Annotated in this window: 42 protein-coding genes (1 of these 42 running past the window's edge); 26 read left to right on the top strand and 16 right to left on the bottom strand. The window is 62.1% G+C overall.

Going from position 1 to position 46,727, the window contains the following annotated elements; translation table 11 throughout:
• The 15 genes from CHR90_RS11865 to CHR90_RS11935 form a co-directional block, all read left to right on the top strand.
• On the top strand, positions 1-866 hold the 3' portion of the coding sequence (locus CHR90_RS11865) for a flagellar hook protein FlgE (RefSeq protein WP_094409200.1). Its footprint begins 508 nt before the window's first position; only the last 866 of its 1,374 coding nucleotides appear in the window; its start codon lies off the left edge, out of view; its stop codon occupies positions 864-866.
• Between the two features lie 460 nt (positions 867-1,326).
• On the top strand, positions 1,327-2,970 hold the full coding sequence (fliF, locus tag CHR90_RS11870) for a flagellar basal-body MS-ring/collar protein FliF (RefSeq protein WP_094409201.1): 1,644 nt from the start codon (positions 1,327-1,329) through the stop codon (positions 2,968-2,970).
• A 65-nt stretch (positions 2,971-3,035) separates the two neighbouring features.
• Positions 3,036-4,049 (top strand): flagellar motor switch protein FliG, encoded by a 1,014-nt coding sequence (gene fliG / locus CHR90_RS11875; protein ID WP_094409202.1) that lies wholly within the window; start codon positions 3,036-3,038, stop codon positions 4,047-4,049.
• Positions 4,050-4,076: 27 nt separating this feature from the next.
• Positions 4,077-5,501 carry a FliH/SctL family protein gene (locus CHR90_RS19435; protein WP_096777662.1) on the top strand — a complete coding sequence of 475 codons (1,425 nt, stop codon included), beginning with the start codon at positions 4,077-4,079 and terminating at the stop codon, positions 5,499-5,501.
• 50 nt (positions 5,502-5,551) lie between these two features.
• Positions 5,552-5,881, top strand: a complete 330-nt coding sequence (gene fliN / locus CHR90_RS11885) for a flagellar motor switch protein FliN (RefSeq protein ID WP_094409203.1) — start codon at positions 5,552-5,554, stop codon at positions 5,879-5,881.
• A 73-nt stretch (positions 5,882-5,954) separates the two neighbouring features.
• Positions 5,955-7,379, top strand: coding sequence for a sigma-54-dependent transcriptional regulator (locus CHR90_RS11890; RefSeq protein ID WP_094409204.1), 1,425 nt, complete (start codon positions 5,955-5,957; stop codon positions 7,377-7,379).
• Between the two features lie 18 nt (positions 7,380-7,397).
• A complete protein-coding gene (flhA, locus tag CHR90_RS11895) occupies positions 7,398-9,536 on the top strand; it encodes a flagellar biosynthesis protein FlhA (protein ID WP_373283818.1) in 2,139 nt (712 codons plus the stop codon).
• 49 nt (positions 9,537-9,585) lie between these two features.
• A complete protein-coding gene (locus tag CHR90_RS11900) occupies positions 9,586-10,659 on the top strand; it encodes a flagellar biosynthesis protein FlhF (protein ID WP_094409205.1) in 1,074 nt (357 codons plus the stop codon).
• Entirely contained in the window at positions 10,656-11,444 is a 789-nt protein-coding gene (locus CHR90_RS11905) for a MinD/ParA family protein (RefSeq protein ID WP_094409206.1), read from the top strand. The genes CHR90_RS11900 and CHR90_RS11905 overlap by 4 nt, the downstream gene beginning before the upstream one ends.
• Before the next feature lie 94 nt (positions 11,445-11,538).
• Positions 11,539-13,548 carry a hypothetical protein gene (locus CHR90_RS11910; protein WP_094409207.1) on the top strand — a complete coding sequence of 670 codons (2,010 nt, stop codon included), beginning with the start codon at positions 11,539-11,541 and terminating at the stop codon, positions 13,546-13,548.
• A gap of 122 nt (positions 13,549-13,670) precedes the next feature.
• Positions 13,671-14,495 carry a MipA/OmpV family protein gene (locus CHR90_RS11915; protein ID WP_094409208.1) on the top strand — a complete coding sequence of 275 codons (825 nt, stop codon included), beginning with the start codon at positions 13,671-13,673 and terminating at the stop codon, positions 14,493-14,495.
• A gap of 106 nt (positions 14,496-14,601) precedes the next feature.
• Positions 14,602-15,153, top strand: coding sequence for a MarR family winged helix-turn-helix transcriptional regulator (locus CHR90_RS11920; RefSeq protein ID WP_094409209.1), 552 nt, complete (start codon positions 14,602-14,604; stop codon positions 15,151-15,153).
• Between the two features lie 260 nt (positions 15,154-15,413).
• Positions 15,414-16,868 (top strand): hypothetical protein, encoded by a 1,455-nt coding sequence (locus tag CHR90_RS11925; protein WP_141210936.1) that lies wholly within the window; start codon positions 15,414-15,416, stop codon positions 16,866-16,868.
• Positions 16,869-16,887: 19 nt separating this feature from the next.
• Entirely contained in the window at positions 16,888-17,604 is a 717-nt protein-coding gene (locus CHR90_RS11930; protein WP_094409274.1) for a response regulator, read from the top strand.
• Entirely contained in the window at positions 17,585-18,979 is a 1,395-nt protein-coding gene (locus CHR90_RS11935; RefSeq protein WP_170941384.1) for an ATP-binding protein, read from the top strand. The genes CHR90_RS11930 and CHR90_RS11935 overlap by 20 nt, the downstream gene beginning before the upstream one ends.
• Here CHR90_RS11935 and CHR90_RS11940 read toward each other — a convergent pair.
• Genes CHR90_RS11940 through CHR90_RS11965 form a run of 6 tightly spaced genes read right to left on the bottom strand, consistent with a single transcriptional unit; the run spans position 18,963 to position 23,457 of the window.
• On the bottom strand, positions 18,963-19,775 hold the full coding sequence (locus CHR90_RS11940; protein ID WP_170941385.1) for an alpha/beta fold hydrolase: 813 nt from the start codon (positions 19,773-19,775) through the stop codon (positions 18,963-18,965). The genes CHR90_RS11935 and CHR90_RS11940 overlap by 17 nt on opposite strands.
• A complete protein-coding gene (locus tag CHR90_RS11945) occupies positions 19,772-20,143 on the bottom strand; it encodes a hotdog family protein (RefSeq protein WP_094409213.1) in 372 nt (123 codons plus the stop codon). The genes CHR90_RS11940 and CHR90_RS11945 overlap by 4 nt, the downstream gene beginning before the upstream one ends.
• Complete coding sequence (locus CHR90_RS11950) at positions 20,143-20,535, bottom strand: MaoC/PaaZ C-terminal domain-containing protein (RefSeq protein WP_094409214.1); 393 nt, start codon at positions 20,533-20,535, stop codon at positions 20,143-20,145. The genes CHR90_RS11945 and CHR90_RS11950 overlap by 1 nt, the downstream gene beginning before the upstream one ends.
• Positions 20,532-22,052 (bottom strand): acyl-CoA synthetase, encoded by a 1,521-nt coding sequence (locus tag CHR90_RS11955; protein ID WP_094409215.1) that lies wholly within the window; start codon positions 22,050-22,052, stop codon positions 20,532-20,534. Before CHR90_RS11955 ends, CHR90_RS11950 begins: the two co-directional genes overlap by 4 nt.
• Positions 22,049-22,825, bottom strand: a complete 777-nt coding sequence (locus tag CHR90_RS11960) for an enoyl-CoA hydratase/isomerase family protein (protein WP_094409216.1) — start codon at positions 22,823-22,825, stop codon at positions 22,049-22,051. The genes CHR90_RS11955 and CHR90_RS11960 overlap by 4 nt, the downstream gene beginning before the upstream one ends.
• Complete coding sequence (locus CHR90_RS11965) at positions 22,822-23,457, bottom strand: TetR/AcrR family transcriptional regulator (protein WP_094409217.1); 636 nt, start codon at positions 23,455-23,457, stop codon at positions 22,822-22,824. The genes CHR90_RS11960 and CHR90_RS11965 overlap by 4 nt, the downstream gene beginning before the upstream one ends.
• A gap of 142 nt (positions 23,458-23,599) precedes the next feature.
• Here CHR90_RS11965 and CHR90_RS11970 point away from each other — a divergent pair, with 142 nt between their 5' ends.
• The 5 genes from CHR90_RS11970 (at position 23,600) to CHR90_RS11990 (ending at position 28,484) form a co-directional block, all read left to right on the top strand.
• Entirely contained in the window at positions 23,600-24,790 is a 1,191-nt protein-coding gene (locus CHR90_RS11970; RefSeq protein WP_094409218.1) for a substrate-binding domain-containing protein, read from the top strand.
• A 94-nt stretch (positions 24,791-24,884) separates the two neighbouring features.
• A complete protein-coding gene (locus CHR90_RS11975) occupies positions 24,885-25,661 on the top strand; it encodes an ABC transporter ATP-binding protein (protein ID WP_094409219.1) in 777 nt (258 codons plus the stop codon).
• The gene (locus CHR90_RS11980) at positions 25,654-26,379 is read left to right on the top strand and encodes an ABC transporter ATP-binding protein (protein WP_094409220.1); all 726 of its coding nucleotides are present in this window, start codon (positions 25,654-25,656) and stop codon (positions 26,377-26,379) included. The genes CHR90_RS11975 and CHR90_RS11980 overlap by 8 nt, the downstream gene beginning before the upstream one ends.
• 16 nt (positions 26,380-26,395) lie before the next feature.
• A complete protein-coding gene (locus tag CHR90_RS11985) occupies positions 26,396-27,415 on the top strand; it encodes a branched-chain amino acid ABC transporter permease (protein ID WP_094409221.1) in 1,020 nt (339 codons plus the stop codon).
• Between the two features lie 4 nt (positions 27,416-27,419).
• Complete coding sequence (locus tag CHR90_RS11990) at positions 27,420-28,484, top strand: branched-chain amino acid ABC transporter permease (RefSeq protein WP_094409222.1); 1,065 nt, start codon at positions 27,420-27,422, stop codon at positions 28,482-28,484.
• Positions 28,485-28,516: 32 nt separating this feature from the next.
• Here CHR90_RS11990 and CHR90_RS11995 read toward each other — a convergent pair whose 3' ends face one another.
• The 3 genes from CHR90_RS11995 to CHR90_RS12005 are packed head-to-tail and all read right to left on the bottom strand — an operon-like array spanning position 28,517 to position 33,064.
• Positions 28,517-29,497, bottom strand: a complete 981-nt coding sequence (locus CHR90_RS11995; protein ID WP_094409223.1) for an NAD-dependent epimerase/dehydratase family protein — start codon at positions 29,495-29,497, stop codon at positions 28,517-28,519.
• Between the two features lie 10 nt (positions 29,498-29,507).
• The gene (locus tag CHR90_RS12000) at positions 29,508-30,779 is read right to left on the bottom strand and encodes a nucleotide sugar dehydrogenase (RefSeq protein ID WP_094409224.1); all 1,272 of its coding nucleotides are present in this window, start codon (positions 30,777-30,779) and stop codon (positions 29,508-29,510) included.
• On the bottom strand, positions 30,779-33,064 hold the full coding sequence (locus tag CHR90_RS12005; protein WP_141210938.1) for an LPS-assembly protein LptD: 2,286 nt from the start codon (positions 33,062-33,064) through the stop codon (positions 30,779-30,781). The genes CHR90_RS12000 and CHR90_RS12005 overlap by 1 nt, the downstream gene beginning before the upstream one ends.
• Positions 33,065-33,276: 212 nt before the next feature.
• On the opposite strand from CHR90_RS12005, the gene glmU reads away from it, so the two are divergent.
• From glmU to CHR90_RS12025, 4 genes are read left to right on the top strand one after another with little or no spacing between them, the layout of a single operon-like run.
• Positions 33,277-34,629: a bifunctional UDP-N-acetylglucosamine diphosphorylase/glucosamine-1-phosphate N-acetyltransferase GlmU gene (glmU, locus tag CHR90_RS12010; RefSeq protein WP_094409226.1), complete on the top strand. Its 1,353-nt coding sequence runs from the start codon at positions 33,277-33,279 to the stop codon at positions 34,627-34,629.
• A 4-nt stretch (positions 34,630-34,633) separates the two neighbouring features.
• Complete coding sequence (gene glmS / locus CHR90_RS12015) at positions 34,634-36,460, top strand: glutamine--fructose-6-phosphate transaminase (isomerizing) (RefSeq protein ID WP_094409227.1); 1,827 nt, start codon at positions 34,634-34,636, stop codon at positions 36,458-36,460.
• A 9-nt stretch (positions 36,461-36,469) separates the two neighbouring features.
• Positions 36,470-37,882: a mannose-1-phosphate guanylyltransferase/mannose-6-phosphate isomerase gene (locus CHR90_RS12020; protein WP_094409228.1), complete on the top strand. Its 1,413-nt coding sequence runs from the start codon at positions 36,470-36,472 to the stop codon at positions 37,880-37,882.
• Entirely contained in the window at positions 37,869-38,720 is an 852-nt protein-coding gene (locus CHR90_RS12025; protein ID WP_170941386.1) for a glycosyltransferase family 2 protein, read from the top strand. Before CHR90_RS12020 ends, CHR90_RS12025 begins: the two co-directional genes overlap by 14 nt.
• Here the strand turns inward: CHR90_RS12025 and CHR90_RS12030 are convergent.
• The 7 genes from CHR90_RS12030 to folB form a co-directional block, all read right to left on the bottom strand.
• The gene (locus CHR90_RS12030) at positions 38,717-39,046 is read right to left on the bottom strand and encodes a DUF2442 domain-containing protein (protein ID WP_094409230.1); all 330 of its coding nucleotides are present in this window, start codon (positions 39,044-39,046) and stop codon (positions 38,717-38,719) included. The two genes, CHR90_RS12025 and CHR90_RS12030, sit on opposite strands and share 4 nt — an antisense overlap.
• On the bottom strand, positions 39,033-39,284 hold the full coding sequence (locus CHR90_RS12035) for a DUF4160 domain-containing protein (protein WP_094409275.1): 252 nt from the start codon (positions 39,282-39,284) through the stop codon (positions 39,033-39,035). Before CHR90_RS12035 ends, CHR90_RS12030 begins: the two co-directional genes overlap by 14 nt.
• 55 nt (positions 39,285-39,339) lie before the next feature.
• The gene (locus CHR90_RS12040) at positions 39,340-39,795 is read right to left on the bottom strand and encodes a molybdenum cofactor biosynthesis protein MoaE (protein ID WP_094409231.1); all 456 of its coding nucleotides are present in this window, start codon (positions 39,793-39,795) and stop codon (positions 39,340-39,342) included.
• 4 nt (positions 39,796-39,799) lie between these two features.
• Positions 39,800-40,051, bottom strand: a complete 252-nt coding sequence (gene moaD, locus CHR90_RS12045; protein ID WP_094409232.1) for a molybdopterin converting factor subunit 1 — start codon at positions 40,049-40,051, stop codon at positions 39,800-39,802.
• Between the two features lie 3 nt (positions 40,052-40,054).
• Positions 40,055-40,621, bottom strand: a complete 567-nt coding sequence (pgsA, locus tag CHR90_RS12050) for a CDP-diacylglycerol--glycerol-3-phosphate 3-phosphatidyltransferase (RefSeq protein ID WP_094409233.1) — start codon at positions 40,619-40,621, stop codon at positions 40,055-40,057.
• Positions 40,622-40,668: 47 nt separating this feature from the next.
• A complete protein-coding gene (uvrC, locus tag CHR90_RS12055) occupies positions 40,669-42,579 on the bottom strand; it encodes an excinuclease ABC subunit UvrC (protein WP_094409234.1) in 1,911 nt (636 codons plus the stop codon).
• 363 nt (positions 42,580-42,942) lie between these two features.
• Positions 42,943-43,365, bottom strand: coding sequence for a dihydroneopterin aldolase (gene folB / locus CHR90_RS12060; protein ID WP_229671434.1), 423 nt, complete (start codon positions 43,363-43,365; stop codon positions 42,943-42,945).
• 110 nt (positions 43,366-43,475) lie between these two features.
• On the opposite strand from folB, the gene uvrB reads away from it, so the two are divergent.
• Together uvrB and CHR90_RS19245 are read left to right on the top strand one after the other, a co-directional pair.
• The gene (gene uvrB, locus CHR90_RS12065; RefSeq protein ID WP_094409235.1) at positions 43,476-45,611 is read left to right on the top strand and encodes an excinuclease ABC subunit UvrB; all 2,136 of its coding nucleotides are present in this window, start codon (positions 43,476-43,478) and stop codon (positions 45,609-45,611) included.
• Positions 45,612-46,041: 430 nt separating this feature from the next.
• On the top strand, positions 46,042-46,727 hold a 686-nt coding region (locus tag CHR90_RS19245), incomplete at its 3' end, for a hypothetical protein (protein WP_141210939.1).

A 46,727-nucleotide genomic window follows, 5' to 3' on the forward strand; every position in this document is an offset into this window, starting at 1 on the left:
GCCAAGCGACGACCACGGTTACCCTGACCGGCAATCTTTCCGCGACCGACGCCTCCCCTGTGACAACGACAACCGAGGACACCACCGACGCGGACGGCAATGTTATCCCCGGGACAACGACCACCACCCCCGGCACGACGCTGGAAGGCAAGGTCACGGCCTATGACGCGACGGGAACCCCCTATTCCCTCACCGTGACCTATACGAAGACGGCTCCCCAAACCTGGACTGCCCAGATCACTGGTGGCAGCGGCCCGGATGGTACGGCCCTGACCGCAACGGCGACGGGCACCCCCGTTACGCTGACGTTCGGTGCGGATGGTCAGTTGACCTCCCCCACCTCGGCGGTTTCCTTCGGGTCGGTCAGCTTCACCAACACGGCAACCGGGGCGGCGGTCGCGACGCTGAGCCCAAGCTTTAAGTTTCAGGACGACTCGGGGAAATCGACGCTTACCGGCTTTGGCGGAGCGAGCAATCTTTCCGGTTCAACCACCGATGGCCATACCCCGCTTGGCTATGTTGGGGTCGAGGTTGGGGATGACGGGGTGCTCTATCAGCTTTTTGATCAAGGCAAGCGCGTTGCCGTCGCTTCCATCCCCGTCGTGACCTTCGTCAACGATTATGGGCTGGAAGCCGTTAGCGGCACCGCCTACCGGGTAACGGCCGAAAGCGGCGATGCCACTGTCAACCTCTCCAACACCAATGGGGCGGGGAAGGTCTTTGGGGCGCAGCTCGAAGAATCGACCGTCGATCTTGCCGATGAATTCACCGATATGATCGTAACCCAGCGCGGCTATCAAGCCGCCTCCAAGCTGGTGACCACGACGGACGCGATGATCGAGACCATTCGCGACCTGAAGCGCTAAGCATCTTCTCAGCACCTTAATCTGCCAAACGGTACCCTCTGGGTGCCGTTTGGTTTTTTTATACAAATATATATCGAATCGAAATTTATTGACTCGAGTCTTCATCGCCCCGGCATCCCGGGTTGACGGGCCGAACCGCCTGTGGAAAAGATCGGCAACATGCTGTGATACAAGTCGCTTTTTCGGGGAAAGTCGGCTTAAAAACTCTCCCCAACAAATCTTCGCAAATGCGCGAGAATCGGGCGCGCTCTTGATCCGCCACTATCACCAAATCGGGTAAGTCCACGTCTTTAGGCAAAAATTTCCGATTCGGCCTAACAATTTTTACCCATCTCGACGAAAATGCGGTAAAGATGGGATGAGGGATGAAGGAAGACCCGTCGGGTTGACCTTTTTCCGACCCCCGCAACCAGCCGGTGCAGCCTTGTCTGTGCTTCTGGCCGCTGTAGATAGGTGACGCGTGAACGCCCTGATTCAGCAGATTAAGGCTCTCGGTCCGGTCCGTCTGGCAATCGCCGGAGCGATCATTGTGGCCCTGATCGCCTTCCTGATCTATGTGGTCGCCCGCATGGGCGGCACCGAGACGGCGCTGCTCTATGGCGACCTGAGCAAGCCCGATGCGGCGAAGATCACCCAGCGCCTCGATCAGATGAACGTGCCCTATCAGATCCGGGCCGATGGCGCGCAGATCTATGTGCCGGTGGAGCAGGTTGCGAAGACCCGCATCTCGCTGGCCGGGGAAGGCCTGCCGTCCGGCGGTTCGATTGGGTATGAAATCTTCGATCAGGCCCAGGGCCTCGCCACCTCCAGCTTTGTGCAGAACATCAATCAACTGCGCGCGCTGGAAGGCGAATTGGCTCGGACCATCCGCGGTATCGACAATGTGAAAGATGCCCGCGTGCATCTGGTGCTGCCGACCCGCGAACTCTTTTCCCGCGAACGCCAGGAACCCAGCGCCTCGGTTTTGCTACGCATGACGAGCTCGCAGCGCCTGGAGAAGCCGCAGGTCGTGGCGATCCAGAATATCATCGCCGCCTCGGTGCCGAACCTGAAGCCGGAACGGATCGCCATCGCCGATGAACGGGGCCAGCTTTTGGCGCGGGGTGGGGTGAATGCCGGTAGCACCGGCGCGGTTCTGGAACAATCCGAAGAACTCCGCCTAGCCTATGAACAGCGTATTGCCCGCCAGATCGAGAATTTGGTCGAACGGTCGATTGGGTTCGGCAAGGCGCGCGTCGAGGCTTCGGCGGAAGTCGATTACAGCCGGATGAATGAAACCGAAGAGGTCTTCAACCCGGAACAGCAGGTGCTGCGCTCCAGCCAGAACGTTAACGACAGTTCCGAACAGTCGGAAACGGACGGCAACCCCTCGGTCACCATCGCCAATAATCTGCCCACCGGCTCGGCCACGGCAGGCGGCGCCACGACCTCGCAGTCGCGCAGCAACCGCACTGAAGAAACGCTGAACTATGAAATCAGCAAGCGCATCACGAACCGCACCCGCGACCCTGGCGCCATTGCGCTGAAGTCGGTGGCTGTGCTGGTCGATCATAAGACCAATGGGTTCGATGAGAACCAAAAGCCGGTGATGGAACCGCGAACTGCTCAGGAAATCGCCGCGATCCGCGCGCTGGTTGCCTCCGCAGCAGGCCTCTCCGAGGGTCAGGTCGAAGTGGTGAATATGCCCTTTGCCTCGCTGGATGCGGATGTGCCGCCTGCTAAGACGGTGTTTGGCAACACGACGGTCGATGAGCTGATGGAATATCTGAAGATCGCTGTGCTGGGTCTGGTCGGTATTCTGGTGGTGCTGATGGTGGTTCGCCCGCTGCTCGCCCGCCTGTTCGACGCTGTGCCCTCCGCCGCGACCGCCGGTGCCGGTGCCCAGTTGCTCGGCCAGAACGGAATGGCCCAGCTTGGCGGCCCGCGTGACATGATCCCGGCTGTCGAGATCGGCGATAGTATTGAAGAAATGATCGACCTCAATCGCATCGAAGGCCGGGTGAAAGCCTCTAGCCTGCGTAAGATCGGGGAAATCATTGAAAAGCATCCCGAAGACGTGGTCGCCATTCTGCGCGGCTGGCTATACCAGGAATCTGGGGCTTAGTCGGACCGTGGGGCTGCGTTGTCGTGAATTTTGGACGTCAATAACGGTAAGGGTCGAACCGAGCCATGCGTGTTCGTGAGGATTTCCGGTCACTGACCGGACCTGAAAAAGCGGCCATTCTGATGCTCGCCATCGGCGAGGAGCATGCGGCTCGGCTATTCGAACTGATGGATGATGAGGAGATCAAAGAGATCTCCCAAACCATGGCCAATCTCGGCACGGTATCGTCCAACGTGGTCGAACGTCTGTTCGTCGAATTCGCCGAACAGTTCAGCCAAACCGGCTCCCTCACCGGGTCGTTCGAGAGCACCGAACGTCTGCTGAGCAAAGTTCTCGACAAGGATCGCGTCGATACGATCATGGAGGAAATCCGTGGTCCTGCCGGTCGCACCATGTGGGACAAGCTCGGCAATGTGAACGAGCAGGTTCTGGCCAATTATCTGAAGAACGAATATCCGCAGACCGTTGCGGTCGTTCTGTCGAAGATCAAGGCCGAACATGCGGCGCGCGTGCTGTCGCTGCTGCCGGAAGCCTTCGCGCTGGAAGTCGTCATGCGTATGCTGCGCATGGAAGCCGTGCAGAAGGACGTACTGAACGACGTTGAAAAGACCCTGCGCACCGAGTTCATGAGCAACCTCGCGCGGACTAACCGCCGCGATGCCCACGAACAGATGGCTGATATCTTCAATAACCTCGACCGCAACACCGAACAGCGCTTTATGACGGCGCTGGAAGAGCGGAACAAGGATTCGGCGGAGCGCATTAAGGCGCTGATGTTCACCTTCGAAGACCTCAGCCGCCTCGATAGCGGCGGGATTCAGACGCTGCTGCGCGCCACCGAAAAGGACAAGCTCGGCATGGCCCTGAAAGGGGCCTCGGAAGGTCTGCGCGACATGTTCTTCAGCAATATGTCGGAACGTGCCGCCAAACTGCTGCGCGAAGACATGGCCTCGATGGGCCCGGTGCGCCTGCGCGACGTCGATGAAGCCCAAATGTACATGGTGCAGATGGCCAAAGACCTGGCCGCCCGTGGTGAAATCGTCATCGCGGATAAGGGCGGTGACGAGCTGATCTACTAATCGGTTTCCCCGAGACAGGTTGCGCCTATGGTTCCGCCGCTGCCCCCCTCCTCGTCCGATCCCGCCGCTAGCCCCCCTGCTGGCGGCGAGGATATGGATTTCGACGCGCTCGATTTCTCGTTCTTGGATGGCGAGGAACCGGCCCTGTCGGCGGAGGATCATTCTGCAAAATCCGATCCGGCACTGGCGGCGGCCCCCGAGGCTCCTGCCGCAGTCGATGATACCGCCGATGATTTCGATCTCGCGGCGTGGGATGCGGCTGAACCGACGGTCGAGCCGGACGCGCCCCCAGCGGTGGCGCCTGTTGCGGCTGCACCGGTCGAGGATTTGGGGCTTGAGGCCGAGTTTAGCCTTGATGCAGAAGCGGAACACCCGGACGCCGAAGCCGCGCTTGAGCTTTCGACGGATGACGATCCTTTTGCCGACCTGCGCTCCCCGGAACCGGATGCGCCCGCGCTGACCAAGGGGACTGATAATCCGCTGGCAGTCTCGTTTGGCGAGGCGGACTTTAACGCCGAAGACGATGAGTTCGCCGCCCCAGAGGCACCGATGGTCGCGGCCGAGACCGAGGCCGCCCTCTTTGCTGCCCCTGATGAAGGGGATTTCGGTCTAGAGGCGGACAGCGAGACGGCGTTCGGTACGGACGACGATACAGGGGACGATGAACCCGCTGCCCCGAAGGGTCCGCGCAAATATCTCTTCGACCGCTCGTTCGACTATGTGCCCCCACCCCCGCCGCCCCCTGAGCCGGAACCAGAGCCCGAAATCGAAGAAGAACCGGTTCTAGAAATGGAGCCGGAACCCGAACCCGAGCCGGAACCGGAAGAGCCGCCGCCCCCGCCGCCGCCGACATTCAGCGAAGAAGAATTGGCTGCGGCCCGCGCCTCCTCTTACGCCGATGGCGAGACGGCTGGGCTGCAGGCCGCGATGGCGACGGTTGAAGCGCGCGGGTCGCGGGCGCTCGAAGCCATCGCCCAACAGGTGCCCGGTCTTCTGGCCGACCGCCAGCAGCTTGTGACGAATGTCGCCCATGAAGCGGCGCGGCTCGCTTATGCTCTGGTCGCGCGGATGATGCCGGAATTGGCGCGTACTTATGGCTTGGGTGAGATCGAAGCCGTGGTTCGGGATAGTCTGAGCATGGCCATCGATCAGCCGCGCATCACCGTGCGCGTGCAGCCGGAGATTGCCGAACTTCTGCACCCGAAGCTTGAGGGCATGGCGCTGAATGCCGGGTTCAATGGCCATATCAGCCTGCTGGCCGATGGCAGCCTAGGGCCCAGCGACGTGCGCGTGGACTGGGGCGATGGTGGGGCCGAACGGCTGATCCAGCGGGCCTGGAACGATGTCACGGAGATCGTGCGCCGCTCGGTCGCCGATTTGAAAGAACGTACTGGGGCCGGCATTGCGGATGAATCCGCGGTGGTCCAAGGGTATGAAACCGCATCGCTGTAATCCCCCCGGGGTGCAGCAGCATAAGTCTTAAAAAGCCAAGGAGACGGGAAATGGCTGAAAAGAAGATGATGGATCTCTCGGAGCTTGAAGAAGCTCTCGAAGAATCGGCAAGCGAAGGCGGGCGCGGCGGCGCCCGGGAACTGGGTGCGGTCTATGATATTCCGGTCCAGATTTCCGCTGTTCTCGGCCGGGCGACCATGCAGGTTAGCCAGTTGCTGAAGCTCGGGCGTGGCGCTGTCGTGGAACTCGACCGCAAGGTCGGGGAAGCCATCGATATTTATGTGAACAACCGCCTGGTCGCGCGCGGCGAAGTGGTGATCGTCGATGAACGCCTGGGCGTGACCATGACGGAAATCATTAAGTCCGACCGCACCAACTAAGCGGGGCCGCCGGGTCCAGGTTTACGATGGTGCAGGGTTGGGTTTTCTTGGGCGAAACTTCGGGAGCACAGCAATGCGACTGTTGATCGTCGGGCATTTGGACGGGCACCTGAGCACGGCGGGCAAGATTGCCCACGGGCGCGGGGCCAAGGTCAGCCATGTCGCAGACATTGATGGTGCCTTGACGGCTCTGCGATCCGGCCAGGGCGCTGATCTTTTAATGATCGACGTCAAGCTGGATGTTGCCCGCCTGATTGATGCGTTGCGTAGTGAGCGGATTATCGTTCCGGTCGTGGCCTGCGGGCTGGGGACCGACGCGGGGGCCGCCGTGCGCGCGATTAAGGCGGGGGCCAAGGAATATCTCCCCCTACCGCCGAACCCCGAACTGATTGCGGCGGTTCTTGAAGCGGTTCTGGAGGAAGCGAATGTCGTGGTGCATGGCGACCCCGCCATGGCCCGGGTCTTGCGCCTTGCCGACCAGATCGCCCCGTCCGACGCCTCGGTGCTGATCACCGGGGAAAGCGGCACGGGGAAAGAGGTGATGGCGCGCTATCTGCACCGGCGCTCCCGTCGCGCTGCGCAGAAGTTCATTTCGGTCAATTGCGCCGCCATCCCCGAAACGCTGCTCGAATCGGAACTTTTCGGCTACGAAAAAGGCGCCTTCACCGGCGCCGTCGCCCGGCGCCTCGGGAAGTTCGAAGAGGCGAACGGCGGCACGTTGCTGCTGGATGAAATCAGCGAGATGGACCCGCGCCTGCAAGCCAAGCTGCTGCGGGCCATCCAGGAACGGGAAATCGACCGGCTGGGCGGCACCACGCCGATCAAGGTCGATATTCGTCTGCTCGCGACATCCAACCGCGATCTTGAGGCGGAAGTGCGCAAAGGCACGTTCCGCGAAGATCTTTACTACCGCCTCAACGTCGTCAATCTGGCCATGCCCTCGCTGCGGGAACGGCCCGGCGATATTCCGCTGCTGGCCAAGCATTTCGCCAAGAAATACGCCGAACTCAATGGGTTAGCTGACCGTCCGTTGACCGCAGCGGCGATTGAGAAGCTGAAGCGCCACCCGTGGCGCGGCAATGTGCGCGAACTTGAAAATACGCTGCACCGCGCCGTGCTGATGTCCATCGGCTCGATGATTTCGGACGATGCCATCGTCCTCAATAACACTGCTGGGGCTGGCGCCTCGGCCATGCCGGATGTGGCGACGCCCGAGGTCAGCCGAGCCGAACTCGCCCGGTCCGCTGCCGTCAGCCGCAGTCTGGACGCGCGTGGCCAGGGTGACGACCGCCCAACGACGGCCTTGGTCGGGCGCACGGTCGAAGCCGTGGAGCGCGACCTTATTCTTGATACGCTGCACCATTGCATCGGCAACCGCACCCATGCAGCCAGCATTCTAGGCATTTCGATCCGCACGCTGCGCAATAAGCTGCGCCAATATGCGGATGAAGGTATCGCCGTTCCGCCGCCGGGCGACGGCGACCGCGCCGCGTTTTAGTTTTTCGGAGGGTAAACCGTGGCTATCGTCCCCGCCAATGCTCAAGCGCGCGCCAAGGATGCGCTGAAAATCGGCCAGGGGCTGCTAACCCGCGGCGAACTTTGGTTAGCGCTCGGCGTCGTCACGATTCTGACGGTGCTGATTCTACCAATGCCACCATGGCTGCTCGATTTCGCGCTCGGGCTTTCGCTTGCCTCCGCCGTACTGATTCTGATGGTCACGCTGTTTATTCAGCGCCCGACTGACCTTAGCTCGTTCCCGACTATTCTATTGATCACGACACTGCTGCGCCTCGCCCTAAATTTGGCGACGACGCGCCTCATCCTTAGCAACGGTCATCAAGGCACAGCCGCCGCCGGTCACGTGATCGAGACCTTCGGTAAGCTGTTGATGTCGGGGAATTTCATCATCGGGGTGATCGTCTTTATCATCCTGATGATCGTGAACTTCGTCGTCATCACCAAAGGCTCGGGCCGTATCGCGGAAGTCGCGGCGCGCTTTACCCTCGACGCCATGCCCGGCAAGCAGATGGCGATCGACGCCGATCTATCGTCCGGTCTGATCAACGAGGCCGAGGCCAAGGCCCGCCGTAAGCAGTTGGAAGACGAATCGACCTTCTACGGGGCGATGGACGGGGCGGCGAAATTCGTGCGCGGCGATGCCGTTGCCGGTCTGTTGATCACGATGATCAACATCATCGGCGGGCTGCTGATCGGTACGCTCCAACATAATCTGTCGTTCTTGCAGGCAGCGAATAACTATACCTTGCTGACCGTTGGTGACGGTCTCGTCAGCCAAATTCCGGCACTGGTCATTTCGGTCGCCGCCGGTTTGCTGGTGACCAAGGGCAATGCGCAAGGCACGACCGATAAAGCGCTGGTCGCCCAGCTTGGCGGTTTCCCCGCCGCCATGGGCATGGCCGCCGTCATGGTCGCCGTTCTGTCGATCCTGCCGGGCATGCCGACTATCGGCTTCCTCCTGATTGCCGCCGGGATGGGCGCGGCAGCCTATTTCAGCATGCGCAAGAATATGGCGCCGGAAGCCGCCGATGCCGATGGTAGCGGCGCAGGCCTGCCGCCGGGCGTTGCGCCCGGTACCCCCGGCGCGGCACCCGCCCCAATTGCCGACGAGCCAATTTCGACCGCGCTGCAAATCGATCAGATCAGGCTGGAACTCGGCTATGGGCTTTTGGCGCTCATCAATTCGCCGAAGGGCGCCCGCCTGACCGATCAGATCAAGGCACTGCGCCGTCAGGTTGCCTCGGAAATGGGCTATATTATGCCCGCCGTACGCATTCAGGATAATCTGCAGTTGCCCGCCAACACCTATGTTGTGCGGATCAAAGAAATGGAAGCCGCGCGCGGCGAGTTGCGCCCGAATATGCTGCTGGTTATGGACCCGCGCGGCGAGCCAATCTCGCTGGCCGGGGAATCGACGACCGAGCCGACCTTTGGCCTGCCCGCCATGTGGATCGCCGAAGCGAACCGCGAAGAAGCGCTGTTCCGCGGCTATACCGTGGTTGATCCGCCCACCGTCATCACCACTCATCTGACGGAAGTGGTGAAGGACAATATGCCGGACCTTCTCTCCTACGCCGAAACCCAGAAGCTGCTGAACGAGATCGACAAGGACAGTCAGAAGCTGGTGGCCGATGTGATCCCGGGGCAGATCACCATCAATGGGCTGCAACGGGTTCTGCAAAACCTGCTGGCGGAGCGCGTGTCGATCCGCGACCTGGCGACGATCTTGGAAGCCGTGGCGGAAGCGGCAGCCTTTACCCGCAACGTCAGCATGATGACGGAGCACGTCCGCACCCGCCTCGCCCGCCAAATCTCCGAAGCCCATTCGGTCGGTGGTGTGCTGCCGCTGGTCACCCTATCGCCGGAATGGGAACAGGCGTTCGCCGAAAGCCTGGTCGGCCAGGGCGAAGAAAAGCAGCTTTCGATGCAGCCGTCGCAATTGCAGCGCTTCATTTCTGCCGTGCGCCAGACCTTCGACCGTTTTGCCGTGATGGGCGAAAGCCCGGTGCTGCTGGTAAGCCCTGGTATCCGGCCCTATGTGCGCTCGATCATCGAACGCTTCCGCCCGGCAACCACCGTGCTCAGCCAGTCGGAAATCCATGCTAAAGCGAAAATCCGCACCCTTGGGCAGATTTAGGAACCGGATCATGGTCCATCGCTTTCCGGCTCAGGCATAGGCGCCCCTCATGCGGATGAAGATGTTCTATGCGGAATCGATGCCGGAGGCCATCCGGCGGGTCCGTGACGAACTGGGCGATAACGCGATCATCCTATCGTCCCAGCGCAGCGAGTCCGGGCGCGGGTTGCGGGTCACCGCTGCGGTGGATGACGACCCGATGGCGGATACCCTGCCGCCGATGGATCAGCCGCTCGACGCGCTGGAAACCATCGCTCTCGCCCTTGATAAGCATGGCATTCCGCCCGATTTGTCGGAACGGCTGGTGCGCGCTGCAGCGCCCCTGGCGGAAAAACTGGTGCGTGCCGCCTCCGCCCTGGCCGTCGATGCGCCGATCATGACGCTGGCCGCCGCGCTCGATAGCGCGTTTAGCTTCTCGCCGCTGCCGGAGCGGAACGTGACGAAGCCGATTGCGCTGGTCGGCCCGCCCGGATCGGGGAAAACCGTTACCGTCGCCAAACTGGCGGCGCGGGCCGTTTTGTCCAGCCGCCCGGTACATGTGATTACTACCGATACGATGCGGGCGGGCGGGGTTGACCAGCTTGCCGCCTTTACGCGGATCCTATCGCTCGACCTTCAGACCGCGCTCGACGCCGAAACCCTGGCCGACGCGCTGGAAGCCAGCCGCATCGCGGGACCGGAAACCCTGACGCTGATCGATACCGGCGCCGTCAATCCCTATGACGCGGAGGAAATGGACGAACTCGAACGTCTCCTCGCGGCGGGCAATATGGATGCGGTGCTGGTGCTGCCCGCCGGTTACGACCCGGAAGAGGCGGCGACCATCGCCAAAGCCTTCGGGCGGCTGGGCGCGACGCGGCTGCTCGCCACCCGACTCGATGCCGCACGGCGGCTGGGATCGGTGCTAGTGGCCGCCGATGTGGCAGAGTTGAGCTTTTGCGATGTTTCCGTTACGTCCCACGTCGCCGATGGGCTGCTGCCGGTCAATGCCGTCTCGCTGGCGAAACTCTTAATCCCTGATGCGATGCCGGGCGAGGAGACGGACCTGCCGCTACCGGGGGAGGCCAGCCCACGCCTCGATGATTCGCCCCGCCCCTCCTTCGGCCTGTCGCCCGCGCCGTGACCCAAGCCCCGCCCCCTGTCCCGCGCAAAGCACCGAACCTGATCGCCGTCGCCTCTGGGAAGGGCGGGGTCGGCAAGACGTTCTTTTCGATCTCGCTCGCGACCGCCCTCGCCCGCGCCGGGCGAAAAATATTGCTGTTCGACGGCGACCTCGGCCTTGCCAACGTCGATGTGCAGTTGGGCATTGTACCGCAGAAGGATATTTCCTGGGTCATCGCCGGAAAAGCGAAGTTGCATCAGGTGATCGTTCCCTATGGGCCCGGCGGGTTCGATGTCATTGCAGGCCGCTCTGGCGCGGGGGGGCTTGCGGCCCTGCCGCCAACCCGCTTGCAGATTTTGGCGGGTGATCTCGCCGATCTCGCCAAGAAATATGATTACGTCATTCTCGACCTCGGTGCGGGCGTGGATCGGCTGGTAAGGATCATGGCCCTGCCCTGCGGCGCGCGCATCGTGGTGGCGACCGCCGAACCGACGTCCTTGACCGACGCTTATGCCTTCATCAAGGTCAGCTTATCGGACGATCCGGGGGCGGATTTGCGCATCGTCATCAATCAGGCCCGCACCAGCGGCGAGGGCGATAAGACCTATCAGACCCTCGGGAAAGCCTGCGAAACGTTCCTGAAGCGCACCCCTACCTTCTTGGGATCGGTGCGCAAGGATAAGCGCGTGCTGGAGGCGATCCGCAGCCAATCGCCGATCTTCTCCAAACATCCCACCAGTGACGTTGCCTTAGATGTCGAAGCCGTCGCCGCCCGGCTCATGGCCAGATCCACCGCCGCCGAATAGGCTCTGTCTGGCGCAGAAATTGCGGTACCTTCTTTAATTAAACGCATCATACCGTCTTTCCGGCAGAATTTGCCGAGAAGGCGTGGAGGCCAGCATGGTTACGGTTCCGCAGCAAGCGCTTCCTTCCGGGCTGATCACAGCGCCGCCCACCGGCCCGGCGCCAGTCTTTTTCGAAGGGTCGGTCGGCGTGCCCGATATGCCGACCTGGGTGAAGCAAATCCCCGAAGGCGCATTGTTGCAGGGCGTGGTGCAAGGCCGCACGGCGAATAATACCTACAGCGTGCTAACCGCGCAGGGGTCGATCACCATTACCTCGGCCCTGGCCTTGCAATCCGGCACCCAACTTCTGTTTCAGATCGGGCCGGAGGTTGCCAACCAGCGCCTGCAACTCGTCGGCGGGACCAATCCGCAGGCGGCCCTGGCGAACCAACCGCTGACGGTTCCAACGGTTCCCACCCTGCCCGGCACGCTGCCGACCGCAACGGCGGGTAGCACCCTGAACGCGATCATTATCCGTCCGGCGGACCCGGTGCCGGTTCCCGGCGCGGCGCCCCTGCCCGCTGCTACGGCGCCCACGGTCAGCACAGGTATCCTGCCGCAAGCCGCCGTTGCCGCCTATGCTCCAGGGGCGATCAGTGTCGCCGCAACGGTCGATCCGGCGACGGTTGCGATGACCGGCCTCACGCAGCCTGCTGCCGGACGGGGCGCACCTGCCGCAAACCCAGCAATCGGGACCGTTCCGGCCCCCGCCTCGCCCACGACAACGGGGACGCCTGCGGCCCCGCTACCGACGGCTACCGGGGCAGCGCCGCCGCCCCCCGCACCGGGCGGCTCTCCGGTCACCACGAGCATGGCGCCGCCTGCCCCGACCAACGGTGGTTTTCCGAGCGCGGCGCCGCCAATACAGCCTGGCGCCTCTCCGGCTCAGCCGGCCACCGGGCCGATACCCGGCTCGTCTGTCCCAGGAGCGTCGGCCCCATCGGTCTTTTCCGTTACACAACCGGGCGAGCAGGTGAGCCTCAAGCTGGTTGCGATCACGCCACCCCCAGCCGAAACGCCGGAGGCGCCAGCACCGCAGTCCCCGGCCCCCGCAACAACGACCGCCCGTGCCGCCACTGCGGCTCCGCCCGCGCCAAGCCCGCTCGGGTTTTTGCGGGAAGGGCTTGCCTCCCTGCTGTCGCTCGCCAGTGCCGAACCGCAAGGGGCCCCTTCGGTCGCGTCAAGCGCGCCGCCCGCGCCACCGCCGCCGGGAACGGTCACCGGAACCGTGATCGGCAACGGCGCCCAGAACCGCCCGATCATCACCGTCGGCACGGCCGTTCTGTCGCTCGAGGCCGCCCCGCTGCCGCCGGGCACGCAGCTTCAACTGGTGCCGCAACTCGGGGCAGCGCTTCCAACGCCCTCGGCCAGTGCTCAAGCCCCGGTCGCGCCGACGCAGACCTTCCCAACCTACCCGAGCCTGCCCGCGATGATCGCCGCTGCCCAACAGGCGGGCGGCCAAACCGAACAAGCGGTTCTCGCGATGCTGCCACGCCTCGGGCCGCAGCTCGCCGCAAGCCTGATGGTTTTTGCGAGCGGCGCGGCGAAGGGCGATCTGCGCACTCTGGTCGGCGATTCGGCCCGGGCGTCGCTGGAGAAAACCAGCAAAGGCCGCTCGGCCCTCGCTGGGGCGATCCAGGAGTTCGAAGCGGCGGGCGAAGAAGCGCGCGGCACCGGCGGTGCGGAGTGGCGCGGTATGACCTTACCCGTAATGACCGGCGGCGCCACCATCGAACCGATCCGCCTGTATCTGCATCAGGTTTCCGATGAAGAAGCCGAACGAAACCAGAAGAACGAGGGCGGCGGCCAACGCTTCCTGCTCGACCTGACCCTCACCCATATCGGCGCGCTGCAGGTGGATGGCTTGGCGAAGTCCAACCAGCTTGATCTGGTGATCCGCACGCCCGAGGCGCTCCCCCAGCGGCTGCGCAATGATATCCGCACGATCTTTCTCGACAGCACGATCGCACGCGGCGTGGCGGGCAGTGTGATCTTTCAGGTTGCCCCCAAGCTGGTTCCCGATACGGGCCAGTCGGCCCACCGGCGCGGCGGATTGATGGTTTAACGATCAACATTTCATGTTTTTCATGAGATAACTCTTGATCTTCGCGAAAATCGTCTCAATACTCTAGGGCGTTGAACGGGGCAGGACGCCCCGATTCTGCGACCCATCGGAGAAGGTGTACTATGATCGACCGGACCGCGCCCATCGGGGCGTGCGGGCTAAGCCTTTGTGCGGCTTTGTTTTTTGCGGCTCCGACCCTGGCGCAAACGCCGCCGCAGCCCGCGGCTGCCCAGCCCGCCGCGTCGGCGTGGAGCTTCAGCCTCGGCGCCGGGGCGATAGTGGCCCCGCGTTACGAAGGCAGCGACCGGCTGGCCGTCGGGGCGCTTCCCCTAGTCGAAATCAGTTGGAAAGACCGGATCTTCCTGTCGAGCAGCCGAGGTTTAGGGGGGTATATCGTCTCGACCGATGCCTTCAAACTCAGCGCGGCAGTCGGATACGATGGCGGCCGCGACGAGAAAGACGGTAAACGGAAAAGCGGCAAACCCAATCTTCTGCGCGGCCTTGGCGATATCGATGCCTCCGCAGTGCTGAACCTCAGCGCGGAATATGAATATTCCTTCTTTACGGCGGGCCTGACTGCCAGCCGCTATATCGGCGGCAGCGACGGTTTTACGATGACCGCGAGCCTCGGCGCCAAATTGCCGGTCACCGACCGCCTCGCGCTTGGCCTGGACGTTCACAGCACCTGGGCCGATAGCGCCTATATGGGTGACTATTTCGGGATCAGTGCCGGGCAATCCCGCCGCTCTGGCCGGGCGAAGTTTAACGCCGAAGCCGGGATCAAGGATGTCGGCGCCACTCTGAGCGCTACATACAAGATCAATGATTCCATGAGCTTAATGCTATCCGGCGGCTTGTCGCGCTTGATCGGCGACGCGGGCAAGAGCCCCGTGGTGGCCGAGAAGAACCAACCCTCTGGCATGCTGGGACTGTCGTATCGTTTCTAGTCCGTGAAGAAAGCCATATTCCATTCGCCCCGCTTGTCGGTATGATAGGGACAAGATGCGCCATAAGACGCATGACCAATGGGCGGGGCCAAGGGAACAGGCTTTCATGAGCGACCTGAAAACAGGCTTCAATCAGCTTTTCTTGCGCGAAGAAGAACTGCGCCAGGCAATCGAGCTGATGTTTTATGCATACCGTGATTTCACGGCCGAACCGGATGCGATGCTGGCGAAGTGGAATTTTGGCCGGGCGCATCACCGAGTGATCTATTTCGTTGGGCGATACCCCGATATCACGGTTAGCGATCTATTGGGGATTCTGAAGATCACCAAACAATCGCTAAGCCGGGTGCTGGGGCAATTGATCGATCAAGGCTATGTCGCCCAACGCCCCGGCCTGCGCGACCGGCGCCAGCGGTTGCTGACCCTGACCGAAAAAGGCCAGGAATTGGAGCGGGTTTTGTCGGAAAATCAACGCCAGTTGATCGCACGGGCTTATCGATCCGCCGGGGCTGCTGCCGTCGAAGGCTTCCGCAAGGTCATGATCGGTATGATTGCCGAAGAAGACCGCAAGCGGTTTCGCCCGGCGGGATCACCGGTCGGCGCCCCGGCGGCTAGGCCCGCCCCCTCCCCCCTCGCCCGCCCGGTTCGGGTGCCGTAACGGTTGGATAAATCTCGTTCCGATAATAGGGACTGGCGATTTGCGCGTGACTTCCGCGCTGCGACAGCCCATAGTCCGAGGGAGTATGGGCTGGCCGCAGAAGGGGGCGAGGCAATGGAATCTTTTCGTTTAATGGATTTCCGCTTTTCGTTCTCACTGATGCTGCGGCGCAACGTCATTTAACGCTAGAGATTGTTTAGCTTCCCGCTATGACGGCACCGGTGCAGCAAAAAATCAAAACCGACGAGTCCGGAAACCGTATGGTGCATTGCACTACGGTGGAGGATTTGTTCCTTCCCGCCGCGCGCAATTTGATCGGCACGCTCGCCCGGCCCTTCTTGGATCAGATGGCGATTACCCCGACCGAACTGATCTTTTCGGCGCGCAATCATTCGCGCATCGATGGGGCGGGAACGCTGTTGCGGGATATCACCGAGCGCGCCTCCGCCCTTCAAGCGAAGGCCATCGGCCAGAAGACCTACGACAGGGTTCGCGAGGTTCAGGGCCTGTTGGAGCAGCTCTCCACGAAAATCCGGGCCTTTGAAGCCGCCGAGCCGCCGATTGTTTTAAAGCCGGGCGAGTTTGTTAGTCAGACCGCGCAGATCCTGCGCTCTGGCCCGCCGGATGTCGCCAATCTGCGCCTGCAGCGCATGCTGCTGGAAAATCTTGCCGGGTGCAAAAACTGGCTGGAGAAGATCGACCGGCTGCATGCGCTGGCGATGGAAGCTGCAAGCTCCCCCTATCTGCCGATTATCGATGGGTTGCTGTCCGAGAGCATCATCAGCGATATGGCCCAAGATTCGTTCTTCGGGCGGCGGATGGTGCTGGAAGATCGGATCGACGATCTCATCGATCTCTATAAAGGCACCTACCCCACCCGCCGGATGGGCGAGCCCCATGCTATTGCGCTGAAGCTGCAAAACTTGCTGAAGCAACTCGATCTGCCGGAAACGATGGCGGCGATTGAGACCAGCATCGTGCAACAACTGGCGTCGCGTAATCCCATCGCCTCGTCGGAATTGATGACGGAACTGCGCGCAACCCACGCCGTCTTAGGCCGCCTGCGGTTCAATGATCGCATCCTCGGGGGGCGCCGCGCGCTGGAGTTTATCGACAAGCGCATGGGCCGCCTGCTGTCGGAAGAAGGCATTGCCGATTATATCCGTAACCAGGGCAGTCTGGCGGAGAAGGTGACGCGCCTGCTGGAAATCTACGCGGTTACCTTTGGCCCGAATAATAAGAAGGTCATCGAAGGGTTTTTGCAGCGTTATTTTGCCGATGAAGACTTCGACCGCCGCCTGCTGACGGGCGAAGGGTCGGGCGCGCACAAGCTGCGCATCTTGGCCAATCTCTACCGCGCTATCGTCGCCGCGCCGTTGGGGACGGCGGAAAAAGGCGCCTTCGCCCAGAAAATTTCGGCGATGCAAACCGCCTTTATCACGTCTACCCGGTTTTTCGCCTCCATCGAAAAGCAAGTTCTGCCGACCGCCAAGAAAGCCTTCCAGGTCATCGATTATTGCGAGGAAGGCTGCTTCATTCCGGGCGATAATCTCGAAAAGGCCAAGGCCTTGGTGCGCCACTACACCACCCGTCCGGATTTCATGGATTCTTACCTCGGCCATATCCCCTCGGCGGATGGTAAGCGCGAACTGCTCGCGACGCTGAAAGAACGGTTGGATAAGCTCGGTATTCCGCTTCCCGTCCCACAACGCTGAGGGCGCGATGGGGCTGCCGATGACCGACCCCGCGTCCCTTCCGGCGTTGGTGCTGATCGTCGATGACGACAAGCGCCTGTCCGATCTGCTGCAACGCTTCTTGGGCGAAAACGGCTTCCAGACGGTTGCCGTTCAAAGCGCTGCCGAAGCCCGCGATAAGCTGGATGCCCTGGCCTTCGATATTCTGATCGTCGATGTGATGATGCCCGGCGAGAGCGGCATCGATCTCGTTCGCTCTGTCCGGGCCGATCAGGATGTGCCAGTGCTGTTTCTAACCGCCCTAGGCGAAACCGAGGACCGTATCGCCGGGCTCGAAGTTGGCGCTGACGATTATCTGGTCAAACCCTTCGATCCGCGCGAGTTGGTCCTGCGCCTGCGCACCATCCTACGCCGCACCGCTGCCGTGCCGCCTGTCCCCGTGCTGGAAACGGACAGTGCGGATGGCGATCTTGTCGCCTTCGGCCCCTTCCGCTTTGACCGTAAGCGCCGACTGCTAACGCGCGATGGCGAGGCGATTTACCTGACGTCCGGGGAAGCCGATCTGCTGGTCGCCCTGGCCGATAGTGCCGGCCAGCCCATCGCCCGCGAAGATTTGGCCGCCGATGGTGCCGCGATCACCGACCGCGCGATTGATGTTGCCGTCACCCGCCTGCGGAAAAAGATCGAGACCGACCCCAAGTTCCCACGGTATCTGCAAACGATCCGGGGTAAGGGCTATGTTCTTCATCTCGACTAAATCCCTCCGCCGCCGCTGGCCCTGGCTGGATGCGCTGCGGATCAAGAAATATCTGCCGAAGAACCTTTATGCCCGTTCGCTGATGATCATCGTCACCCCGATGGTCATTTTGCAGATCGTCACGACCTATATTTTCTTCGAGCAGCATTGGAATATCCTCTCCCGCCGCCTATCGGGGTCGGTCGCGGGGGAAATAGCCTTCGTTCTCAATCAGTTGGAACAGGCCTACCCGCAAGACCCGCGGCGGATTCCGATCCTGCTGATGGATGCCGAGGTGGCGACCGGGGTTAGTTTTGCCTTCACGGCCGATGAAATTCTGCCCAATACCACGGTCGGCGCCTCCGACGATTACGACGATACCTTGGAAGCCGCCCTGGCTGAACGGTTGCGACGCCCCTTCCGCCTGCGCGATGCCGATGACGATCGGCTAATCGTGATCGAAGCGCAGAGTTCCGACGGGGTGTTGCGCGCCTGGGTGAATAAGAAGCGGATTTTTACCTCCACCACCTATGTCTTCGTGCTGTGGATGGTCGGCACCTCCCTTCTGCTCTTCGGCATCGCCAGTATCTTCATGCGCAATCAGGTCCGCCCGATCCGGCGGTTGGCGGAAGCGGCCGAACGCTTCGGCAAGGGTCAGCCCATCGGCGAGGTGAAGCTGGAAGGCGCCACCGAAGTGCGCCGCGCCGCGCTGGAATTTTCCCATATGCGCGAACGCATTACCCGGCAAATCCAGCAGCGGACGGAAATGCTGGCGGGCGTCAGTCACGATCTGCGCACCCCCCTGACGCGGCTGAAACTCTCCGTCGAGCTGCTGGGCGACCATCCCGATCAGGCCCCCATGCGCCAGGATATCCTGGAGATGGAAAAGATGCTGAACGCCTATCTGGCCTTTGTGAAAGGCGAAGGGCGGGAGCTATCGACCGAGACCGACCTGATCCCAATCATCGACGGGATTTTCAGCGCCCTGCGGCGTGGCCCCTATCATGACCGGCAATTGCTGCTGCACGTCGCGCCCGAGGTTGGACCGCTGTTGATCAAGCCGGAAGCGATGCGGCGCTGCCTGAACAATATTCTGCAAAACGCCGCCCGCCATGCCATGCGGATCGAGGTTTCGTTGAGCCGTCAGGGACAGGCGCAGATCATCGAAATTGCCGACAATGGCCCCGGCATTCCGGCGGCAATGCGCGAAACGGTTTTCCGCCCCTTCTTCCGGCTGGAAGCCGCCCGCACACCGCGCGCCCTCGTGGGCGACGAAAGCGGCGTCGGCCTCGGCATGACCATCGCCCGCGATATCGTGCGCAGCCACGGCGGCGATATCATCCTTTCGGACAATAAACCGCATGGGCTGGTGGTGACGATCAGGCTACCGCTGTAACCCGCTGAACGAAGGCCAGCAGCGCCGCATTGATGGCGGCGGGCTGCTCGATCTGCGGCGCATGCCCCGCCCCCTCCAGCACCGTCAGGTCGGCCCGCGGCACGTCAGCCCGGTAGAAATCGGCCAGGGTCGGCCCATAAATCCGGCTGCGCGCCCCTAGGATCACCTGAATTGGGATATCAAGCGCCGCCAGCGCCGGGCGGGCGTCCGTACTCGCCAGCGACCGCCAGAGGTTCGCCAGGGTTGGCGCGTCTTGAGCAGCGAGACGGGCCGTCGCCTCCGCCAGCCAGACCGGATCGGGCGGGGCGCCCCGGGCGAACAGCGAAAAAGCGATGCGCGGGGCAAAATCGCCCCAGCCCGCCGCCATTGCGCTGGCGGTAGCCGTCATATCGGCCTCCGTCTGGCCCCCAGCGATACCATAGGCCCAATCGGGCGCATTCGGGACTTTGGGCGTCATATCGAGGATCGAGAGGCCCGCCGCACGCATCCGGTGGCGGTGCAGCAGATCAAGCGCGACCAGCGCGCCCATCGACCAGCCGACCAGCACGGGTTTTTCAACCTGCCGGTCGACAAGAAACGCTGCAACCGCATCGGTGAGGTCCGGCACGGTCAGGCCGGGATCGGACACTGCCGTTGGCCCATGCCCCGGTAGGTCGGGGATGAGCACGCGCACCCCCTGCCCACCCAGCGCCTCTTGCGCCGCAAAGAATGCGCCACTGGCGCCCCACCCGTGCAGCAGCACCAGCGCCGGGCCGTGACCGATATCACTCCAAGTCCTGATCGAGGCGCGCGTCAAAAGGCGTTTTCCACGTCTTTGACGTAAACCAGCGCCCGCCCCGTCACCAGCACCTCCCCAGCGGCATTCGTCAGGGTGGTCGCGAGATCGCAGAGGTGTTTTTCCGGGCGCAATTGGGTGATTTCCAGCCGCGCCGTCACCGTTTCATCGGCGGGAACCGGCTTAAGGAAATCCATTTCCTGCTTCAGATAATTCGTCCCCCGCCCCGGCAGTTCGACGCCGAGCAGGTAGGAAAAGAGCGCCGCCTGTAAGGGCTCCGGCAGATGGGTGAACTCTTTGGCGTTGAACCCCGTCAGGGCGGCGAAGCCGCGCAGGTCTTCGGGGGAAAATTGGCGGGTGATGGTGGCGGTTTGGCCGAGGGCGAGCATCAGGCGGCTCCGAGATCAAGAACGGTCGTCGCGTCGGTAACAGGCGTATCGTCGGCGGCGCGGGCCACCCGCACGGCAATCGTCGCGAGACGACCCGCCACGCTGTCCACCGTCGCCGTGATGCGGATCGGCTCCCCAGCATAGGTCGGATGCGGGAACATCAGCGTCTGCCGCTTGGCCACGGCATTGGGAAAGCGGCGGCGCAGTTCGGCCCAAACGAAGCTGTAAATCAACATGCCGTGGGAAACCGTCCGCCCAAAGCGGGTGCGGGCGGAAAAATCCGGGTCCACATGGATTGGGTTATCGTCGCCGCTAACGCGCGCAAACAGCTCGAACTCGGCTTGGGTCGGCACATGCTCAAGGGTGAACAGTGGCCCGAGGGGAAGGCTCATTCCGGGGACTCCGAGGGGTGGGGCGCCGTTAAGGCGGCGCGCAGATGGTGTTTTTGCACCTTCCCGGCCGCCGTGCGCGGAAAATCGGTGACGATGGTGATATGCTTCGGAACCTTATAGGTCGCCAGCAGCCCCCGCGCATACTGTTGCAGCAGCCCCGGCTCGGCGCTGTGACCGGGGCGCAGAATGACGGCGGCATGGCCGACCTCGCCCCATTTTTCATCGGCAACACCAACCACCGCCGCTTCGAGCACCGCCGGATGGGCCTGTAGAACATGCTCCACTTCCGCCGGATAAACGTTTTCGCCACCGGAGATATACATATCCTTGATCCGGTCCACGATGGTGACATAGCCATCATGATCGCGGCGGGCGATGTCGCCGGATCTTAGCCAGCCGCCGGGCGCGAAAGCCCCTTCGGTCGCCATTGGATTATTGAAATAGCCCGGCGTGATGCCGGGGCCGCGAAACCAAAGTTCGCCATCCTCGCCATCGGCCACATCGCCCCCATCCGCCCCAACCAACCGCACTTCCGACAAAAGCTGCGGTTTGCCGACGGAACCGATCTTGGTCGGCGCATGGGCGCGGTCCATGAAAAACACCGTCGGCCCGGTTTCGGTCATGCCCATGCCGTTGCAGATGTTCACACCGCGCGCCAGAAAGGTCTGAATCAGCGCCGCCGAGATGGGGGCACCGCCGCAGCCCCAATGTTTAACGCCGGAAAAATCGGTGTTCTCGAACGCGGGATGCAGACTAATCGCCTGATAGATCGCGGGCACGCCGAAAAACACCGTGATGCCGCCCTGCTGAATGAGCGACAGCACCAGATCGACATCGAATTTCGGCAGCACCTGCGACAGGCCGCCGACGAAGAAAACCGGCAGCGTGTGCAGATTGATCCCCGCCGTATGGAAGAGCGGCAGGAAGTTCAGCGATTTCGTTTCTGGGCCGATCCCCGTCGCGGTCTGGACGTTGATCATATTGGCCAGCGCCATGCCCGCCGTCTGGATCACCGCTTTCGGTTTGCCGGTGGTGCCAGAGGTATAGAGCAGATACCAGGGGGCATCCGTTTCCCACTCCGTCGGCGCGAGACTGTCGCCGGGCTCGCTGCATTGAGCGTCCCACTCGGTCAGGGAACGGATGGGCAGGCGCGTCGCCGCCGCGAGTTTGCTGGCGAGATCGGCGGTCGGCCCGTCATGGATCAACAGTTTCGCGCCGCTATCGTCCAGAACCGGCGTCAGTTCCGCCGGGGTTTGCCGCCAATTGAGCGGCACTAGGATCACCTTGGCGCGGGCACAGGCGAACAGGAGTTCGAAGAAGGCGACGCTATTGTGGCACAGCACCGCAATCCGGTCGCCCTCGGTAATCTTCAAGCCGCGCAACAGCGCCGCCCCGCGCCCAACCCGGCGTTCGATTTCCCCAAACGACCAGACCCGCCCGCCGATTGGATCGGCGAACGCCGGGGCATCCGGCGTCAGCATCGCCCGTTGGGCGCAAAGATCGGGAATGCGCTTCATGCTGCCCGTCCTAAGAAATGGGTCATTCCGGCGTCGGTTTCCGCCGTATCGATGAGGGTTAGAAAGCTCTGCCGCTCCCGCTCCAACCCCGCCGCAACCGCCGCCCGGCGCTCGGGCGGCCAAAGGAGGCGTTTGGTCGCCATCAGGCTTTGCGCCTGCTTGCCAAGCAAGGTCTGCACCCAAACGGCAATCTGATCGTCCAACCCATCGGGGTCGGTGACGGCTTGCGCGATGCCAAGGCGCTGGGCCTCCTCCGCCGTCACCATACGGTTTAGCAGTTGGATTTCCCCGGCGCGGGCCGGACCGATGCGGTCAGGCAGCAGCGCCGTCCAGCCGCCATCGGGTGCGAAACCAACTTCGACATAATAGGGGCCGATGAAGGCGCCGCGCGCCATCGCCACCAAATCGGCGGCCAAAACGAGGCCGAGGGAACCGCCGGTGACCGGCCCCTGCACCCGCGCGATCACCGGGCACGGCAGATCGATCATTGCAAGAATCGCTTGATGCAGATCGCCGACCAGCCCGGCGGCATAGTCCGCCCGCTGGCCCCGGGGCACATCGGCGAACGCCGCAACGTCGCCGCCGGTCGAAAAACTCCGCCCCGCCCCAGTCAGGACCAGAACGCGCGGCGGCAGTTTGGTAAGATCGCCCAAAACATCCAGCAGGGTTTCGAGCATAGCCGGAACGAGGCTGTTGTGCCGTTTTGGGCGGTTGAGGGTGAGGGTTGCCACGCCCCCATCCCCCCGGTGCAGCGTGACCAGAGGATCGGTCATCGCGCCGCCCCCGGGGCCATACCCTGCGCCATCAGGGCAAAAGCGCCGTCCACCACCGCTTCAATCGGGGTTTCCCGGTCCCATAGGGCATAGCGCCGCCCCAGAAAATCGCTTAATCCCATCAAAGCCCACGCCCGCACTTCCGCATCCCCCGGCGAAATCTGACCAGCGTCCGCCGCTGTTTCCAGAGCCTGCCGGTAGTTGTTTGCGAAATCATGATAGTAGCGGCGGTAGGTTTCTTCATCCACAAATTGTGATTCAGCAACCACGCGATAAAGATTGGGATTCTCCCGAACGAAGGATAGAAAAGCCGCAAGGCCGCGTTTTTCGATCTCCAGCCGGTCCGTCAGCCCCGTCGTGGCAAGGGTTAGGTGACGGCGCAAGCGCCGCCCCATCCGCAGCACCAGTTCGCGCAGGATATCTTCCTTCGACCGGAAATAGAGGTAGAAGGTGCCTTGGGCCACCTTTGCCTCCTGGGTGATGGTACTGATCGAGGCGTCCGAAAACCCCCGCCCGCCGATATCCCGCTCGGCGGCGTCGAGGATGCGCTGACGGGTCTTCTCCCCCCGGCTCGTTTTCGGGCCGAGGATAACCGGGGTCAGCGATGCCGCTTCTGTCGGTGCATTCGCCATTGAACGTCTCCTTCCACACGTCCCGGCTTGACGGGAGTGCGATGAGACGATAGGAAAAGATGAAACATGACTCAAGTGTCAGTTTGCACACTGGGTCAGAAAGCCATCGGTTCAAAGATAGCTCATTTGGGGGAGGAAGATAATGCTCAACGTTCGGACTCTGTGTCTGACGGGGGCGGCGCTTGCCGCCATGACCGGCCCGGCGCTGGCCGCCGATCTTAAAATCTGTCTGATCGCTGGGAAAACCGGCGCGCTGGAAGCCTATGCGAAGCAGACCGAAGTCGGCTTCATGATGGGCCTTGAATATCTGACCCAGGGCAAAAACGAGCTGCTGGGCCGCAAGATTCAGGTGCTGGTCAAGGACGATCAGTTAAAGCCGGATCGCGGCAAGGCGCTGCTGGAAGAATGCTACGCCGATGACGGCGCCGAAATCGCCGTTGGCTCCACCGGCTCGCCGGTCGCCCTCGCCATGCTGCCGGTCGCCGAAGAAGCCAAGAAAATCCTGATCGTCGAACCCGCCGTCGCCGATTCGATCACCGGTGAAAAATGGAACCGCTATATCTTCCGCACGGGCCGCTCGTCTTATCAGGATGCGCTGGCCGCTGCGGCCGCCATTCCGGCGGATGTGGAGGTATCGATCGGCATGATGGGCCTCGATACCGCTTTCGGCCGTGACGGCGTGAAAGCCTTTGCCGAAGCCCTCGCCTCGATGCGGCCGAAGGCCAAGATTGTCGCCGAAGAATATGCTGCCGGGAATACCGCCGACTTTACGCCATTTGCCGAACGGCTGTTCGGCGCGCTGAAGGATAAACCGGGCAAGCGTATCATCAACTTCATCTGGGCGGGTCCGCACCCGATGGCGAAATTTGTCGATATGAAGCCGGAACGCTTCGACATCATGCTGGCGCCGGGCGGTAATATTCTGCCGGTCATGAACGCCTGGAAGCAGTTTGCCGGGGCCGAAGGCGGCACCTATTATTACTATAGCTTCCCGAAGAATAAGATGAATGATTGGCTGCGTGCCGAATATCAGAAGCGCCATAATGCGCCGCCCGATTTCTTCGTCGCCGGGGGCTTCTCCGCCGCCGCCGCCGTTGTGGCGGGCGTGACCAAGGCGGGTGGCACCGATGCCGAAAAGCTGATTGCCGCAATGGAAGGCATGGCTTTCGAAACGCCGAAGGGCGACATGATCTTCCGCGCGGTCGATCATCAAGCCCAGCAGGACATGTTCCATTGGCGCATTAAGAAAGATGCCAAAGACAATGATCTGCTGGAGCTGGTTGCCACTATTCCGGCGGCGACCATGCCCCTGCCCTTCCGTAATAAGCGATAAAGCCTTACGCTTCTACAGCTTGGGGGAGGGGGCGGGGCGGCTTAGGCCGCCCTGCTTCCTCCCGCACGGTCTGATCAGCAGGAAGCCCGCCTCTATGTCCCATCCGGTTCTCGAATCCCGCGATCTCACCATCCGTTTCGGCGGCCATACGGCGGTAAATGCCGTTAGTACTAGCTTTCATGCCGGAACGCTGACCGCCATCGTCGGCCCCAATGGCGCCGGAAAGACGACCTATTTCAACCTTCTGTCTGGGCAATTGACCGCCAGCGCCGGGCAAGTGCTGTTGGATGGCGAGGATGTTACCCGTCTCGGCCCCGCCGACCGCGCCCGCCGGGGCATCGGTCGCGCCTTTCAGATCACCAACCTCTTCCCGCAATTGACCGCCCACGAGAATGTGCGCCTCGCCATCCAAGCGCGCGACCCGGCCGCCGCTAATCTTTGGCAGCGCTGGACCAAGCATCGCGCCTGGATCGAGCGGGCGGAATGGGTGCTGGAGGAGGTGAACCTGCAGCATCAGCGCGATACCGTCGCGGCCTCCCTATCGCATGGCGATAAGCGCAAGCTGGAGGTTGCGATCATGATGGCGCTGGAGCCGCATGTCTTTATGTTCGACGAACCGACCGCTGGCATGTCGGTCGATGAGGTGCCGGTCATTCTGGAGTTGATCCAGAAGCTAAAGCGCGCTGGCGATAAGACGATTTTGCTAGTCGAGCATAAGATGGACGTCGTGCGCAGCCTCGCCGACCGGATCATCGTGCTGCACCACGGGCAGTTGCTGGCGGACGGCGATCCGGCCACGGTCATCGCCTCCCCCATCGTCCAAGAAGCCTATCTGGGCCGGGCCCCGGAAAAGGAGACCGCTCATGGCTAATCCCCTGCTGCGGATGGAAGGGGTTCATACCCACATCGGCCAATATCATATTCTGCAAGGCGTCGATCTGACCGTCCCGGACGGCGGGATTACCATGCTGCTGGGCCGCAATGGCGCGGGCAAGACGACGACGCTGCGCACCATCATGGGCTTGTGGAAGCCGTCGCAGGGCACCGTTACCTTTGATGGCACGCCCATCGGCGGTAAGGATACGCCGAGCATCGCCCAGGCGGGCATCGCCTATGTGCCGGAAACTATGGCGGTGTTCCACGATTTGACCGTCGAGGAAAACCTGAAACTCGCCGCCCGCGCCGGTCCAATGGATACGGCGCGGCTGGATTGGATTTTCGGTGTCTTCCCCGCCCTCAAACGCTTTTGGCATTCGCCCGCCGGGGTGCTATCGGGTGGACAAAAGCAGATGGTCGCCATCGCCCGCGCCATCATCGAGCCGCGCCGCCTGCTGCTGATTGACGAGCCGACCAAGGGCCTCGCCCCGGCGATCATCGAAGGGATGATCGGCGCGTTTCAGGATCTGAAGCGTCAGAACACCAGCATTCTCTTGGTCGAACAGAACTTCCGCTTCGCCGCCGCCTTAGGCGATACGGTGGCCGTGGTGGACGATGGCCGCGTCGTCCATGCCGGGACGATGGCGGATCTGGTAGCCGATACCGGCTTGCAGGAGCGGCTGCTCGGCCTGTCGCTCGACGCCCATCAATAAAGGGAGGACGCCCGCCATGACGGACCAGACGGCCAAGGCCGCGCCCGCCGACATTCCCCGCGCCAAAGTCGATTTTCTGCCGCTGCTGCTGCCGGTGGTGCTGGCGATCGGCGCCCTGCTGCTGATCGGCAGCCCGACGACCTGGCTAACGCTCACCCTCTCCGCGCTTGCGATGGGCATGATGATCTTCGTCATCGCCTCCGGCATGACGCTGGTTTTTGGGTTGATGGATGTCATCAACTTCGGTCACGGCGCCTTTATCGCCATCGGCGCCTATCTTGCCATGACCGTGCTCGCCCCGCTGTCGGGCTGGATGAGCACGGATTCGCTGGCGATGAACCTATCGGCCCTGGCGCTCGCCGCCGTAGTCGCCACGCTTGGCACCGGGGCGCTGGGCATGCTGTTCGAACGGGTGATCATCCGCCCGGTCTATGGTCAGCACTTGAAGCAGATTCTGATTACGATGGGCGGCTTGATCGTGGCCGAACAGGCGTTGCACGCGGTTTTCGGCGGCGATCAGAAGGCCATGCCGCTGCCCACCGGCCTGCGCGGCGCCATCGTGATGGGCGATATTGCGCTCGAAAAATACCGGCTGCTCGTCGTCATCGTCGGGCTGGTCGTCTTTGTCGGCATGCAGATGGTGCTGAATCGTACCCGTATCGGCCTATTGATCCGCGCTGGTGTCGAGAATAGCGAGATGGTGGAAGCCCTCGGCTACCGCATCCGCCGCCTGTTCATCGGCGTCTTCGTCGTCGGGTCGGGTCTCGCGGGCCTCGGCGGGACGCTGTGGGCGCTCTATCGGGAAACCCTGACCGCCGGGATTGCCAATGACGTGATGGTGCTGGTCTTCATCGTCGTCATCATTGGCGGGCTGGGGTCGGTCGGCGGCTGCTTCCTCGGCGCCGTGCTGGTGGCGCTGCTCGCCAATTACTCCGCCTTTCTGGTGCCGAAATTCGCCCTGGTTTCAACGGTTCTGCTGATGGTGCTGGTGCTGCTGTGGCGCCCGCAGGGCCTGTATCCCGTCGCCAAGAGGTAAGGCCATGCTGCGCGCGCTTCTCTCCGACGATCTGCCGCGGAACCGCTTTCTGTCTGCCGTTCTGCTGCTAATCCTGTTCGGCCTCGCCACCGCCCCCTTCCTGGTCAGCGGCGCGAGTGCGATCAATACCGCCGCGAAGATCCTGATCTTCATTCTGCTGGTGGCGAGCTACGATATTTTGCTGGGCTATACCGGCATCGTCTCCTTCGCCCATACGATGTTCTTCGGTATCGGCGGCTATGGCGTTGGCTTGGCGATGCACTTCATGGGACCGACCTGGGGCGCAGCGGGGCTCGGGGCTGCCCTCGCCCTCGTCTTCGGGGTCACGCTGGCCGCGCTGATCGGGCTGCTATCGCTGCGGGTGAAGGCAATTTTCTTCGCCATGATCACGCTGGCGGTCGCCACCGTTTTCGCCGTACTGGTCTCGCAACTGTCGGACTATACCGGTGGCGAGGATGGCCGCAGCTTCCGCGTACCGGAAGTGCTGCGCCCGACCTATAAAGTGCTGGCCGAGCCTTTATTCGGCACACCGGTCACGGGCCGCATCGTCGCCTATTACCTCGTCTTCGTGGCGGTGCTGGCGCTATTTCTCGCGACCCTGCGGATGGTCAACTCGCCGTTCGGGCGCGTGTTGCAGGCGATCCGCGAGAATGAATATCGCGCCGAGGCGCTGGGCTATCGCGTGGTCAAATACCGCACGATTGCCACCTGCCTCTCCGCCGGGTTGGCTGTACTTGCAGGGGCGCTCTATGCCCTGTGGCTGCGCTATACCGGACCGGATACCACCCTATCGTTCAACATCATGCTGAATATCCTGCTGATGGTGGTGATCGGCGGCATGGGCACGCTCTATGGCGCCGTCATCGGCGGTACCCTGTTCATTCTGGCCGAAAACTATCTGCAAAAGCTGCTGGGTGTCGCGGCCACGCAGGTGGAAGGTATTCCGCTGATCGGCCATATCCTGCACCCGGACCGCTGGTTGTTGATCCTCGGCGTGCTCTTCGTGCTTAGCGTTTATTTCTTCCCTACCGGGATCGTCGGCAAGCTGCGACAGTCGGCGAAAGCGTAAGGCAGGATCGGGGGCTTCGGCCCCCGAATTTTTTAGACGCCGTAAAACTCGCGATACCAACGCACGAACTTCGGCAGCCCGACAGCGAGCGGCGTTACTGGCTCGAAGCCCAAATCGCGGCGGCTTTCGGTAATATCGGCGGCGGTTTCATAGACATCGCCCGGCTGCATCGGCTGCAGGTCGAGGATCGCTTTGCGCCCCAAGGCTTCTTCCAGCAGGGCGACGAAATCCGTCAGCTTTTCCGGGTGATTATTACCGAGGTTATAAATCTGGTGCGGTGGTTTTACCCCCGCATCCTGCGGCGGGCGATCCAGCGCCGCCAACACCCCCGCGACAATATCGTCGATGAAGGTAAAATCGCGCCGCATATCGCCGCGATTGAATAGGCGGATCGGTTCCCCGGCCAAAATGGCTTTGGTGAACAGGAAGGCTGCCATGTCGGGCCGCCCCCATGGGCCGTAAACGGTGAAGAAGCGCAGCCCCGTCGCCGGAACCCGGTAGAGATGGGCATAGGTATAGTGAAACAGCTCATCCGCCTTTTTGGTCGCCGCATAAAGCGATAGCGGCGTATCCGTACGGTCCTGGACCGAGAAAGGCGATTTTTCCGCGTGCCCATAGACGGAGGACGACGAGGCATAGACGAAATGCTTCAGCCCCGGCAAATGCCGCGCCGCCTCCAGCAAGTTAATCTGCCCCTGGATATTGGCGGCGATATAGGCGTGCGGGTTTTGCAGCGAATAGCGCACCCCCGCCTGGGCCGCGAGATGGATAATCTCGGTAATCCCGCTGCTGGGCGAAACCAGCGCAGCGACCGCCGCCGTATCGGCGATCTCCAGCCGCTCGAACCGAAACCCCGGCTGATGGATGAGGTGCTGGAGCCGTGCGTCCTTCAGCGCTGGATCGTAGTAATCATTGAGGTTATCGACCCCGAGAACGGCCCGCCCTTGCGCCAGCAGCGCTTGGCAGACATGGAAGCCGATGAACCCGGCGGCGCCCGTCACGAGAATCGTCATCGCGTCCCTCTCAGAGTGTCCAGTAACGCCGGTCGGGCGGCAGCGCCTTACCGCGCCAAACCCCTTTGATATCGGCAATCAAACCGCCCGGTTCGACCGCCGCCGCCCAGTCGGCAGGCCCCCAGCCGATAAACGCGCGATGGGCGACCGCCAGCACGACGGCATCATAGGCGCGCGGCGGCGGCAGAAGCGTGACGGGTGGCTTGCCGAGCAGATGTTCAAGCGCGGTCGGATCGGCACAGGGATCGGCACAATCGACGGCAAAGCCCCGGGCCGTAAGATCAGCGGTCAATTCCAACGCCTTGCTATTGCGCAGATCGCCGATATTTTCCTTGAACGCGGCCCCCAACACGAGGATGGAGGCGCCAGGGGCAAGCTGTGCCGCAATCTGATCGGCGAAAAATCCGGCCATCGCCTCATTGGTCTGGCGCCCGGCGAGAATAGTCACCGGTGCATGGCCCAAGTCTTCCGCCCACGTGGCGAGATAGTAGGGATCGACGCCGATGCAATGGCCGCCGACCAACCCCGGCACGAACGGCAGGAAGTTCCACTTGGTCCGCGCCGCGTCCAGAACGTCATAGACGGGAATATCCGCCGTGCGCAGGATCATCGCCACTTCGTTGATGAAGGCGATATTGATGTCGCGCTGGGCGTTCTCGATGGCTTTAGCAGCCTCCGCCACTCGGATCGAGGGAGCAATGTGGATATTGCCACCATTCACACTGCCATAGAGCTGAGCAAGCCGTTGCGCCGTCGCGGTATCCTGCGCCGCCACGACTTTGGTAATCGCGCCCAAACCGTGGGTCCGATCCCCCGGGTTGACCCGCTCGGGAGAATAGCCCAGCGCGTAATCGCGCCCAGCCACTAGGCCGGATTCTTCGCCAATCCACGCCGCGCACTGACCTTCGGTCACGCCGGGATAAACCGTGCTTTCGAACACTACCACGGCACCGGAGGCCAGCACGCGCCCAATGGTGCGCGATGCGGCTTCCAAGGCGCTTAGATCCGGGCGTTTTTCCCCGTCGATGGGGGTCGGAACCGTGGCGATCAGGCAATCGCAGCCGTGCAAATCCGCCTCGGCGCCCGTAACGGTCAGCCGATCCTGCACAGCGGCCAACGCCGCATCGGGCACTTCGCCGGTCCAATCCTGCCCAGCGGCCAGCGCCGCCACCCGGCGGGCATCAATATCGAAACCGACCACCGAGTGGCGCGCCGCCAGCGCCACCGCCAGCGGCAGGCCGACATAGCCTAACCCCAGAACTCCGATCCGCTGGAAGCTCATTATTGACCGAACTCGCCCAGATATTTGAAGGCGACGCGCACGAAGAAGGTCTGATCGTTGCGCAGATCCTGGTCCGACAGCTTATCCCGCACGTAGGAGCCGAGGATGGCGAAACATTCATCCTCGTACAGAATGCCAAGCCCGGCCGAACTCAGCTTATCCTTCTTCAAATCGTAAGACACCATCGCATAGGCGCGGTAGAATTCCGAAATCTGCACTTGGCCCGACGCAACCGCCGTGCGCGGCGAATCGATCCCGATCCCCGGGAACAACCGATCGTAATTGACGTAGGAAAGCGACAGGCTGTTGAAGCCGCGATAGATCGTCGCGCCCATTTCTTCGCGCTGCGGGGTGCCGCTATCCTTATCCAGCCGGAAGCGATAATTGAAATCGATCCAGGAACCGGGCGACACTTTTACCGCACCGACTACATCCGATTGCCGTTCCTCCAGCCCCGACCCTTTTGGATAGGGGTTAGTGCCTTCCGACAGACGATAAGATTGACCGATCATCGCCGAGGCCGAGGCGCCGCCATCGGTCTTCACTTCCGCGCGCAGGCCGTAATCGACACGGCTGCCGCTATCGATGCGATCGCGGCCTGGGAAGCGGCGGGGCATGAACAGGTTCACGTCATCCAACTCGACGACGCGGCTGTCTTCGTTCGGGATCTTGCTCTTATTGCCGCCGGTCGGCCCGGCAACGACGCCGACCTTGGGTTCGATCAAGAAGGTCGCCCCCGATTGGCGGCTGATCAGCGGATAGGCCCAGGTGGCAGCCAACTGCGGATGCAGGCGGCTTTCTTCCCCCGAGAAGCTGCGCCCATTGGCCTGGGGCAAATTATTCACCGAATAAACATCGGCCTGAACCGTCGCCGAAAAGGCGAAGACATGGCCGCCATCGGTAATCAACGGCAGATGATAGCCGGTCGTGGTGGCGAGGCGCGTGCTATCGGTGCCAAGCTTGCGGGAATACGACAGGATATCCGCATCGAGCTTCCAGCGCCCGCCGAGACTATCCGCATCGGAGACCAGCGAGGCCACCGCCGCCGGATGGATCTTGGCAATCGTGTCGCGGTTATCCTCCGCGCGCAGCGTTTGAAACGCATAGCTGCTGAGGCCGAAGTAGGAGCGCCCGTAAAAACCTTCCGCAAAAGCCGTCGAGGTCAGCGCGTTCGAAACCTGATACCGGCCCTTGCTGGTAAAATCCGGGCCGATCTTATAGCGGCGCAGGTATGTCCGGTCGGTTGCACGGGCGATATCCCACCCCGCGCGCCAATGCTCGCCCAAGTCGAACCGGCCTTCAGAGGCGAAGTTGCCGCGCCAATCAAGGCCCGGCGGCGTCGGCTTATCGTCGAACACGGTATCGTTCAGGAAAGACCCCGCCACGCGGATTTTACCGTGCTCGAAGCGCTGGCGATATTCCGCTGCACCCAGCAGGGCTTCCTTCGAGTAAATCCGCGGCTCGACCGTCACGTCGCTGCTATCGTTGATAATGCCGTAATAGGGCATTCCGAACACAGCGCCGAGCTTGTTGGAATAGCCTACCGTCGGCGTTAAAAAGCCCGAGCGGTTCCGCACGCTTGGGTCGGGATGCGAGAAATAAGGCGCGTAAAACACCGGCACGCCCGCCACTTCCAGTGTGGCGTCGCGGTAGTGCAGATCGCGCTTTTGCTCGTCATGGACAACCTGACGGCCCTTAAGCTGCCACAGCGGCGGCTTGCTGGGATCGTCTTTACACAGGTTGCAAGGCGAGAAAACGGCGCGCGTCATGACTTTGCGGTTGCCCGCCAACCGCTCCATCCCTTTGGCGACGATGCGGGAATTATCGATCAGCAGCGCCTTGAAATTCTCCATGATCGCATTGGAGAGATCGTCGGAGATTTGCAGATAGTCGGAAAAGAATGTATCGCCCGTCGGCTCCAGCATCACGACATTGCCCGATGCCGTGACCAGTTTGCGCTTGCGGTTGTAGCTCAGCACATCCGCCTTCACCACCCGGTCGCCCTGGCTGATTTCAACCGAACCCCGGGCTGTAACAATGTCATTGTCGCGGTCGTAGATAACCTCGTCGGCTTCCAGCAGAAACTCGCCCTTTGGGTCTACCGGGGCAACGGCAGGGCGTTGGGGGAGCTGATCGAATAGGACCGACGGGCCAACGCGCTGGGCAAGCGCGCTGGTGCCGAGGAGGCTGGCGGCGAGGCCGAGCATCGGGGCGATGACCCAAGGGCGGCTGAGGGCATCCCGCCCGTTCCCGCGTCCCATCGTCCCGGCGAGCCTGATGCGCACCAAACCGTCTCCTCTTTTCGAAAATCGCGCTGCACCATGCCACCAAATTTCAGCGCGCGCCAAGCAGAAACCGGCCCCTATCGGTAACGGTGTGAAGCACACCGCAACAAGTTGCAACACGTCGCAACGGGGGGAAACAAAACGTCGCTTTGCAGGCAGGGCGCCGATATGGCACGGTCCCCAGGACAGAACACAACCAGCGGGAGTGCTGAATGTCTCAGATCACGGCTATCATCCTGGCTGCGGGTTTGGGGACGCGGATGAAATCGGCGCTGCCAAAAGTCATGCACCCGGTCGCCCATCGGCCGATGATCCGCCACCTGATCACGACGTTGGAAACAGCAACCCAGGGCGACGACCTGCGCATCGTCGCCGTTATCGGCCCCGATATGCCCGTGCTAGAGGCCGCCGTCGCCCCGCATCCCTTCGTTATTCAGCATGACCGGCGCGGCACCGGCCATGCCGTGCAAATGGCGCTGCCCGAACTGCCGGATAGCGGCACAGTCTTGATCCTGATGGGCGATGCCCCGCTGCTACGCCCGGAAACCGTCCGCCGTTTGATCGAAACCCGGCAGACAAAAGGGGCGGCCCTCCTCGTTGGCGCCTTCCGCCCGGTCAATCCCACGGGCTTTGGACGGATCATCCAAGCCGCCGACGGCAGCATTACCCGCATTGTCGAAGAGAAAGACCTAGCGCCGGATCAAAAGGCTATCCCCCTGTGCAACGGCGGGATTTACGCCGTCGATGCCGCCCGCCTACCCGGACTGCTGGCGCGCTTAACGCCGAATAACGCCCAGGGCGAATTCTATCTGACCGATATTGTCGAGCATGCGGTTAGCGATGGCGCCTTGGTGCTGCCGCTCGACATTGCCGCCGACGAAATTCACGGCGTCAATTCCCGCGCCGACCTTGCCTTTGTCGAGGGCATCGCCCAGGCGCGCTACCGCGCGGCGGCGATGGCCGGGGGGGCGACGCTGCTAGATCCGGCCAGCGTCTATTTCGCCGCCGATACCAAGATCGGCCAGGATGTGACCATCGGCCCAAATGTGGTTTTCGGTCCCAGCGTCACCGTTGCGGATCGGGTGACTATTCACGCCTTCAGCCATATCGAAGGGGCTACGGTTGCCTCCGGCGCTATTATTGGCCCCTTCGCCCGCTTGCGCCCCGGCGCACAGATCGGCGACGGCGCCCATGTCGGTAATTTCGTTGAAGTGAAGAATGCCGTTTTAGGCGCAGGCGCCAAAGCCAATCATCTCACCTATCTGGGCGACGCGGACATTGGGGCGGGCGCGAATATCGGCGCCGGAACGATTACCTGCAATTATGACGGCATTAATAAACATCGCACTATAGTTGGCGCGGGCGCCTTCATCGGCTCGAACAGCGCGCTTGTCGCGCCAGTCGTCATTGGTGACGGGGCCTTGATCGGCGCAGGCAGCACGATCACGCGAGACGTTCCTGCCGATGCGCTTGCGGTCGTCCGGGGGGAGCTGGTGCAAAAAGAAGGGGCAGCCGAGCGGTTCCGCGAAACCCGCCGCGCGGCCAAAGCCAAGAAGAAGGACTAGGACCATGTGTGGCATCATCGGCATTCTCGGCACCGAAGACGCGGCCCCGCGCCTGATTGATGGGCTGCGCCGCCTGGAATATCGCGGCTATGATTCTGCCGGTATTGCGACGCTTGTGGACGGCAAGCTCGACCGCCGCCGGGCGGAAGGTAAGCTGCGCAACCTGGAGCAGGAAGTCTTCAAGCACCCCCTGCCCGGTCTTCTAGGCATCGGCCATACCCGCTGGGCTACCCACGGCGTCGCCAATACGACGAACGCCCATCCGCATATGAGTGACCGGGTCGCCCTGGTCCACAATGGCATCATCGAAAACTTCCGCCCGCTGCGAGCTGAATTGGAGGCCAAGGGTTTCCGCTTCGAAACCGATACCGACACGGAAGTGATCGTCTATCTGCTGACCGATCTGCTGAACCAGGGCCTGAGCCCGAAGGCGGCGATGGTCCAAGGCATGCAGCGGCTGGAAGGCGCTTTCGCCATCGCCGTGCTGGTGACCGGGGAAGAAGGTCTGCTGATGGGTGCGCGGCGCGGCTCGCCGCTTGCTGTCGGTTATGGTGACGGCGAAATGTATTTGGGGTCGGACGCGCTGGCCCTCGGCCCGTTGACCCGCCGCATCGCCTATCTCGAAGAGGGCGATATCGCCATCCTCACCCGCGACAGTGCCGAAATCCTCAATGAAAAAGGCGAGACGGTCGAACGGCGCATCCAGATCACCGAACTGTCGGGCGCCATCGTCGGCAAGGGCAACTATAAGCATTTCATGGAAAAGGAAATCCATGAACAGCCCGCCACGGTCGGCGAAACCCTCAATGGGCTGGTGGATGCTGGAACGCGCGGCGTCGTGCTACCCGATCTCCCCTTCGATCTCGGCAGCCTCGACCGCGTTACCCTGGTCGCCTGCGGCACCTCCTATTACGCCGCGATGGTGGCGAAATATTGGATCGAAAGCCTCGGGCAAGTGCCGGTCGAACTCGATATCGCCTCGGAATTCCGCTACCGCAACGGGCCGGTGCTGCCGGGCAGCCTTGCGATCTTCGTGTCGCAGTCGGGGGAAACGGTCGATACGCTGGCCGCCCTGCGCTACGCCAAAGCCAAGGGCGCCCATACAGCCGCCGTAGTCAATGTGCCGACCTCGGCAATGGCACGCGAGGCCGATTTGGTGTTGCGTACCCTGGCCGGGCCGGAAATCGGCGTGGCGACGACCAAAGCCTTCACGGCGCAGCTTTCCGTCCTCGCCTGCTTCGCTACTGCCCTCGGCCGGGCGCGCGGCGTTCTGAGCGCCGAACGGGAAGCGCAGATCACCCAGGCGCTGATGGAAATTCCTGCCCGCCTTGCCGAGGGGCTGGTGAAACTGCCGAGTGCCCTGACCGCGATTGTCGAAGAAGTCGCCGAAGCGCGTGACGTGCTCTACCTCGGGCGCGGCCTGTCTTATCCGCTGGCAATGGAAGGCGCGCTGAAGCTTAAGGAAATCAGCTACATCCATGCCGAAGGCTATGCCGCTGGGGAAATGAAGCACGGCCCCATCGCTTTGATCGACGAAGCGGTGCCGGTCATCGCGCTGGCACCGGAAGATAGTTGGTTCGAGAAAACCGTTTCCAACCTTCAGGAAGTGGCGGCGCGGCGCGGGCGGGTGATCGTTTTCACCACCAAAACGGGCGCGGAGCATCTACGCCCCATCGCCGCCCATGTGGTGGAACTGCCCAGTATCGATCCGCTGGTAAGCCCGCTGCTCTATGCTTTGCCGGTGCAATTGCTGGCCTATTACGTCGCCGTCCGAAAGGGTACCGACGTTGATCAACCGCGCAATCTGGCGAAAAGCGTCACGGTCGAGTAAACCATTCCTATGATTACGCCGGTCATCCTTTCCGGAGGCGCGGGAACGCGCCTTTGGCCCCTGTCGCGCAGCCTCTACCCCAAGCAGCTTCTGCCGCTGGTCGGGGCCGAATCCATGCTGGTAGAAACCGCCCGCCGCTTCCCGGCGCCGGAGTTCGCCGCGCCGCTGATCATTTGTTCCGATCAGCACCGCTTTATCGTCGCCGAACAGGTGCGAAAGGCGGGCATTACGCCGAGCGGCATTATTCTGGAGCCGGTCGGGCGCAACACGGCCCCCGCCGCCGCCATAGCGGCCCTGGCCGTCGCCGAGCGCGACCCGCAGGGGCTGCTGCTGCTCGCTGCCTCCGACCATGCGATGACCAAGCCGGAAGCCCTGCGCGCGGCGTTGGCCTGTGGCGAAGCGGCAGCCAAAGCCGGGCGACTCGTGACTTTCGGCATCCAGCCGACGCGGCCCGAGACCGGTTATGGCTACATCCAGCGCGGTGCCGCCCTCAGTGACGGGGTATTCGCCATCGACCGCTTTGTGGAGAAGCCGGATCGGGCGACCGCCGAAGCCTATATCGCCGACGGCGGCTATTCCTGGAACGCCAGCCTGTTCCTGTTCCGCGCCGATATGTTCTTGGCCGAACTCGGGCAGCATCGCCCCGACATTCTGGCAGCCTCGGAAACCGCCTTCCGCGCCGCCGGACGCGACCTAGATTTCCTGCGCCTCGATAAAGCTGCCTTCACCGCCTGCCCGAGCGAGAGCATCGACTATGCGGTGATGGAGAAATCCACCCAAGGCGCGGTCGTACCGGTCGATCCGGGTTGGAGCGACGTGGGCGCCTGGACTGCCCTATGGGAAATCGGCACCCCCGACGCCAGCGGGACGGTGTCGGCGGGCGATGTCTGGACCGAAGGGGTCAAAACCTCCTACCTGCGTGCTGAACCGGATGCGCCGCTGATCGCCGCCGTTGGGGTAGAAAACCTCGTCGTGGTTTCGACCCGCGATGCCGTGCTGGTCGCCAGCAAGGACAAGGCCCAAGACGTCAAGAAAATCGCCGAAAAGCTGAAAGCCGCCGGGCGCAGCGAGGCCGAAAGCCACGCCATCGTCTACCGCCCTTGGGGCAGTTACGAAGGGCTGGTCGCCGCCGAGCGCTATCAGGTGAAGCGCATTGTGGTGAAGCCGGGCGAGAAATTGTCGCTGCAAATGCACCATCACCGCGCCGAACATTGGGTGGTGGTCGCCGGGACCGCCAAGGTGACGCGCGGCACCGACGAACATCTGATCTTCGAAAATCAGTCGATCTATATTCCGATGGGTGAAACCCACCGGCTGGAAAACCCCGGCAAAGTGCCGCTGCACCTGATCGAAGTGCAGTCGGGCGCCTATCTGGGGGAAGATGATATCGTCCGCCTCGACGATAAATATGGCCGCAACTGACCGGGCGACGGTCAGCGCGGTGCTGGTGTCCTATCGCACCGGCCCCGCGCTGTTTCAATGCCTCGACGCCCTCCGCGCCGAACCGGCCCTGGCCGAAATTCTGCTGGTCGATAATGGCAATGATGACGCCACACTCGACCGGCTGCGCGCCTGGGACGATCCGCGTCTGCGCCTGATCACGGGGCACGGCAATATCGGCTTCGCCGCCGGGTGCCATCGCGGTGTCGCGGCGAGTGGGGCGCCGTTCTTGCTGATGCTGAACCCCGATTGCCTGCTGGCCCCCGGCGCGGTTCCCGCGCTAGTGACTGCTTTGGCGACCGAAACAAAACCGTGGATCGGCACCGTCCGCCTGCTGGAAGCCGATGGGCGAGAACAGCGCGGCTGCCGCCGGGCGGCGGGCACGCCGTTGAATTTCTTCATCGAAGGGCTGGGCCTTGGACGGTTTTTCCCGCGCCTGCGCCTAAACTGGCATGGGAACCCGCTGCCTGAGGGGCTAACCGCCGTCCCGGCCCTCTCCGGCGCCTTCATGCTGATGCCGCGCGCCACCTGGGATGCGACGGGCGGCCTCGATACCGGCTACTTCCTGCATCTGGAAGACCTCGATCTCTGCGCCCGCCTGCGCGCCCTTGGCGGTCGCTGCTGGTTCCTGCCCGCCCCCGCCTGCACCCACATCAAATCCACTAGCGCCGCCGCCGCCTGGGTGGTGGAGAACCATAAGCTGGCGGGGTTCTGGCGCTACTTCCGCCTGTGGTATCCGCGCCCCTGGCTGTGGCGGGCTACCGTCTGGCTGGCGCTGGCGGCGGGGATTTCGGCGCGGCTGGTGATGAAGCGGCGTTAGGCGCTGCGGCGTGCGGCGGCGCCCCAAAGCTCCGACCCCAGGGAGCCTTGCAACAGGCCGGGAATATAAATATCAGCATTAAGACGGGGGAAAAATACGGCCAGCCCGGACGGCGATATTTCGGCTTCGCCAAGGTCCGCATCGGTGGCTGTCTCAAACCCTTGGGCCTGCTTGGGTGAAAAACTGACTTCCACCCCGTTGGACAGCGAAATAACCACCCGGCGGGTGTGACGGTTGAACCTGACCTTCACCGCGCGCGGCCAGCGCGCGTGTTGGGCTTTGCTGCGGGCTTCCGCCACCTCGATATCGCTGTCAGTAAGCTCCATGAATGTCACTCCAGGCGGCGCAGAATTTTCCGAGGCTCCGCACGATATACTCGCGAACGCCCGTCAGCACTTTAGCTTTAAATCCCAGGCTTTCCCGCAGTTCGATGGGGCCAGACGGACAGTTCAGATTAAAAACCGCCTCCATGCCAGGACCAATGACATGCACATGCGAAGGGCGATGGTCATTGGTATAAATATGGATGCGAAACGGCTCTAAACCTCGGTCAATACAGGGCACAGGATGCTCCGTCGAACTTCCTACCAAGAGTAGGATCAATCGGAAGCCTTAGCAATCACTCCCACCGCGCCGCCGCCGCATCATCCTCGGCCTTGGCGTCCACCCAGGTTTCGCCGCCGGGGCCTTCTTCCAGCTTCCAGAAGGGTGCTTTGGTCTTCAGCCAATCCATCAGGAAATCGGCGGCCTCGAAGGCGGCGCGGCGATGGGCGGATGCGGTAGCAACGAAAACAATCGGTTCCCCCGCCAAGAGCCGCCCAAAGCGATGGATGACCAGCAGCCCTTGAAGCGGCCAGCGCTTCGCGGCTTCCTCGGCAATCGCGGCCACTTGGGCGTCGGTCATGCCAGGGTAATGGTCGAGCGTCATGGCCGTAAGCGGCTGGCCAGCGTGATCCTGGCCGCGCACGAGGCCGGTGAAGCTCACCACCGCCCCTGCGTCGGGGGCGGACGCGGTGAAAGCCGCAAGCTCTGCCCCCGGATCAAAGGCCGCTGCCTGCACGCGGGTAACGCGCATCGGCTTAGCCCCCAGTAACGGGCGGGAAGAAGGCGACCTCGTCCCCCGGCGCGAAGCTGGCATCGAGATCGGCGAAGACCTGATTGATCGCGGCACGGATGACCGAACGGTCCTCGAACACCGCCGCGTGACCGGGCGAGAGGGTCGCGAGATAATCGATCAAGCCATTGAGCGTGGTCACCCCCGGCGGCGGGGCCACCGCCTCTTCCGCCCGATTGAGGCGGGAGCGCAGCCAGGCGAAATAGCGCACGCGCATCGGTTACTCCTCGGTCTTGGGCTGGTCCATATGGCGCAGGCCAGCGCGCAGATAATCATACCCGGTGATAAGGGTCAGGATGGCCGCCGCCGCAAGGCCCAGGTCGCCGATTTCTTCGATATAAAAACCGCGCGGCCCATACTCGCCGACCATGACGACGCCGAGGGCCACCATCTGAATGCCGGTCTTCCATTTGGCGAGGCGGGAGACGGGAACCGAGATGCGCAGGCCCGCCAGAAACTCCCGCAGGCCCGACACCAGAATTTCCCGCCCAAGAATGATGAGCGCCGCCACAATCATCGGCCCAGCAATCCGCTGTTGGCCCACCAGAACCAGCAAGATCGCCGCGACCAGCAGCTTATCGGCAATCGGATCGAGAAACCGCCCAAAGTCGGACTGTAATTTGCGTTGCCGGGCGATATGACCGTCCAGCCAATCGGTAATGCAGGCGAGCGCATAGACAAAGGCTGCGCTCCACGCCCCCCAGGGGCCGGGGATATAGAGCAGGATGACCACAATCGGAATAGCGGCAATACGCGAGAGCGTTAGCAGGTTCGGCAGGCTATACATCCGGGGAAACCACCCTTTGTTCTCGCAAGGCCCGCAGGCGCGGCATTCTAACTGCCGCCGTGGAAATGGTCATAGATTTTTTTGGCGACGGTTTTGCTAATCCCCGGCACCTGTTCAAGGTCAGACAGCCCGGCGCGGGTGATCGCACGGACCGAGCCGAAATGGTGCAGCAGCGCCTTGCGCCGGTTCGGACCTATCCCCGGCACCTCATCAAGCTCTGACTTGATCTGTGCCTTCTGGCGCTTGGCGCGGTGGGTGCCGATGGCGAAACGGTGCGCCTCATCGCGCAGCCGCTGGATATAATAGAGCGCCGGGTCTTGCGGCGGCAGTTTGAACGGGGTCTTGCCGGGCAGATAGAAATCTTCCCGCCCCGACTCGCGGTCCTGGCCTTTGGCGATACAGACCAGCGGCAGATCGGCAACGCCAACCGCTTCCATCACTGCGACCGCCGCCCCCAATTGCCCGGCGCCGCCGTCGATGACGACGAGATCGGGCCAGGAGCCGCCCTGCCGGTCCGGGTCTTCCTTCAGCGCGCGGGAAAAGCGGCGGGTTAGCACTTCCTTCATCATGCCAAAATCGTCGCCGGGGGTCAGGTCTTCCCCCTTGATCGTCCACGTGCGGTAGGCGTTCTTCTGGAATCCATCCGGCCCGGCGACGATCATCGCCCCGATGGCGTTGGTGCCTTGGATATGGCTATTGTCATACACTTCGATCCGCTGCGGCGGCGCGGGCAGCGCAAAGATCCGCGCCACTTGATCTAGCAAGCTGCGCTGGGTGGCTTTTTCCGCGAGGCGCCGCTCCAGCGCGTCCTTGGCATTGGTCACGGCGTGCTTGACCACATCGGCCTTGCTACCGCGCTTCGGCACCTGGATCGACACTTTCCGCTCGGCCTTCACCGAGAGCGCTTCGGCCAACCAGCCTTCTTCCTCCACAGGATCGCTGAGCAGCAGCAGCGGCGGCGGCAGGCGTTCGTCGTAAAACTGCGCGATAAAGGACGCGAGAATTTCCCCCGGCGTTGCCTGATCGTCGTGGGCGGGGTAATAGGCGTGATTACCATAATTGCTGCCGTTGCGGAAAAAGAAGACCTGCAAGCAGCTTTGCCCGCCGATTTGGGCCAGGGCGAAGACATCGGCATCGGCGAAATCCAGCGTGTTGATGTCTTGGCGCTGTAAGATCGTTGCCAGGGCGCGGATGCGGTCGCGGAACTTCGCCGCCGCCTCATAATCCAAAATCTCCGCCGCCGCCTGCATCTGCTGGGTCAGCTTCTCGTGAATATCGCGGCTGCGGCCCAATAGCACCGATTTGGCGCTGTCGATCAGATCGCCATACTCCGTTTCGCTCACCTTGCCGACGCAGGGGGCGCAGCAGCGCTTGATTTGATATTGTAGGCAGGGCCGCGTCCGCCCAGAAAAAATCGTATCGGAGCAGGTGCGCAGCAAAAAGATGCGCTGCAAGGCCTGCACGGTCCGCTCCACCGCCCCCGCCGAGGCAAAGGGGCCGAAATAGTCACCCTTGCGGTTCCGGGCGCCGCGATGCTTGGTGAGCTGCGGATAGGCATGGTCGCCGGTGATGAAGATATTGAGAAAGCTCTTATCGTCGCGCAGCAGCACATTATAGCGCGGCAGCAGCTTTTTGATCAGATTGGCTTCCAGCAGCAGCGCTTCCACCTCGGTATGGGTGGTGATGATCTCCATGCTGGCGGTTTCGGCCACCATGCGGCGAATACGAACCGGCAGCCCATTGGCGTTGGTGTAATTGGCCACCCGCCGCTTTAACTGCCGCGCTTTCCCGACATAGAGCACATCGCCGTCAAAACTTAGCATCCGGTAAACGCCGGGGCTGAGCGGCAGGGTTTCGACCACGCGCGCGATCACCCCAGCCCCCCGGTCGAAGGATACGGGCGGGCGGGCCGTCGGGACGACGATGGTATGATTTTCGGGCGGGGTCGGAGTGCTCATGAAGGGATAAGAAGACCGAGTCGCTTGCGAATCAAGGGGCTGGCGGCAAGGGTTGCGACAATCCACGATTCCTGTGGATAAGTCTGTGGAGAAGGGTCGGATAGACGGGCGGGAGCGGCAGGACTCTAGGCGACTCGGAGGGTTGCTCAAGAAATAGGCAAATTCTACAAGTCATTGATTTTTCTAGAATTTACTGATTCCGAAACAACGCATTCCGGTGTCTGGGTCGGCTGGCAGACCTGAAGAGTCGGCAATTTATTCCTTGACAGGGATTCGCCCCGAGCTGTGCACAATGGCCCTTGACGGGGGCGCGGAATTCGCGGTTGGGCGGGTCATTTGCGAACCGCTTGCAGCCCTGCGCGGTCAGGGCGCGCTACGTTCGATCTCCACACCCACGGCGCGGGCATCGGGCATCACGGCGCGCTTTTCCACCCGCACGCGGGCGGTGCGCACCCGGCCATCGGCGAGGCACAAACGGGCGATGCGATCGGCAAGGGTTTCGACAAGGTTAACCCGGGTGCCGGTCACCAGACTGCGGATCTCATCGGCCAAAGTGGCATAGCAGACAACGGCGGCCAGATCGTCCGCCCCCGGTTCGGTTTCCATCACCAGCAGATCGACCGAGACGGCGATGGGTTGCAGCACGCCCTTTTCTTCGGGATAGACACCGATATCCGCCATCATCTCCAGATCGTGGACATAAAGGCGGCGCAGCCCCTGGGTTGGGCGCAAGGGCATATCGACGCGGCCAAGCGTAAGACGGGGCGACAGCGAAACATCGGTCATGGGCGCATCCTGAACCGGCAGACCGGGACAGCCCCGGTTTGTTCCTACCCTCTAGCCGCCTTCGCTGCGGCGCGCTAGTGTCATTCGCGCCTAAAAAGGGGATAGCTGCTATGGGAATTCCGGTGCTCGATCATCCGCTCGGCGGGGTCCGCGTCCACCGGGCCGATTACGATTGGCCGACGGACGGCGCCCGCCTGGAGCTCATCTCGGAGTATCGGCCGGCGGGCGACCAGCCGACCGCCATCAAAGAACTGGTGGCCGGTGTGCGGGCCGAGGAGCGTAACCAAGTGCTGCTGGGCGTGACCGGGTCGGGCAAGACCTTCACGATTGCCCATGTAATCCAAGAGGTGCAGCGGCCCACGCTGATCTTAGCGCCCAATAAAACCCTGGCGGCGCAGCTTTATGGGGAAATGAAGAGCTTTTTCCCCAATAACGCCGTCGAATATTTCGTCTCTTACTATGATTATTATCAGCCGGAAGCCTATGTTCCGCGCAGCGATACCTATATCGAAAAGGAAGCGACGATCAACGAGCAGATCGACCGGATGCGCCACGCCGCCACCCGGTCGCTGCTGGAACAGCGCGATGTGATCATCGTCGCCTCCGTCTCCTGCATCTATGGTATCGGCTCGGTCGAGACCTATTCGAGCATGACGGTCGATCTCGCGGTCGGGAAGAGTTTCGAGCGCACGCAGCTTATTCGCCGCCTGACGGAGCTTCAGTATAAGCGCAACGACGCGGGCTTTGGGCGCGGCACCTTCCGCGTGCGCGGCGACACGATCGAACTCTTCCCCGCCCATTACGAGGATCGCGCGTGGCGCATCTCGCTGTTCGGTGACGAGATCGAAGGGCTGCACGAGATCGACCCGCTGACCGGCGAAAAGATCACCGCCCTCAATGATGTGCGCATTTACGCCAATAGCCATTACGTCACGCCGCGCCCGACCCTCAATCAAGCCATCAAGCAGATTAAGCAGGATCTGAAACTGCGGCTGGAGGAGTTGGTCGCCGCCAATAAGCTGCTGGAGGCGCAGCGGCTGGAACAGCGCACGCAGTTCGATCTGGAGATGCTCGAAGCCTCCGGCTTTTGTGCGGGCATCGAAAACTATTCGCGCTACCTGTCGGGCCGCAATCCCGGCGAACCGCCGCCGACGCTGTTTGAATATCTGCCGCCCGATGCCCTGCTGGTCATCGACGAAAGCCACGTCACCGTGCCGCAGTTGGGCGCGATGTATAAGGGCGACTTTGCGCGCAAATCCACCCTGTCGGACTATGGCTTCCGCCTGCCCTCCTGCCTCGATAACCGCCCGCTGAAGTTCGAAGAGTGGGAGGTGCTGCGCCCCTCGACCATCTTCGTCTCCGCCACCCCCGGCCCGTGGGAATTGGGGCAGACGGAGGGGGTTTATTCCGAACAGGTCGTGCGCCCGACCGGGCTGACCGACCCCGTGTGCATCATTCGCCCGACCGAACATCAGGTCGATGACCTGATTGCCGAGTGCAAGGCGGAGGCGGCGAAGAATAGTCGCGTGCTGGTCACCACCCTCACCAAAAAAATGGCCGAGGCGCTGACGGAATATATGACCGAAGCCGGGCTGAAGGTCCGCTACGTCCATTCCGACGTGGATACGCTGGAGCGCATCGAGATTATCCGCGATCTGCGCTTGGGCGTCTTCGATGTGCTGATCGGCATCAACCTCCTGCGCGAGGGGCTGGATATTCCCGAATGTTCCACCGTCGCCATTCTGGATGCCGATAAGGAAGGCTATCTGCGCTCCCGCACCTCCCTCATCCAGACCATCGGCCGCGCCGCCCGCAATGTCGAAGGCCGCGCCCTGCTCTACGCCGACCGCATCACCGCCAGCATGCAGGCCGCCATCGACGAAACCAACCGCCGCCGCGAAAAGCAGCAGGCTTATAACGCCGCCAACGGCATTACGCCGGAAACGGTGCGCAAATCCATCGGCGACGTGCTGTCCTCGGTCTTCGAGCGCGCCGACCATCTGACCGTCGATGCTGGGCCGGATTACCAGATGGGTAAGGATTTGAAGACCCATATGGCCGAGCTGGACAAAAAAATGCGCGACGCCGCCGCCAATCTGGAATTCGAAGAAGCCGCCCGCCTGCGCGACGAACTCCGCCGCCTGGAGGCGCTGGATTTGGGGCTTCCGGCGGGGGACGCAAAGCCGAAAGCGGGCAGCGCCCAAGCGGCGAAGGCCAACCGGGGACGGCGGAAGGGGCGGTCGTGAACCGCGTCCGCTGCGCGATGGTGGGGAGGAAGAGGACGCTACCGCCCAAGAGGGATCCTGCGCCTGATCGATCTGCTGGCACCGTTTGGGCATACGGATGCGATGATTGCCGACCTCAAGAGCGTCGTGCCCGGGATTGAGATCGGGGGGCAGGCGTCGTGAGCCTGAAAGGTTGTCTCCTCTATAGCTTTGCCGCGCTTGTTTCGGGTGTGGGACTATTAATAGTGAATGCTGAGTTGAATAGGCCCGTCATGCTTGATCCCGTTCGCGATCTAGACGTGCCGTTACCGTTTCGCATCGGCAGCGATGGCGATGTTTTTCGTGTCCCCATGNCGTCGTGAGCCTGAAAGGTTGTCTCCTCTATAGCTTTGCCGCGCTTGTTTCGGGTGTGGGACTATTAATAGTGAATGCTGAGTTGAATAGGCCCGTCATGCTTGATCCCGTTCGCGATCTAGACGTGCCGTTACCGTTTCGCATCGGCAGCGATGGCGATGTTTTTCGTGTCCCCATGGGGTATTTTGAGGATCGCTATATTGAACAATCACGAGCGTCTCAAACGCCCATTTTCTATGCAATTAGGCTCCGTTTCTGGTTCTCTGACCTCAGTTATGAACCTAAGGCAGGTACTCAATTTGGGTGGGACGCATATCCCGATCCGAAATATAGTGATCGGCAGGGTTACGATAAATCTGAAGACGCTTTGATATATTTTTTTATTAAGAAAGTTGGTTTTGGACGTGACTATGTACCGCCCTGTCAAAAGGCAAAAAATCGGATGGGAAGTAATTTTCTCGATGATAAAGGTTATGGGGAAGGGAATTGCGAAACCGGCGGAGAAAAAATATTTCTTGATCCGGGTTACATCGATGAAAAATGCGAATATTATAGATCTATTGAATTAAATCAGATCATTACATCTTGCTCGCTCCTTCGGGAAGGCGTTGAACACCGAAGCATTTTTGTTGATACGTCGGCCGACGAGCGCGGGTATTACTATACTATTTGGTTAAAGTCACCTTTTGCGAATCGAATAGATGAAGTCGAATCCAAGATAGCGGTTCTTATCAATCGGACACCTCGAAAAACCCCTCGCGTCGGGGTTGGTGACGTGATTCG

Origin of the sequence: Elstera cyanobacteriorum (genome assembly GCF_002251735.1) — a bacterium.
GTDB lineage: Bacteria > Pseudomonadota > Alphaproteobacteria > Elsterales > Elsteraceae > Elstera > Elstera cyanobacteriorum.

What these genes read in the sequence shown, in the direction of transcription:
- CHR90_RS11980 (WP_094409220.1), top strand. Translation starts at nt 25,654, where the DNA reads ATGGCTAATCCCCTGCTGCGGATGGAAGGGGTTCATACCCACATCGGC.
- glmS (WP_094409227.1), top strand. Translation starts at nt 34,634, where the DNA reads ATGTGTGGCATCATCGGCATTCTCGGCACCGAAGACGCGGCCCCGCGC.
- fliG (WP_094409202.1), top strand. Translation starts at nt 3,036, where the DNA reads ATGCGTGTTCGTGAGGATTTCCGGTCACTGACCGGACCTGAAAAAGCG.
- CHR90_RS19435 (WP_096777662.1), top strand. Translation starts at nt 4,077, where the DNA reads ATGGTTCCGCCGCTGCCCCCCTCCTCGTCCGATCCCGCCGCTAGCCCC.
- CHR90_RS11910 (WP_094409207.1), top strand. Translation starts at nt 11,539, where the DNA reads ATGGTTACGGTTCCGCAGCAAGCGCTTCCTTCCGGGCTGATCACAGCG.
- CHR90_RS11930 (WP_094409274.1), top strand. Translation starts at nt 16,888, where the DNA reads ATGACCGACCCCGCGTCCCTTCCGGCGTTGGTGCTGATCGTCGATGAC.
- CHR90_RS11995 (WP_094409223.1), bottom strand. Translation starts at nt 29,497, where the DNA reads ATGACGATTCTCGTGACGGGCGCCGCCGGGTTCATCGGCTTCCATGTC.
- CHR90_RS11975 (WP_094409219.1), top strand. Translation starts at nt 24,885, where the DNA reads ATGTCCCATCCGGTTCTCGAATCCCGCGATCTCACCATCCGTTTCGGC.
- CHR90_RS12040 (WP_094409231.1), bottom strand. Translation starts at nt 39,795, where the DNA reads ATGCGCGTTACCCGCGTGCAGGCAGCGGCCTTTGATCCGGGGGCAGAG.
- CHR90_RS11950 (WP_094409214.1), bottom strand. Translation starts at nt 20,535, where the DNA reads ATGAGCCTTCCCCTCGGGCCACTGTTCACCCTTGAGCATGTGCCGACC.
- CHR90_RS11960 (WP_094409216.1), bottom strand. Translation starts at nt 22,825, where the DNA reads ATGACCGATCCTCTGGTCACGCTGCACCGGGGGGATGGGGGCGTGGCA.
- pgsA (WP_094409233.1), bottom strand. Translation starts at nt 40,621, where the DNA reads ATGTATAGCCTGCCGAACCTGCTAACGCTCTCGCGTATTGCCGCTATT.
- CHR90_RS11990 (WP_094409222.1), top strand. Translation starts at nt 27,420, where the DNA reads ATGCTGCGCGCGCTTCTCTCCGACGATCTGCCGCGGAACCGCTTTCTG.
- CHR90_RS11890 (WP_094409204.1), top strand. Translation starts at nt 5,955, where the DNA reads ATGCGACTGTTGATCGTCGGGCATTTGGACGGGCACCTGAGCACGGCG.
- CHR90_RS11915 (WP_094409208.1), top strand. Translation starts at nt 13,671, where the DNA reads ATGATCGACCGGACCGCGCCCATCGGGGCGTGCGGGCTAAGCCTTTGT.
- glmU (WP_094409226.1), top strand. Translation starts at nt 33,277, where the DNA reads ATGTCTCAGATCACGGCTATCATCCTGGCTGCGGGTTTGGGGACGCGG.
- CHR90_RS11945 (WP_094409213.1), bottom strand. Translation starts at nt 20,143, where the DNA reads ATGCTCGCCCTCGGCCAAACCGCCACCATCACCCGCCAATTTTCCCCC.
- CHR90_RS11920 (WP_094409209.1), top strand. Translation starts at nt 14,602, where the DNA reads ATGAGCGACCTGAAAACAGGCTTCAATCAGCTTTTCTTGCGCGAAGAA.
- CHR90_RS12020 (WP_094409228.1), top strand. Translation starts at nt 36,470, where the DNA reads ATGATTACGCCGGTCATCCTTTCCGGAGGCGCGGGAACGCGCCTTTGG.
- CHR90_RS12025 (WP_170941386.1), top strand. Translation starts at nt 37,869, where the DNA reads ATGGCCGCAACTGACCGGGCGACGGTCAGCGCGGTGCTGGTGTCCTAT.
- uvrB (WP_094409235.1), top strand. Translation starts at nt 43,476, where the DNA reads ATGGGAATTCCGGTGCTCGATCATCCGCTCGGCGGGGTCCGCGTCCAC.
- CHR90_RS11965 (WP_094409217.1), bottom strand. Translation starts at nt 23,457, where the DNA reads ATGGCGAATGCACCGACAGAAGCGGCATCGCTGACCCCGGTTATCCTC.
- fliN (WP_094409203.1), top strand. Translation starts at nt 5,552, where the DNA reads ATGGCTGAAAAGAAGATGATGGATCTCTCGGAGCTTGAAGAAGCTCTC.
- CHR90_RS11970 (WP_094409218.1), top strand. Translation starts at nt 23,600, where the DNA reads ATGCTCAACGTTCGGACTCTGTGTCTGACGGGGGCGGCGCTTGCCGCC.
- CHR90_RS11935 (WP_170941384.1), top strand. Translation starts at nt 17,585, where the DNA reads ATGTTCTTCATCTCGACTAAATCCCTCCGCCGCCGCTGGCCCTGGCTG.
- moaD (WP_094409232.1), bottom strand. Translation starts at nt 40,051, where the DNA reads ATGCGCGTGCGCTATTTCGCCTGGCTGCGCTCCCGCCTCAATCGGGCG.
- CHR90_RS11900 (WP_094409205.1), top strand. Translation starts at nt 9,586, where the DNA reads ATGCGGATGAAGATGTTCTATGCGGAATCGATGCCGGAGGCCATCCGG.
- folB (WP_229671434.1), bottom strand. Translation starts at nt 43,365, where the DNA reads ATGACCGATGTTTCGCTGTCGCCCCGTCTTACGCTTGGCCGCGTCGAT.
- CHR90_RS11925 (WP_141210936.1), top strand. Translation starts at nt 15,414, where the DNA reads ATGGTGCATTGCACTACGGTGGAGGATTTGTTCCTTCCCGCCGCGCGC.
- CHR90_RS11985 (WP_094409221.1), top strand. Translation starts at nt 26,396, where the DNA reads ATGACGGACCAGACGGCCAAGGCCGCGCCCGCCGACATTCCCCGCGCC.
- CHR90_RS12030 (WP_094409230.1), bottom strand. Translation starts at nt 39,046, where the DNA reads ATGGAGCTTACTGACAGCGATATCGAGGTGGCGGAAGCCCGCAGCAAA.
- uvrC (WP_094409234.1), bottom strand. Translation starts at nt 42,579, where the DNA reads ATGAGCACTCCGACCCCGCCCGAAAATCATACCATCGTCGTCCCGACG.
- CHR90_RS11955 (WP_094409215.1), bottom strand. Translation starts at nt 22,052, where the DNA reads ATGAAGCGCATTCCCGATCTTTGCGCCCAACGGGCGATGCTGACGCCG.
- CHR90_RS12000 (WP_094409224.1), bottom strand. Translation starts at nt 30,779, where the DNA reads ATGAGCTTCCAGCGGATCGGAGTTCTGGGGTTAGGCTATGTCGGCCTG.